The following is a 57,671-nucleotide window of genomic DNA, read 5'->3' as shown; positions in this document are numbered from 1 at the left end:
GAGTTTGCGGCTTTTCCTGCCGTGCTATTGTTTTCTACCCTGTTGCGCTTGTCATTGAATGTTGCTTCAACCCGTGTTGTTTTGATGGAAGGGCACAATGGTGGCGATGCGGCCGGTAAAGTCATAGAGGCGTTCGGGCAGTTTTTGGTTGGCGGTAACTTTGCCGTTGGTTTGGTGGTGTTTTTAATTCTCGTCGTCATCAATTTCATGGTTATCACCAAAGGTGCAGGACGTATAGCCGAAGTGGGCGCTCGCTTCACTCTTGATGCGATGCCGGGTAAACAAATGGCAATTGATGCTGATTTGAATGCTGGCCTAATCGGTGAAGAAGAGGCCCGTCGTCGTCGCCAAGAAGTTGCACAAGAAGCAGAATTCTACGGCTCAATGGATGGTGCCAGTAAGTTTGTTCGCGGTGACGCTGTCGCCGGTATGATCATCATGGTGGTAAACATCATTGGTGGTCTTTTGATTGGTGTCATGCAACACAATATGAGCGCCGGCGCTGCAGCAGAAACTTATGTGTTGTTGACCATTGGCGATGGCTTGGTCGCGCAAATTCCTGCGCTGATTATCTCAACGGCAGCCGGTGTGACCGTGTCACGCGTGAATACCGAGCAAGATGTGGGTCAGCAGTTAATCAAACAACTGTTTGTTAGCCCGAAGGTTTTAATGCTTGCTGCCGGTGTTATTGGCTTGTTGGGCTTAGTGCCGGGAATGCCCAACTTCGTGTTCTTGTTGTTTACCGCAATGTTAGGTGGTTTCGCGTGGTACCTTCACCAGCAACAAACCGCGGAAAAGGCCGCTGCCGCGCAATCTGAACAAGTCGCGCCAGCGCCATCATTTAGCGCACCAGAAGCGAGTTGGAACGATGTTCAATTGGTTGATACGCTGGGTATGGAGGTTGGTCATCGTTTAATTGCCTTGGTTGACGATACGCAGCAAGGCGAGTTACTCGGTCGCATTAAAAGCGTGCGTAAGAAATTTGCGCAAGAAGTTGGTTTTTTGCCGCCTGTTGTGCACATTCGCGATAACCTCGAACTAAATCCAAATACCTATACCATCACATTAAAAGGTGGTGAGATTGGTCGCGCTGAAATTTATCCCGATCGCTGGTTGGCGATCAATCCAGGGCAAGTAAGTGGTGAAGTAGAAGGCATTGATACGACAGACCCAGCTTTCGGATTGCCGGCGAAGTGGATAAGCCAAGATCAACGCGAGCACGCGCAAATTTACGGCTATACCGTGGTTGATGCAAGCACCGTAGTTGCCACCCATTTAAATCACTTATTACAACGTTATGCATCGAACTTGTTAGGTCGCCAAGAAGTGCAACAGCTTGTCGATAAGTTATCGGAAGAAAACAAAGCCTTAGTCGAAGATGTCGTGCCGAAATGTGTTACCGTAACCACATTGCAGCGTGTGCTACAAAACTTGCTTGAAGAAGACGTGTCGATTCGCGATTTACGCACAATTTTTGATACGTTAGCTGAGTTTGAAGGCCAGCAAGCCGATGCGCATGAATTGACGGCGCGTGTCCGTATTGCCCTAGGTCGCAATATCACGCAAAAATGGTTCGGTGGTGAGCGCGAGTTGCAGGTTATCGGCTTAGATGTTTCGTTAGAAAACATGCTTTCACAAGCGCTGCAGCAGAACAGCTCTTTGGAGCCAGGTTTGGCGGTAACGCTACAAGAACAAACACAAAAAGCGTTGCATCATGCCGAAACATTAGGGTTGGCGCCGGTACTCGTAGTGCCACATCAGCTGCGTCCATTATTGTCGCACTTCTTACGCCGCCAGCTACGTGATTTAGTGGTATTATCGCAAGCCGAAATTCCAGATGACAGAACCATTAAAGTAGTCAGTGTTATTGGAGGGTCACAATGACCATTAGGCGCTTCCGAGCAGCCAGCCACAAAGATGCAATGCGCAAAGTTCGCGATGCGTTAGGTGATGATGCGGTAATTGTTTCATCACGTAAGACAACGCAGGGCGCAGAAATTTATGCCATTGGTGAAGCAGATTTGGCTAAACTTCATGATGCTGAAGATATTGATGCAACAGCAACCCCCGATTTTACTGGTATTGCTCAACAGTTACTAAGCGATGTCCAAGATATGCGTGCCATGCTGCATCAACAGCAAGGCGATAAAGTAGCTGATGATAACCGTAAACGGCTGTATCGACAGCTACGTGCAGGTGGCTACAGCGATACATTGAGTCGCCAGTTAGTTGCGTTGCTACCCTCGGCATTGAATCATTCGAATAAAACCTACCCCGAAGCACTGAAGTGGCTACAGCAGCAAATTGTTGCTCGAATTTCTCATCAATCAGAGATGCAAGTACACGATTGGGAGCTTGTTCAGCATCAAGGCGTGATGGCACTCGTTGGGCCTACAGGGGTAGGTAAAACCACAACAACCGCGAAACTAGCCGCGAATTACGTAATGCAACATGGTAATGATAGTTTGCTGCTGGTGACCACTGATAGCTACCGTATTGGTGCGCAACAACAGTTAGCGATATATGCAGAGTTGCTCGACGTACAAATGCATGCATTGGCAGATGGCGATACACTCGATTCATTAGCCGAGAAAATGCAAGGCAAGCGTTTGATTCTGGTTGATACCGTTGGTATGAGCCAGCGTGATCAGCGTTTAGCGCAAAAAATTGCTGCGCTCGGTAGCGCCGAAAAACGAGATTCGACCCGTATTGTCTTATTGCTAAATGCGGCAGCGCAGCAAGAGACGTTGGATGAAGTCGCTCGTATTTACCAGCGCATAGCCAGTGAAAGTGATTTAATCATCCAAGATTGTATTTTGACCAAGCTGGATGAAACCGCCCGCATGGGGGGTGTTTTGGATACCGTGATTCGACATAAGCTGACGGTTCAGGCAACCTCGACAGGTCAACGCGTACCTGAAGACATTCAAGTGCCAGATGTAGAGCAATTAGTTGCTGATTCGTTAACGGCGGATGTCAGCCAATCGGCCTTAGCAGAAAGTGAGTGGGAACAAGGCAATGAAAAGCTGGAACCGTCGCAAGTATTTGCGCACGGCCATCTCATTCAATCGAGTATGCAGGCGCTGCGAAATCAGGTGCCGCATTTTCAAGAGTTCGTGCAGGCTTGGAAACAGCGGGTTTTGCCTGAAAACTGGATGAATGCGGCGTTTCCAGACGAGTTGAATATGATTCGTTGGGCCGCGCCGCAACCGTTGCAAGGCTGGCATCATCTAACCCCACATTTGGGCTTGAACAAGCAAGGTTTGCCATTAGTGCCTCCGGTTCTGCACAGCGCAGATGCGCCAGTGCTACCGGATATGGCGTTAGCGCCGGTACAACTATTTGATTACCTGCCGCAAACCGAGCTACTTGAGGTTTTCTCTGAACATCAAACAGGTTGGTTAGCCACGTTAAATTTGAACCACAAAGTAACTGTTCAGGGTCAACCGAGAGCGGTCAGTGAACTCGTCAAAAAACACGGTATTCCACTGAGTAAGCACACAATTCTTTATCGTGGCGAACGGCGTCGCCTTGAGTTAACGATTGCTGCGGCCGAGTCAGAACAGAGTCAGCAACTCGTTCAAGTGGTGTATGCCGAATTACATGGCGGGCCGAGTAAGAATCCGATACAGCGCCGCTATTGGTTAGCTGATGGGCATTGTACCGCAGAGCAAGTGGTCGAGCGCACGCGCACCATGATGCAGCTGGAAGAATATGCAAGGCTGACACGTCTAGCATGGCGCGCATTAGGGAAACTCGATTTAGATGGTGACGTTCAATTAGCTTTAGCTGGCGCATTGGCCGCAGTAACTTTGCACGTTGAATATCATAGCGCCGCGCAGTTTGCTGGCTTACGAGGCGAACTTCTTAGCATCAGTGGCAAGCGCGGTCGTGTTCAAGGTGATAAACTGCTCCCCGCAATTTTGCATGTCATGCATGCCTATGAATCGTTAGTGGCAGCAGGCCGAGAAGTAGAGGCATAAATTTAGTATGAGTGATCAGGCAGCGAGTTTGCGGCAGTGGGCAGCCAAGCGAAATGGCGATGACCAGGCAAACGAAGCCGTATCAGAAAAAGTTTCGCCGACGAAGACGTCCGATAATCTAGAACAAGTTGTGGTACTTGGGTTGCCAAAACTGAATGAAGAGTACGCTCTAAAGGCTGCTTCGGTGTTTCATCGTTGGGCAGAAGATGGTATGAAATGGGTTGGTGCGGCCGATCGATGGCGGGTTATTCCGGTATCGATTGAATACCCTGAATTTGATAAGTTGGTGACAAACTATCCACGTTGGGCAATTTGGATAGAGGGCGACTTGGATAGTTTTCAGCGGGCTTATCGGGCGTTAAAACGAATTCATGAAGTAAATGGGCCGCGGCGCATTATTGCCCTGCACCCGCCGATGGCGCGAAGTGGGCTAATCGCCAATATTCAAACGGTTGCACGCCAGTATTTCAACATTGATGTTTTGGTATTTTCGGGCTGAAAATTATGTATACAGCTGAAGGTAAGTTCAACAAACACAGTATTATCGAACAGTATTATCCGCTGGTTCGACGGCAGGCGTTTAATTTAAAAGTTAAACTGCCAGCTGGCGTTGATGTGGATGATTTGATTCAAGCAGGTGTTGAGGGCTTACTGAGCTGTGTCGACCGGTTTGATCCTGATTCCGGCGTGGCTTTTTCAACCTATGCCCATCAGCGTATTCGCGGTGCGATGATTGACGAGCTGCGTAGCCGCGATTGGCTACCGCGCAGTGTAAGGCGCAGTGGGCGCGAGCTCGAACAAACCATTCGCAAATTAGAGCAGCGACTCGGGCGCCCGCCTGAAGAGCGCGAAATTGCGGCAGAATTAAATATTGATCTGGGTGATTATCACCAGTTGTTGTTAGACACCAACAATGGCCTTGTTTTGTCGTATGACGAAGTGATTTCAGAGACTCCTGGCAATGAGTCTAACGGTGATGAAGACGCCGAGCCAGAAGCCCAAATTGGCAATGCACAGTTAAAACAGCTATTAATAGAAGCAATTGATATGCTTCCTGAGCGTGAAAAATTAGTGATGACGCTCTATTATCAAGAAGAGCTTAACCTAAAAGAGATTGGCGCAGTACTCGATGTTACCGAATCACGTGTATCGCAGTTACATAGCCAAGCGATCAAGCGGATTCGAGCTCGAGTTGCCACCGATTAACCCAAACAACGTACTCAAAGTACAAGTAGGTGCTTGATGAATAATTATAAATTAGAAATTCGTTGGGGCTTTATCTTCAGTGTCGCCATGTTGGTGTGGTTGCTACTTGAGCGGCTTGTTGGCCTCCATGGCGACTATATTGCGCAACATGTAGTTTGGACAAATTTGTTTGCTATCGTTGCCATTGCAATCTATGTACTAGCAATGCGTGACAAGCGCGAGAAAGAGCTAAATGGCGCCATGACATGGAAACAAGGTTTTCTGTGCGGTATCGGAATAACCATAGTTGTCGCTATATTATCACCATTAACTCAGTGGCTTGCGCATACTTTCGTCTCTCCTGATTTCTTTGCCAACATGGTTGAGTACGCCGTAAGTAGCGGCAATATGACTGAAACGCAAGCGCTCAATTATTTCTCTCTGCAAAGCTACATGATTCAAGCAGTAATTGCCGCCGTCGTTATGGGCGTGATCACGTCAGCTGTAGTGGCCTTGTTTGTGCGAACTAAGAAATAACTAAGCGTTAATTTCAAGCAAACGCAAAGGCAGAAATTCTTTACTGTGCTAAATTGAATGCAACGTTCAGTTGAAAATGGGAATATCAGCATGATGAAGAAATTAGCAGTAGCTGTCGCGGTATCTTCGCTTGTGGTTACCGGCTGTGCCAACATGAGTAATACGCAAAAAGGCGCTACCATTGGCGCTATTGCTGGTGCGGTTATCGGTAAAGGAACCGGCGATCACGATAAAAGCCGTTATGTGTGGGGTGCGGTTGCTGGTGCCATTGCTGGTGGCGCTATCGGTGCGTACATGGATAAGCAAGAGCGAGAGTTCCGAGAAGAGTTGGCTGGTAGTGGCGTTCAGGTTATTCGTGACGGTGATAACATTCGTCTGCAATTGCCAAGTAACGTGACATTTGCCGTGGATAGTACGACCATTGCTTCAAGTTTTGATCCGGTACTTGTTGACGTAGCGAAAGTGCTCAACCGCTATGAGAAAACGACGATGTTAGTGGAAGGTCATACTGATAGTACTGGTGACGCCAACTATAACCAACGTCTGTCGGAGAATCGAGCGCTGGCTGTACGCAATCACTTGGTTGGCAGTGGTGTTGACCAGCGTCGCCTGACCACCGTAGGTTATGGTGAAACGATGCCAGTAGCGGATAATAGCACCGCTGATGGTCGTCAGCTTAACCGCCGTGTTGAATTACGAATTGTGCCGAACGAAGCCTAGTTTAACAGTCAGACTGTTATAAAAAAGCCGCTGATACTTATCAGCGGCTTTTTTGATTCTTCATATCACGAGTTTTAATTGATCGTTATTCGGCTTTAGATGCTTGATTGACCAGTAGCGCAATTGCGCCGTCGCCGGTGACATTACACGCCGTGCCAAAGCTATCTTGTGCCATATACAGCGCAATCATCAACGCTATGGCGGTTTCACCGAAGCCGAGCATGGAACCCAGTAAACCGACCGCAGACATCACCGCGCCACCAGGTACGCCTGGAGCAGCCAGCATCACCACGCCTAACATTAAAATGAACGGCAAAATGGTTAAGAAAGACGGAATGGCTAACGCGCTATGCAAATACATCACCGCAATAGTGCAGCTGACAATTGTGATCGTAGAGCCGGCCAAGTGGGTTGTTGCACAAAGTGGAATCGCAAAGTTAGCGACATCGTCATCGACTTTATTTTCTTTGGCGCTACGCAAAGTTACTGGAATGGTTGCAGCGCTCGACATAGTGCCTAATGCCGTAAAGTAAGCAGGTAACATGTTTTTGATGAGCGTCACCGGGCTGAGGCCGGCTTTTAATCCAGCAACGGTAAACATGCTGATGATATACACCCAATGCAGTGCTACGGCGAGTAACAAGACGATGCCGAATGTTTTAAGTGTACCAAATACGGTGCCTGCGGCAGCCATTTCAGCAAATACGCCAGCAATGTAAAACGGCAATAACGGAATGATGACCTTACCGAGAAGTAACTCAATAATGTCTCGGCCTTGGTCTGAGATTTGTTTGAGCTGTTCTGCGCGCGTCGCAGTAATACCTAACCCGAAAATAAACGCTAGAACAAGCGCTGTCATGATGCCAAACACGGGCGGCATGTCGAGGGTGATGAATGGCTCTAAAACCTTCGCATCGGCTGTCTGAGCGGCTTTAGCAGCGGTTGTTAACATCGGCACGACTAAACTTGCGATAAAGTACGCGACGGTACCCGCCACAATCGTTGAGAGATAAGCGATACCTAGAGTACGTCCAAGAAGTTTGCCAGAATTCTGTGGTAACCCAGCGATGCCGCTTGTGATAAAGAACAAAATCAATAGCGGAATGGTAAAGAATAACAGTTGGCCGAAGAGTTCTTTAAACGTCAGCAGAAGTTGAGTAACCCAATCAGGCGTATAAAGCCCAATAAGGGTACCAATCACAATCCCTAGAACTAGTTTAATAATTAAACCCATGGTTGTTCTCACTTTTTGGTTTTATTGGTATAGAGAGTTCGGTTATTTCCCGATACAGAAACTGCTAAAGATTTTGCCGAGCAAATCATCCGAAGTGAATTCGCCGGTTATTTCATTAAGGTGTTGCTGGGTAAGACGAAGCTCTTCTGCGAGCAATTCGCCAGCTAAATTCATTTCAAGTTGCTCTTGGCCAATCATGAGGTGTTCGCGAGCTCGCTCGAGGGCATCGAGGTGACGGCGACGCGCCATAAAGCTACCTTCACTGGTGGCAGTGTAGCCAACGCAATGTTTTAAATGTTCGCGCAGAAGATCAATGCCGTGACCGGTTTTTGCGCTGAGATGTAGAACAGGGATACCACCGATATCTTCAATTGTAACCGGCTCTTCATTTAGGTCGACTTTGTTGCGAATCACCGTGAATGGTAAATCGTCAGGTAGCTGTTCAAAGAACTCAGGCCAAATGTCAGCGGGGTGTATCGCGTTGGTTTCTGTTGCATCGACCATAAATAACACGCGATCAGCACCACGGATTTCATCCCAAGCGCGCTGGATACCAATGCGTTCGACTTCATCTGGGCTTTCTCGTAGTCCGGCGGTATCAATGATGTGCAACGGCATACCATCAATTTGGATATGTTCACGCAACACGTCACGAGTGGTACCGGCAATGGCGGTCACGATGGCTGATTCTCGGCCCGCTAGCGCATTTAACAGTGATGATTTACCAGCGTTCGGGCGGCCGGCAATCACAACTTTCATGCCTTCGCGCAACAAGGTGCCTTGTTTTGCTTGTACCATGACCTGTTGTAGGCGGTCGATGATGCCTTCAAGATCAGTGGCGACTTTGCCATCGCTAAGAAAATCAATTTCTTCATCCGGAAAGTCAATCGCAGCCTCAACGTACATACGCAGATGAATCACTTGATCAACAAGTTGGTCTATCTCGTGTGAGAATCCGCCCTGTAGGCTTTGTAGGGCAGCTTTGGCTGCTTGTTCTGAAGTCGTATCGATGAGATCGGCGATGGCTTCAGCTTGCGTTAAATCCAGTTTGTCGTTGAGAAACGCGCGCTCGCTGAATTCGCCGGGGCGAGCAGGGCGTACATCGGGAAAATCTAGAATTGCTTTGATGATCATGTCGATGAGTACAGGGCCACCGTGGCCTTGTAGTTCAAGTACATCTTCACCGGTAAACGAGTTCGGGCCTTGAAAAAAGAGTGCGATACCCTCGTCGAGTACCGCGCCTTCGAGATCTTTAAACGGGAGATATTCGGCTTTACGCGGCGCTGGGCAGTGGCCCAACATGCGCTCGGCGACACGGCGTGCCGCCGGCCCACTAACTCGGACAATGCCAACACCACCACGCCCAGGAGGCGTGGCTTGTGCGACAATGGTGTCGTTCGTTAGCTCAAATTCCATTGCTTATTTCTTCTTGCGACGTTCCATCATGCCTTTCTTTTCAAGGCCACGATAGATCCACTGCATTTGACCAATAGTGATCAAGTTACTGCTCAACCAGTACAGTACCAGACCTGCAGGGAACCATAGGAAGAATACGGTAAAGATAACAGGCATGTATTGCAGTAATTTTTGTTGCATTGGGTCGGTAGCAGGAGTTGGTTGTAACTTCTGCATAATGAACATGGATGCACCCATCAAAATAGGTAGGATGAAGTACGGGTCTTTCGCCGACAAATCGTTAATCCACAGGAATAACGGAGCGTGGCGAAGTTCAACGCTTTCCAAAAGTACCCAATACAAGGCTAAGAAAATTGGCAATTGAAGAAGCATCGGTAAACAACCACCGAGTGGGTTTACTTTTTCTTCTTTGTACATTTTCATCATAGCTTGTGACATTTTCTGACGGTCGTCGCCATAGCGCTCACGGAGAGCTGTCATCTTCGGCTGAATCATCCGCATTTTCGCCATTGAGACGTACTGTGCTTTAGTCAACGGATACAACAACGCTTTAATGATGATAGTAATTGCGATAATTGAGAGGCCCCAGTTAATGAGGACACTTTGTACTAATTGGAGCAACTTGAAGATTGGCTGCGCAAGCCACCACAAGAAGCCGTAATCAACGGTCAAATTTAAATCTTCAGCAACCATTGCCATGGCATCTTGGTCTTTGGGACCAACAAACAACGTTGAACGGATTTGAGCTTCAGCGCCTGGTGCGACAGTTGCGGTTGGGTAGAGGACGCCCATAATCGCTTGGTCGCCGCCAACAATGCGAGAGAACAGTTGTTTGGTGCCTTCGCCACGCGGAATCCATGCTGAAACGAAATAATGCTCAAGCATAGCCACCCAACCCTTTTGGGTTTCACGGCTTAAGCGTTGGTCACGCATATCGTCAAAGGCGTATTTTTCGTAACGGTCTTCATCCCATGAATAAGCACCACCTTTATAGGTTGGCATCATCATGTTGCCAGAACCTTCGGTCATGATTTGCTTAAGCTGAGCGTAAAACTGAAGCTGTTTATGGCTACCGGTTGCATTACGAATGGTGTAGACCACGTCTACAGCGTATGAACCTTTCGAGAAGATGAAGGTTTTAATAACTTCGCTACCATCTTCGAGGGTGTAGTAAAGTGGCACTTCAAGCTTGTCACCGGTTAATTGGTATTCGGTTTGTTCTACGTGGAACACTGGGCGACCTTGCGCCGAGTCGGTTCCGTCCGCGCCAATTAGCCCCGATTGAGCAATATAAAGCTGGTTAGGATTTGCATGTAGCAATTCAAACCGCTCTTCGGAGTCTTGAGTACGCGCGAATTGAAGAAGCTGCGCGTTGACAACATCACCGCCGTGAGTGTCAATAACAACGTCAAGTACATCGGTTTGCACTTGAACACGAGGATTATTTGATGCGTTGCTGCTAGCAGGCAAACCACTATCACTTGATTCAGGAACTGAGCTGTCAGTAGCTGATGGCTCCATGCGTGCTTCAGGCACACTTGAATCGGTAGACTGAGTTTGTTGGGTTTGCGCCGATTTTTGTGTACCCGGTGCAGTATCAATGAGCCAATTTTGGTAGAGGAAAAAGCTCACTACCAAGAAAGCGATAAACAAGATAGAACGTGGCGAATTCATAAGTCCTTCGTCTCTGTTTTACTTTGATTCGTTGTTTCCGTTTCACAGGGTTCAGTACCTGGAACCGGGTCGAAGCCACCTGGATGCCCTGGGTGACATTTGAGAATACGCTTACTGGCAAGCCAGAAGCCTCGAATGATACCATGCTTTTGGATTGCTTCGATGGCGTATTGTGAACAGGTTGGCGTAAATCGGCAACGCGGCCCTATCAGCGGACTAATAATTAGCTGGTAGAGTCGGATGAAGCCGATAGGTATTGCGCGCAACGCTTGCTTAAGGTTCGCCATAAATAATCCAAACGCTGCTGCAACTCTTCCTGAGAAAGATCAACAACACCGTTTTTTCCAATCACGATAATATCGAATGCCGGTATTTTATGCTGTTTTAGACGAAAACTCTCGCGAATCTTGCGTTTTATTCGATTTCGATCAACAGCACGCTTGGCTCGCTTTTTTGAAAGCGTGACGCCAATACGAGGGAAACCGAGATTATTAGGAGTAGCAAGCATGGTGAGTTCAGCCGTGACAGCTTTCACCGGGGGATTGTCGAAGACTTCTTGAAAGTGCGCGGGAGTTAACAGTCTTAACTCCCGCCCGTAAGCGTAATTCTGCTTCAATATTATGCAGACAGAACTTTACGGCCTTTGGCACGACGGCGAGCCAACACTTGACGACCGTTTTTCGTTGCCATACGAGCACGGAAACCGTGAGTGCGCTTGCGCTTCAATACGCTTGGTTGAAATGTTCTTTTCATGACGTTACTTCCGTATTCGAGTTACCTAAAAATTTAGAGCGCGAATTCTAACGGTTAAAAGGATCAAAGTCAACGTAAAAAGCTATCCACAAATGCAAGATGAGAATGATTTTAATTGTGGATAAGCGTTCGTATTCCATGCAGTAAATTTGTTGCAAATGCTAGCGATCCTGAGGTGCTTTTAGTACAATCAAATCAATCCAGCCGATGCTAAAATTAAAGGATCGCTACCGATCTGGCTTTAGCTATCGAGACGAATAATTATAATTGACAATATTGGGAGACAGGTGTGAATAAATCGCTTTGGCAATTGTGCGCAGATAGACTGCAAAGCGAATTAACCGCGCAGAATTTCAATACCTGGATCCGTCCGCTTCAATCGGAAGTTGAAGACAACATTCTTACCTTATACGCGCCAAATTCATATGTTGTTGATTGGATCAAAGATAAATATCTGAATCAGATTAATGACTACCTGAATGAGCTTGCTACCGAACGCGGCGAAAAGAGTCCTCGCGTTTCGTTTCGTGTTGGTGGTGTCGAGAAGAAGCAATCCGGCAATGGTGTAGCAACAAGTACCACAACGAATCGAACGGCATCAACGCCTGCTACAGCGCCGGTCCAGCGTCAGCCACGCGCAACGCCATGGAATGCAACTGATGCACCAGCTCCCGCTTTTGAATGCAATATAGATGAAGAATATACCTTTGATAATTTCGTTGAAGGTAAATCGAATCAACTCGCACTGGCGGCTGCACACCAAGTAGCTGAGAATCCCGGTAGTGCATACAACCCGCTGTTTGTTTACGGCGGCACTGGCCTAGGTAAAACGCATTTGTTACATGCGGTAGGCAACGCTATTCGCGCACACAAGAAAGATGCAAAAGTATTCTATATTCGTGCCGAGCGATTCGTTCAAGACATGGTGAATGCATTAAAGAATAGTACTATTGATGAAATGAAGCGCTATTATCGCTCTGTCGATGCATTGCTTATTGATGATATTCACTTTTTCTCGAACAAAAAGGGTACGCAAGAGGAATTCTTCCATACTTTCAATGCGTTACTTGAAGGCAATCAACAGATTATTCTCACGAGCGATCTGTATCCGAAAGAGATAGAAGGATTAGAAGATCGACTGCGGTCGCGTTTTGGCTGGGGTTTGACCATAGCAATTGAGCCACCAGAACTAGAAACACGGGTGGCGATTTTGATTCGCAAGGCGCAAGAACGTGGCATCACCTTGCCGCATGAGGTGGCGTTTTTTATAGCGAAACGGCTACGCTCGAACGTACGTGAATTAGAGGGCGCTTTGAACCGCTTGGTTGCCAACGTAAATTTAACTGGTCGTCAGATTACTATCGATTTTGTGCGAGAAGCACTACGAGATTTAATTGCGGCACAAGAGAAGTTAGTTACGATTGATAATATTCAAAAGACAGTGGCTGAGTACTACAACATTAAAATGTCAGATATGCTGTCTAAGCGTCGCTCGCGTTCAGTCGCTCGACCTCGCCAAATGGCGATGGCGTTAGCGAAGGAATTAACGAACCATAGTTTACCGGAAATTGGTGACGCCTTCGGTGGGCGTGATCACACGACGGTATTACATGCGTGTCGAACGATTGCTAAGTTAAAAGATTCACAGAACGATTTAAAAGAAGATTATCGTAATTTAATTCGGACGCTGTCGGCGTAACGTTTGACGTTTAGTACAGACGCAGCGAAGCGACAAGGAACAAACAACAGGGGAATGTGGGTATGAAATTTTCCATCAGTCGTGATGCTTTTTTAAAGCCACTTCAAGTTGTCAGCGGTGCAGTTGAGCGCCGACATACCATTCCGATTTTATCGAATGTACTCATTCAAGCATCGTCGGATCAGGTACGGCTTACCGGTACGGACTTAGAGGTAGAACTAGTTTCTTCCTGCGCTATTGAGGGCGGCGAAGCCGGTGAAGTAACAGTTCCGGCGAAGAAGTTGGTGGATATTGTTCGCAGCCTACCCGATGGTGCAACAGTTGAATTTACGGCTTCTGCAGATAAAGCAATGATTCGCTCAGGTCGTAGTAAATTCACGTTAGCAACATTGCCGGCGCAAGATTTCCCAAATATTGACGACTGGGATAGCGATATTCAGCTAGTTACAAGCCAAGCAGTGCTTAAAGACTTAATGGAACGCACCCATTTCTCTATGGCGAACCAAGACGTTCGCTATTACCTGAACGGCATGCTGTTCGAAACAGATGTAAACACCTTGCGTACCGTCGCAACCGATGGCCACCGCCTCGCCATGAGTAGCTGTGAGATTGGTCAACCGAATCTCGCTGCCCGTCAAGTGATTGTGCCGCGTAAGGGTGTCATGGAATTACTTCGTCTACTGGACGATGTTGAAAACGAAGTGAAGATTTTAATTGGTAACAACCATATACGCATTGAAACGAATGGTATTGGGTTTACGAGTAAGCTTGTTGATGGTCGCTTCCCTGATTACCGCCGTGTACTTCCGAGTGGCGGAGACAAGGTAGTGGTGGCTGAGCGCGACGTTTTAAAACAGGCCTGTTCGCGCGCTTCGATTCTTTCCAATGAAAAGTATCGTGGCGTCCGTGTTAATTTAAGCGCCGGCGAGATGTGTTTAACAGCAAATAACCCAGAGCAAGAAACGGCTGAAGAGGTGATTGAAGTTGAATACCAAGGCGAGCCATTAGAGATTGGCTTTAATGTAAGCTACTTGATTGATGTATTGAATACCGTACAAGGTAGCAAAGTAAAACTGACGCTATCCGGTTCAGATGCAAGTGGACTTATTGAAGATAACGATGATGATTCGTCGTTGTATGTGGTCATGCCAATGCGTCTGTAAAAGGCGCATTGTTATCGTTTATGTATCTGGAGTCGTTGTCGCTTAAAAGTTTTCGAAATTTTGCGTCAGTATCGATGACGCCAAGTCGAACGGTTAATATTATTTCCGGAGCAAATGGTAGCGGCAAAACAAGTTTAATCGAATCAATTTATTGCTTGGGTTTTGGACGGTCGTTTCGACCTGGTACATTTCGCCAATTGATTCGAAACGAGGATGACCATTTTGTTGTGTTCGCGCGATTAACCGAACAGAATGGCGCAAAGCATCAGGTCGGCTACCAGCGTAATCACGCAGGCGAAGTTCAGCTACGAATTGACCAAGCAAAAGAAAAACGATTTTCAGCATTGGCCCGAATGGTGCCGGTTCAGCTGATGACCCCCGAAAGCATCGAGCTAATTTTGGGTGGCCCTAAGGTAAGACGGCAATACATAGATTGGGGCGTGTTCCACGTGGAACATTCCTTTTATAGCGATTGGGTTGGTTTCGCGAAATTGTTGAAGCAGCGAAACAGTTTGCTCAAGATGAAACGCTTTTATGAAGAACATCAGTATTGGGATGAGCAATTTGCAAGGTTTGGAGAACGCATACAAGCGCATCGAGAAACTTACGTTGAAGGCTTCGTTCCGGTACTAACAAAACGTTTGGCGGAGTTTTTGCCAAACTATAAATTTGAGTTTCAACTGCGGTCTGGTTGGGAGAAAGGCATTTCTCTGGCTGAGGCGCTCGAAAAACATCGTGATCAAGATTTACGATATGGGCACTCAACCGTCGGTCCGCACAAAGCTGAACTTAGAATTTTGGCCAATGGAGAAGATGTCAAAAATTTACTCTCACGAGGCCAGCTGAAGTTACTTGTTGCCGCACTCAAATTGGTACAAGGTGAATACCTTCAGCAGAAAACTGGCGTACAATGTATCTACTTAGTGGACGACATTACAGCCGAATTGGATTCGGTTAGTCAGCAGAAGTTTTGTGGTGCGCTTGTCGCATCCAAGTCACAGGTTTTTGTATCGGCGATTGACGGCAGTGACGTAAGTGCACTCCTCAAAACTGAAGATACTAGAATGTTCCACGTGGAACATGGAACCGTCAAGGAACAATAGAGAAGCTAATTATGGCAGAAAACAATTACGATTCGTCCAGTATTAAAGTCCTTAAAGGGCTTGATGCAGTTCGCAAACGCCCCGGTATGTACATCGGTGACACCGATGACGGTACCGGCTTACATCACATGGTTTTCGAGGTTGTCGATAACTCAATCGATGAAGCGTTAGCAGGGCACTGCAAAGATATTCTCGTGACGATTCATTCCGACGGATCAGTGTCAGTTCGAGATGATGGGCGTGGTATTCCGGTCGACATCCACTCAGAGGAAGGTGTATCAGCGGCACAGGTAATTATGACTGTACTGCACGCCGGCGGTAAGTTCGATGACAACTCGTACAAGGTTTCGGGCGGTTTGCACGGTGTCGGTGTGTCTGTTGTGAATGCTTTGTCAGACAAACTATTGCTGACTATACAACGCCAAGGGCATATTTATCAGCAAACCTATAACCTAGGTGACCCAGTAGCGCCGTTAGCTCAGATCGGTGATACCGATAAAACGGGTACAGAAATTCGTTTCTGGCCGAGCCCTACAATTTTTAGTGATATCGAATTCCATTACGACATTCTTGCGAAACGATTACGCGAATTGTCTTTCTTGAATTCAGGTGTATCAATCATCCTTAAGGACGAGCGTAACGAACGCCAAGACCACTTTAAATATGAAGGTGGAATATCGGCGTTTGTATCGTATTTAAACAAGAACAAAACCCCAATTCACCAGAACGTGTTCCACTTCACAAGTGAGCGTGAAGACGGTATTTCAGTGGAAGTTTCAATGCAATGGAATGACTCATTCCAAGAAGCTATCTACTGTTTCACCAACAATATTCCGCAACGCGATGGTGGTACGCACTTAGCCGGTTTCCGCGCAGCATTGACACGTACGTTAAATACTTACATGGAAAAAGAAGGTCTGAATAAGAAATATAAGACCAATGCTACAGGTGATGACGCGCGCGAAGGTTTGACAGCGGTTGTTTCGGTGAAAGTACCCGACCCGAAATTTTCATCGCAGACGAAAGATAAATTGGTTTCGTCTGAAGTGAAGAGTGCGGTCGAGCAAGCTATGAACGAAAAGCTTGCGGACTTCCTACTTGAGCAGCCTGGTGACGCGAAGATAATCGTCGGTAAAATTATCGATGCAGCGCGAGCTCGTGAAGCGGCGCGCAAAGCCCGTGAAATGACTCGTCGTAAGGGCGCATTAGATTTAGCTGGCTTACCTGGTAAGCTAGCTGATTGTCAGGAAAAAGATCCGGCCTTGTCTGAACTCTACATTGTGGAGGGTGACTCTGCGGGTGGTTCTGCGAAGCAGGGCCGTAACCGCAAAAACCAAGCGATTTTACCTTTGAAAGGTAAGATTCTAAACGTTGAAAAGGCGCGCTTCGACAAGATGTTGTCATCGCAAGAAGTTGCAACACTTATTACCGCATTAGGCTGCGGTATTGGGCGTGACGAATATGATCCAGATAAAACCCGTTATCATCGCATCATCATTATGACCGATGCCGATGTCGACGGCTCCCATATTCGGACGTTGCTGTTGACCTTCTTCTATCGTCAAATGCCAGAATTAATCGAACGTGGTTATATGTACATTGCTCAACCGCCGCTTTATAAAGTGAAGAAAGGGAAGCAAGAAACATATATCAAAGATGATCCGGGTTTGATTCAGTATCTGACCAGTCTTGCACTTGATGGTGCCTCTTTGCATGTTACGAGCGATGCCCCTGGTATTAGTGGTGCACACCTTGAAACATTGGTGAACGACTATCAGTTAGCGCAGAACTCAATTAAAACACGGCTCTCGCGTCGTATGCCTGAAACATTCCTGCAACGCTTACTCTATGCACCTCGGTTGACAGAGGAAATGCTTAAAAATCAACAGGCTATGACGGAGTGGGCGGGTACGTTGCAAAATGACCTTACTGCACGAGAAGTAAACTCTGCAACATATACCTTGTCGGTTCAACATGACGAAGAACGTAACTTCTATTTGCCAGTTGTTATCGTACGTCGGCATGGGATTGATACGCCATATCCATTGAGCTATGAATTCTTGATGTCGCGTGATTACGACCAGCTCGTATCAATTGGTGAAAAGATTAATGGATTGGTCGAAGCGGGTGGCTTTGTGCGCCGTGGTGAGAAAGAGAAACCTGTCAGCGATTTCGTTGAGGCCGTTGAGTGGTTAATCAGTGAATCGAAACGTGGTATCTACATCCAGCGTTACAAAGGTTTGGGTGAGATGAATCCGGAACAATTGTGGGAAACCACGATGGATCCAGAAACTCGCCGTATGCTTCGCGTAACAATTGAGGATGCTATTGCCGCAGACCAATTGTTTACGACCCTAATGGGCGATGATGTAGAGCCGCGTCGTGCGTTCATTGAAACGAATGCTCTGAAGGTTGCAAACCTTGACGTGTAGTTACTAATTGCATCAAAAAAAGGGAGCCAATTGGCTCCCTTTTTATTTTTGGAAACAAAGAATCTAGGCCAGTTATCAAGTAACCTGAATCTTATGGACCTTAGTTTAATTTAAAACCGAAATATCCGCAATTTGTAAGAATAGCTCACGTAGATTTTGTAGTAACGCGAGACGATTCTGACGTACTGAATCATCATCGGCGTTCACCATCACATGATCAAAAAACGTATCTACCGGTTGTTGAAGCGACGCCAGCGAAGCGAGGGCGGCGGTATAATTGCCTGCGTTCAATGCTGCTGCCGAAACCTCTCTAGCTTCTTTAATCGCGTTCGCCAAGGCGCGTTCCGCATCCTCTTGTAACAAGTCATCATTGACGGCACTGGGTAGCTTGCCTTCAACCTTCGCTAGGATGTTACTCACCCGCTTATTGGCGGCTGCCAACGCTTCAGCGGCCGAATGATTTCTAAACTCAGTCACCGCTTTCACGCGAAGATCAAAATCAACAGGCTTGGTAGGGCGTCGCGCAAGAACCGCTTGAATAACGTCAACCGCGATACCTTGTTCTTGATACCAAGTGCGGAAGCGGCCTAACAAGAAATCGACGACATCTTGTTGAACATCTTTCGCGGTTAATAGCGTTCCAAAACTCGCTGCAGAGTGCTTAACTAACACTTCCAAATCGAGGTTGTAGCCACCTTCAACGATGATCCGTAACAAGCCGATTGCGGCGCGACGCAATGCAAATGGGTCACGGTCGCCTTTTGGTGTTTGCCCGATACCGAATATTCCGACTAAGGTATCGAGCTTATCCGCGATAGCAACTGCCGCGCCTTCTGGCGATTGCGGCAGTTCGTCACCAGCAAAGCGCGGTAGATAATGCTCGAAAATCGCTTGCGGTACGCCTTCGGCTTCGCCGTCGTGACGCGCATAATGCATACCCATCACACCTTGTGTTTCAGGGAATTCCAACACCATTTGCGAGGCGAGATCGGCCTTACACAAATAGCCGGCACGCTCTGCCACTGCCGCATTGGCGTTCAAGTCAGACGCAATTGACGCTGCAACTTTCGCAATACGGTCCGATTTATCTTTGATGGAACCAAGTTGCTTTTGGAATAAGATATTAGCTAATCCATCAACACGGTCAGCTAAACGGATCTTCTTATCTGATTCAAAGAAGAATTGCGCATCGGCTAGGCGAGGGCGAACTACTTTTTCGTTGCCCGTAACTATTTGTGCTGGGTCTTTCGATTCAATGTTAGTAATAAAGATAAATGCAGGCAGCAAGTTACCTTGCTCATCTTCGAGTGGAAAGTAGCGCTGATCGTCTTTCATGGTAACAATCAACGGCTCTTTCGGAACCGATAAGAATGATTCATCAAACGAAGCCGATAATGCCACCGGCCATTCAACTAGGGCAGTAACTTCGTCAATCAAGTCGGCATCTTCGACAACACGGCCACCGAGTTCTTTGGCTAATTTATCAATACCAGAAACGATAATATCCCGGCGTTTTGTAAAATCACCGACAACCCAAATAGATTCGAGCGTCGCTTCATAATCATTGGCATTCTTCAGCGCGGCACCTTGAGGGGCGTGAAAACGGTGACCTTGAATCTGATTGCTCGCACTAACGTCCAAAATGGTGCCCGGAATCAGTTCAGAACCGTACAGCATGGTGACGGTTTTAACCGGACGAATAAACTGCGCTGTGCCGTTACCCCAACGCATCGGCTTCGGAATTGGCAATTTTTTCAGTGCCGCAGCTACGAGTTCAGGTAACACGTCAGCCAAGGGCTGCCCCTGAACCTCAGCTTTATAGAGTAACCATTCGCCTTTATCAGTGACCAAACGCTCAGCTTCCGCCACCGTGATACCGTTACCGCGCGCCCAACCTTCGGCGGCCTTGGTCGGATTGCCTGCGTCATCAAACGCTACATTGACCGCAGGGCCGCGTTTTTCGACGATTTTATCGGCTTGTTGAGAAGCTAGCCTCTCAACCTGAACCGCTAATCGACGCGGCGTTGCGAACGACTTGACGCTGTCAAAGGTAAAGTCGTTTTCTTTAAGTAGGCTGCTTAAACCGTCTGTAAATGATTCGCTTAAGCCTTTTAATGCTTTTGGAGGTAGCTCTTCGGTGCCAATTTCAACTAATAACGTATCGTAGCGCACGGTTAAGCTCCTTCTTTTACTACTGATTGGTTTTGCACAAGCGGAAATCCTAATGCTTCACGAGCCGCAAAGTAGGCTTCAGCGCAACCTTTCGCCATGGTTCGAACGCGTAAAATATAGCGTTGACGTTCGGTCACCGAAATGGCGTGGCGCGCATCGAGTAAATTGAATGCGTGTGAGGCACGCATGACCTGTTCGTATGCGGGCAATGGCAGGTTTGCTGATAGTAAGTGCTCACATTCTTTTTCACAAGACTCAAAGCGAGCAAATAATACATCAACATCGGCGTGCTCAAAATTGTAAGTCGATTGTTCGACTTCGTTTTGATGGAACACATCGCCATAAAGGATCTTGCCGCGCGGACCATCGGTCCACACCAGATCATAAATGCTATCGACACCTTGAATATACATAGCGAGGCGTTCGAGGCCATAGGTGATCTCACCAGCAACCGGCTTACACTCAAGACCACCAACTTGCTGAAAATAGGTAAACTGGGTGACTTCCATACCGTTTAACCAAACTTCCCAGCCTAAACCCCACGCGCCCAAGGTAGGTGATTCCCAGTTGTCTTCCACAAAACGAATATCATGAACAAGCGGGTCAAAACCCAACATCTCAAGTGAGCCTAAATAGAGCTCTTGAATATTCGAAGGTGATGGTTTTAGTAGCACTTGGAACTGGTAATAGTGCTGTAAACGATTGGGGTTTTCACCATAACGACCATCTGTCGGACGGCGGCACGGCTGCACATAGGCAAAGCTAGCTGGCTCGGGGCCAACTGAGCGCAAGAACGTCATTGGATGAAAGGTGCCTGCACCCACTTCCATATCCAACGGTTGTACTACAGCGCAACCTTGCTGCGCCCAGTAATCTTGAAGGGCTAAAATAAGGCCCTGAAATGTTTTTACATCGTAGCTAGCCATGCGATATCTCGTGCTGATTTTTAAACCAAATTGGCGTAAATTATACCCTGTGTTGACGCGAGGTTACAGGATACCGTGCGAAATGACGAAAACAATTCACCGCTGCAGTTGGTGCGGCACCGACCCTGAGTATGTTCACTACCACGACACCGTATGGGGCCGTCCTGTGAGTGACAGCCAAGAGCTATTTGCGAAGTTGTGTCTTGATGGCCAACAAGCAGGATTAAGTTGGATTACTATTCTACGCAAGCAAAGCAATTACGAAAAAGCCTTTTGTGACTTTAACCCCCATAAAATTGTGCAATTGTCAGAAGATTACCAAGCCAGCCTGATGCAAAATGCGGGCATTATTCGCAATCGCTTAAAAATAGAATCAATCTTTAAAAACGCACGCGCCTACCTTGCACTCGAAGAGCAGGGCATCAGTTTTAACGAGTTTCTATGGCAATTCAGCGACGGGCAGCCCAGAATTTTCGCTCGACAGGGGGGTGACATTCCCACTTCTGATAAAGTTTCTGATACCATGGCGAAAGCCTTAAAAAAAGCTGGCTTTAGCTTCGTTGGTACCACTATTTGTTATGCGTTTATGCAAGCGGTGGGGATGGTGAACGATCATGTCGTCACTTGCCATTGCTATGAACCAACCTGCGACGCCATGCGCCGTTTCTCATTATAGATAAGAGTTAATCATGTTAGAGATTGTACTTGCCGATTATAGTAATCCGAAACACCGCCAAGCCGTTGTTGATATGCTAGATGACTACGCCCGTGATCCAATGGGTGGTGGCGAAGCATTGCCCGAAGCAACGCGGGAAAACTTGATTGATGAAATGGCGAAGCGTGACCACGTCTTTTCAATTCTTGCGTATGTTGATGAGCAGCCAGTTGGCCTTGCGAACTGCGTTGAAGGTTTCTCAACGTTCGCTGCGAAACCAGTGATGAATATTCATGACATTGCAGTCATCAAAGACTTCCGCGGCCAAGGTATTTCGAAGCGCCTGTTGCAAGAAGTTGAAACTTTGGCGCAATTCCGCGGCTGCTGCAAACTAACCCTTGAGGTGTTGCAAGGCAATGAACCAGCAAAAATAGCTTACGAGAAATTTGGTTTTAAACCTTATCAGCTCGATGATGCGATGGGCAAAGCGGAATTCTGGCAGAAATACCTGTAATTGACGTTATTCGTTAGTCGTTATTGGTTATTCGTGAAGTGAGGTAAACGCATGGCGGGTGAAGTGACGTCACAGCTCGATACTTTGGGTTTGCGGTGCCCAGAGCCGGTGATGATGTTGCGTGTCGCGATGCGTAAACTGAACCCTGGTGATACGCTGGAGGTGATTGCTGACGACCCGGCTACGACTCGCGATATTCCAAGTTTTTGCCGCTTTATGGATCACGAGTTGCTTCTGGCAGAAACGGAAAATCAGCCATATCGCTACCTCATCCGCAAAGGTAGCTAAAAACAACAACGATATTAGCCGTTAGATATTTGATATTGGTAAGAACAAAAAAGACCGCTATGCTCCAAGCAACAGCGGTCTTTCTTTTCTAATATCCAATATCTTATATCGAATATCGTTTTTGCAGTTACACGCGTTCGAAGACGGTGGCGATGCCCTGACCTAAACCAATACACATCGTCGCCACACCCAACGTCGCATCTTTGCTTTCCATAAGATTAATGAGCGTGGTTGAGATACGCGCACCTGAACAGCCGAGAGGGTGACCTAACGCAATTGCGCCGCCGTTCAAATTGACCTTCTCGTCCATCACATCAAGTAAGCCTAAGCCTTTTAGTACAGGCAGTGACTGTGCCGCGAACGCTTCGTTAAGTTCCCATAAATCAATGTCTTTGACATCTAAGCCAGCGCGTTTCAGTGCTTTTTGCGTCGCTGGCACTGGGCCGTAACCCATAATGGAAGGGTCGCAACCAGCTGCCGCCATGGCGCGAATACGAACACGCGGGGTTAAGCCAAGCTCTTTCGCTTTGTCTGCAGACATCACCAAACAAGCGGCTGCACCGTCAGATAACGCTGACGACGTACCGGCTGTCACGGTACCGTTGGCTGGGTCGAAGACCGGGCGTAACGCGGCTAAGCCTTCTACCGTGGTTTCTGGGCGAATGACTTCATCGTTTTTAACCAAGTGCAAAATACCGTCGGCGTCGTGACCTTCTAACGGTAAGATTTCTTTTGCAAAACGGCCTTCAACGGTCGCTGCGTAAGCGCGTTGATGCGAACGCGCGCCAAATGCATCTTGAGCAGCACGATCGATACCAAATTTGCGCGCCAATAACTCAGCGGTCATACCCATGCTACCAGCTGCGCGAGCAACGGATTTGTTCATGCCTGGGTGGAAATCGATGCCGTGCGTCATTGGTACGTGGCCCATGTGCTCAACACCACCCGCGATCATAATGTCGCCGTCGCCGTGCATAATGGCACGAGCAGCGTCATGAATCGCTTGCATTGAAGAACCACATAAACGGTTCACTGTGACCGCTGAAACTTGATGCGGAATGCCAGCAATAAGCGCGGCATTTCGCGCAATATTAAAGCCTTGTTCTAAGGTTTGCTGAACACAGCCCCAGTAGATGTCTTCGAGCTCGTTAACATCTACTTGCGGATTACGTTCGAGTAATCCTTTCATTAAGTGCGCCGATAAATCCTCGGCGCGAACATTGCGAAAAACACCGTTTTTCGAACGACCCATCGGGGTGCGAATACAATCGACAATCACTACGTCTTTCATAAATTCCTCCGTTAGCGCTACGCTAATGATTAACCGGCCAGGTATGATTTGCCTGACTTCGCCATTTCACGCAGGCCATCGGTTACTTGATACATTTCACCTAAGTGCGCGTACTTGTCGGCCAAAGCAATAAAGTTATCGAGGCCAACGGTTTCTAGGTAACGGAATGGCCCACCACGGAACGGCGGGAAGCCAAGTCCGTAAAGTAGCGCCATATCGCACTCAGCAGCACTAGCGACAATGCCTTCCTCTAAGCAACGTACGCACTCGTTTACCATTGGAACCATGCAACGAGCGATGATTTCATCAGCGTCGAGTTGCTTGTCGCCGATACCGAGCATTTCGTAGACTTCAGGTGCTTTTTCTTTGGCTGGGCGACCTTTCTTGTCCACGCCATAGTTGTAGAAACCTTTGCCGTTTTTCTGACCGTAACGCTCAGCTGCTGCTAATTTTGCAATCGCACTGCTGGTGTCGCGTGGCATACGACTTGGGAAGCCATCAGCCATAACCACGGTACAGTGATCCGCAGTGTCGATACCGACAACGTCAGAAAGGTAGGCTGGACCCATTGGCCAGCCAAACTGACGCTCCATGACCTTATCGATACCGGCGAAATCTACGCCTTCATCAACCATACCGGCAAAGCCAGCAAGGTAAGGGAACAACACGCGATTCACTAAGAATCCTGGGCAATCGTTAACAACAATGGCGGTCTTACCCATGCGCGAAGCATAAGCGACAACAGCTGCCACGGTTTCGTCTGAAGTTTTCTCGCCACGAATGACTTCCACTAATGGCATTTTGTGCACTGGATTAAAGAAGTGCATACCGCAGAAGCGTGACGGGTCTTTTAGATTCTTCGCTAAGCGATCAATTGAAATGGTTGAGGTGTTTGACACGATAATGGTGTCATCATCAACAACGCTCTCCATTTGCGCCAGTACTTTGCCTTTCACATCGGGGTTCTCGACCACCGCTTCAACGACAATATCAACGCCTTTTACGCCTTCATCGAGCAACGTCGGGGTAATGGAAGACAGTACTTTAGCCATTTTCTTGTGATCCATACGACCACGTTCAACTAATTTACCGAGAATCTTGCTTGCTTCAGCCATACCTAAATCAAGCGCTTCCTGACGGATATCTTTCATCACAACCGGCACGCCTTTATAGGCTGATTGGTAAGCAATACCGCCGCCCATAATGCCAGCGCCAAGTACCGCTGCGCGCTTAATTTCTTTGGTTGCTTGCTTAGCGGCTTTCTTTGCTTTGCCCTTGACTAACTGGTCGGCCATAAAAATACCGACTTGTGCGCGACAGGCATCTGTTTGCGTTAAACCGACAAAAGCAGCGTTTTCTGCATTTAAAGCTTCTTCACGACCATGTTTCGCGCCATCCTCAACCGCTTTAATAGCTGCATGAGGTGCTGGATAATGTTTACCAGCTTGTGCCGCAGCCATCGCTTTAGCGGTAACAAAGGTCATGGTTAATTCGGTATCGTTAGCTTTCAATGCTTCAAGTTTTGGCTGACGTTTTGCGCGCCAATCTAACTCGCCATCTGCTGCTGATTTCACCATGCGCAATGCCGCATCGCGCAATTTCTCTGGCATCACGACGGCATCCACTAAGCCAATCTTTAACGCATCTTCAGGCTTATTATTTTTACCAGTCGTGATGAGTTCTAACGCGTTGTCTGGGCCGATAATGCGCGGTAAACGCATGGTGCCACCGAAGCCTGGAATCAAACCAAGTTTTACTTCCGGCAGACCAATAACAGCACTGGTATCAACAACACGGTAGTCACACGCAAGCGTGGCTTCACAACCACCACCAAGCGCAAAGCCAGCAACTGCGGCAACGGTCGGTACAGGTAAGTCTTCCAATTGGTCAAATACGCGCGATGCTTTGGCTACCCAAACTTTGGTTTGTTCGACATCGGCAAATAAAGTAAGGAATTCTGTAATATCAGCGCCTACAATGAAAGTAGGTTTCGCGCTGGTGACAATCACACCGCGCAAATTTTTGCTGTTGGCCAATTCAGTTAATGCTTGGCTGAATTCTTCCAAGGTTTTCTGGTCAAATTTGTTCACAGAGCCTGCGGCTGCGAATTGAAGCTCGGCAATGCCGTCTTCTACAAATTCAACCCGAATGCTATCACCCTGATAAATCATATTCGGTCTCCTTGAGCGTTTACTGATAATCAGATTGCTTTCGGTTAAAGTGGTTCTTATAGTCGCCCTAGAGTGTGGCCTTATTGGGGCAATTTTTCAATGATTTTTTAAACGTGCGTTTGAATTATGTCGAAGTGGTATCAGCATTTTTGTGCGGTTGTATTATGTACTAGCGGTTTGGTGAGCGGTATTCATGCCAATGAATTATCGACAACTCAAGCGGCAGACAGTGCTATCGATGTGCGTCAACATCAACGCGACCTTTTTCTAGACGCAGAGGAAGCCTTGAAACGACGCCAACTCGATGAGTACGCTCGGCTTAACCAAGCGCTAAAAGACTACCCTTTACAGCCTTACCTCGAGGCAGATTACATTCGGCTGTTAGCCACACCTGAAGATGATGATCGAGTACTTGAATTCCTCAGCCAACATCATTTATCGCCATTAGGTTGGCAAGTACGCTCGGTGTGGCTGGATAAGCTCATGGATGGTCATCATTATGAACAGTTTTTGCGAGATTATGAGCACCCGGGTAGCACTCGACACCAATGTTTCTCTATTTATGCGCAGTTGGCGACCGGCTCGGGTGACACGAAACCGGTGTTGCGACGCGTCAATGATATTTGGCTGACGGGCGAGTCGTTACCTAAAGATTGCGACCCAGTATTAGAAGCATGGACAAATGCTGGCATGCGCACGACGGACATGGTGTGGCAGCGAATTGCACTGGCAGCTGAAGGTGGTAAGCACACATTAATTCCGTATTTGCAGAAAATGTTGCCGACGCCGATGCATTATTTATCCGAGCACTATCATCGGGTTCGACGTAATCCGAGTAGCCTCAATGAATTAAAGTACTTAACTGGAGACTATCCAGAGCTTGAAACACAAATTGTTGCATACGGTTTAGGACGATTAATTTGGCGTGATCCAGACATTGCGCTCAAACTCATCGATAATTTACCGGCTCATATTAACTTTTCCGCCGATCAATACCTCAAACTGAGGCAAACATTTGCCGTTGCCTTGAGCGTGAAAGGCCATGAACAAGCTGGCCGATGGCTTGCTCGAATTGACGCAACCGAACACACGGATGTAACTCTGCATTGGCAACTTGCCGAATGGCTGAGGCAGGGGGCGTGGACTCAAATCATGGGCCTAGTACCACGACTACCGGATACACAACGCGAGTCTGAACAATGGCAGTATTGGTTCGCTCGATCGCTTGAAGCGTTGGGTTTTGTGCCGGTATCAAAGCAAGTATTTGAGCGCGTTGCTCAGCAACGCAGCTATTATGGATTTCTCGCAGCAGCGAAACTGAAACAACCGTTAACTCTCAGCCGTAATGGGCTTGAATTACCTGCTGAGCAAGTGAATCGAGTGCGACAACTACCCGGTGTTCAGCGAGCGTATGAGTTACGAGCATTGGATAGAAATTTAGCTGCGCGACGAGAGTGGAATGCATTGCTTGAGCATCTACCGCCAAATGACCAGCGGGCGTTGGCAGTCATTGCAAGCGAGTGGGGCTGGCATGATCAAGCGATTTACACGCTGGGTCTGCTCGGCGAATATGACGCCATTGCTCAGCGTTTCCCAACCGCCTACATGGAAGAGCATCAAGAATTTTCAAACGCAGCAAATATTGATGTGAACTGGGCCCTTGCCGTTTCAAGGCGCGAAAGTGCGTTTCGTAATGATGCGCGCTCACACGCCGGCGCTTATGGTCTCATGCAATTACTTCCGAGTACCGCCAACTTGGTCGAACGTCGCGATGTGAGCGTGCATGAGTTGTTTAATCCGTCCTATAACATTCGGCTGGGCACGCGTTATTTAGCGGATTTACAGCGGCGGCTAGGGAACAATTGGATCTTGGCGACAGCGGCGTATAATGCTGGCATCTATCGAGTCTATGATTGGCTTCCAGCGCAACCAATGGAGGCCGATCGGTGGATAGAATTGATTCCGTATGTTGAAACAAGAAACTATGTAAAGAATGTATTGGCGTATCAACAGATTTATCGCTCGCTACGTGAAAATGAACTACAACCGGAATTATTTGGTGAATTAGTGCCAATGCAAATTAGCGGGTCGCAACTGAAACCTTAGGATGGATATGAGCGGATATCGGGTGCCGAGTGTGCCGGCAACCCATGAAATAGTGATTAAAAACAGCCGCTTTATTGCTTCGGTACGTCATGCGGATTCGGCCGCTGCGCATCAGCAGCATGTACGCGAATGTCAGCAACAATGGCCTGGTGCGAGTCACTATTGCACCGCAGCACTCTATGGGTCACCTCAAGATAGTCAGAGCTATGCCATGAGTGACGATGGTGAGCCATCAGGTACCGCGGGACGACCGATGTTTCATGTGTTGCAAAGTAGTGGTATTGGCGAAGTTTCAGTGGTTGTTACGCGTTACTTTGGTGGGGTAAAACTTGGCACGGGTGGTTTGCAACGCGCCTATAGCCAAGCGGTAAGTGAAGTGCTTAAAGTTTTGACCTGCCATGAAAAAGTACTACGCAAACCCGCTCAGATAAACTACGATTATGCAGACCAAAGTGTGGTTTCGCACACGCTACAACATTATGATGCAGTAATAAAAGAACAACAATTCACGGCTCATATTGAAGCGATACTTGATGTTGTGGCTGACACGGCAAGTGAACTTCAATCCGACATAAAAAATGCTACGCAAGGGCGCGTAGTCATGACAATTATAAATGAGGACGGCTAGTGCGCTTTCGCGGCATACTTCGTATTCTAGGACTACTGATTTGCCTCTTCAGTGTGACATTGATTCCGCCAGGAATCGTTGCGCTTATTTATGAAGACGGCGGTGGCGTTGCGTTTTTGCTGGCATTTATTGTCAGTATTACCGTGGGCTTTTTGGTGTGGTATCCAAACCGCAATGAGCGTTCCGATTTAAAGGTTCGTGATGGCTTTCTTCTAACCGTTTTATTCTGGACGGTACTTGGCTCGGTAGGTATTTTGCCGCTGTGGTTCACTGCCGAAGTGCCACTTTCTATTACGGATGCGGCTTTTGAATCCTTCTCCGGCCTAACGACGACTGGGGCGACAATACTTACCGGTATCGAACATTTACCGCACAGTATTCTGTTTTATCGCCAACAACTTCAATGGCTAGGCGGCATGGGTATTATCGTCTTGGCGGTTGCAATTCTACCAATGCTAGGTATCGGCGGCATGCAGCTTTATCGTGCGGAAATACCTGGGCCATTAAAAGACGCTAAAATGACCCCGCGCATTGCCGATACTGCCAAACATTTATGGTACATCTATGTGGCGTTAACAGCAGTGTGCGCAATTGCCTACAAACTCGCAGGTATGGGCTGGTTTGACGCCATAGGTCACGCCTTTTCGACCATTGCTGTCGGTGGTTTTAGCACTTACGATGCCAGCATCGGTTATTTCGATAATTCGCTGATAAATACTATATGTGTCGTATTTTTGATCTTATCATCGATCAATTTTGCCGTTCACTATGCAGCAATAACTGGGCGTTCTTTATGGGGGTATTTTCGCGATCCAGAAGCGCGCGGGTTCATCTTTATTCAAGTGACCCTCATTATCATCGTATTTATGACCGTGCTCGTGCATAAAATTTTCGACAATACCGAAACTGCCTTCAACCAAGCGATGTTTCAAGCTGTCTCGATTAGTACGACGGCCGGGTTTGCAACGACCGATTTTGCGAGTTGGCCATTGTTTTTGCCGATACTTCTTATTTTTGCCAGCTTTATCGGCGGGTGTGCGAGTTCAACCGCTGGGGGCTTGAAGGTTGTGCGCGTGATGTTGTTGTTCCGTCAAGGTGTGCGCGAATTGAATCGGCTAGTTCATCCGCAGGGAATGTATTCGGTGAAATTAGGGAAGCGAATTGTTCCTCCCCGTGTTGTCGAAGCGGTATGGGGGTTCTTTGCTGCTTATGCATTAGTGTTTGTTGTGATCATGCTGGGGCTATTAGCAACGGGCCTCGATGATATCACTGCTTTCTCGGCAACCGCTGCGTGTTTGAATAATCTCGGGCCAGGTTTAGGCGATGTTGCTGCGAACTATGCTGGTATACCAGATACCGCGAAGTGGCTACTGGTTGTAGCCATGCTGTTTGGGCGCCTTGAGGTATTTACCATTTTGGTGCTACTAACACCTACGTTCTGGCGTAGCTAGAAGAATAGGGCGCTTGGTTGGAACAGGCGCTCTACTTCGCGAATATATTTCTTATCAACTAGGAATAAAATGACGTGGTCATCTGCTTGCAATACGGTATCGTCATGAGCAATGAGCACTTCGTTTCCGCGCACAATGGCACCGATAGTAGTACCCGGCGGTAACTTGATTTCATCAATCGTCTTACCGATAACTTTCGAAGTCTTCTCATCACCGTGAGCAATCGCTTCGATCGCTTCAGCAGCTCCTTTGCGGAGTGAGTAAGCGTTTACTATATCGCCTTTTCGAATCAGCGATAATAATGCCGAAACGGTCGCGCGTTGCGGCGAGATCGCAATGTCAATTACGTTATCTTGTACAAGATCCACATACGCTTGACGCTGAATCAGTACCATCGTTTTCTTCGCACCGAGCTTTTTCGCTAACATCGCCGACATTATGTTGGCTTCGTCATCGTTAGTTACCGCAATAAACACATCCATATCTTCAATATGTTCTTCGGTAAGCAACCGCTCATCAGAAGCGTCACCTTGTAAAATAGTAGTGTTTTGTAGGCTCTCGTTAAGTGCTTCTGCCCGCTCTTTATTGTGTTCGACAAGTTTAACGCGATGGTTTTCTTCGAGTAGTGCTGCGAGCCCCGCACCAACATTACCGCCGCCGGCAATCATGACACGACGATACTGGTGCTCGAGTTTTTGCATTTCTTCCATGACCATTCGCACATACCGGGTGTCCGCAATGAAAAAGATTTCATCACCTGCTTCAATGATGGTGGTACCCATGGGCTTAATCGCTTGCCCTTGGCGGAAGATTGCCGCAACCCGTGTTTCCACGTTTGGCATATGGCTTTTTAATGTCGAAATAGCATGCCCAACTAACTTACCGCCATAATAAGCTCGCACAGCAACAAGGCTGGCGCGCCCACCGGCAAACTCCATTACCTGCAGTGCGCCCGGATAGTCCACTAAGCGTTTTATATAGTGGGTAACCTGCTGCTCAGGAGAAATCAGGTAATCTACCGGTATATCGTCTTTGTGGAATAACTTATCTTTGTAGTCGCTGTATTCTTGCGAGCGAATGCGCGCAATTCGTTTCGGTGTACGATAAAGCGTATAGGCAATCTGGCATGCGAGCATATTGGTTTCATCGCTTGGCGTCACCGCAATTAGCATATCCGCATCTTCGCAGCCCGCTTGGCGCAGTACCCGCGGATGTGATGCATGCCCTTCAATCGTGCGAATATCGTGAACTTCAGACAGGGATTCGAGGCGCGATTTATCCGTATCAACAACGGTAATATCGTTGTCTTCACCGACTAGGTTCTCAGCTAAAGTACCGCCAACTTGACCACCGCCTAAAATCACTATTTTCATTTGCGCTTTTCCAGTTTTGCGTAGTAAAACCCATCACCATTTTGGTCGCCGGGTAACCATTGCCACTCTACTGCGCCATCGGGCTTCGTTGCAACAGCTATTGCATCCGAATGGCGTTGTTTAAATGCTTCAATTTGCAGTGTATTTTCTTCTGCCAGTATAGAACATGTTGCATACAATAGTGTGCCACCAGGCTTTAAGGTTGGCCACAAGGCATCCAAAATCTGTCGCTGAATAGCTACAAGCTCAGCAATATCGCTATCACGACGTAACCATTTGATATCAGGATGGCGGCGGATTACACCGGTTGCCGAGCAAGGTGCGTCGAGCAAAATGCGATCAAATAACTGACCGTCCCACCACTTGGTATTAGTGGCGTCGGCGGTTTGTACTTCGGCTTTAAGCTGTAATCGTTGTAAGTTTTCATGAACGCGCTTTAAGCGCTGTTCATCGGCATCAATCGCTAAAACCTGTGCTTCTGGTTGCTTCTCTAAAATATGCGCGGTTTTTCCGCCCGGCGCAGCGCAACAATCTAAAATACGTTCGCCAGCTTGTGCATCAAGTAACCATGCGGCGTGCTGCGCGGCGATGTCTTGCACTGAAACCCACCCATCTTGAAAGTGCGGTAGTTGTTGCACATCAACTGCATTTACGAGTTGTATGGCGGTTTCTAATGGCGCATCGGCAACCGCCTCAATAACGGCCTCGCGCAATAGCTCAAGATATTCCGCCCGATTCGTACGTTGAGAATTGATGCGTAACCACATCGGTGCTTGGTCATTATTGGCCTTGAATATCGCGTTTGCTTGGGTTGGATAATGTTGTGTTAGTCTATCGGCAAGCCAACGCGGATGGCCGTGTAACAGTGCAGGTTTTGTGTTTAATTGCTGTTGCAGTTGCGGAAGCTGGCGCTGAAGATTTCGTAACACGCCATTCACCAAGCCTTTTTGTTTGCCGCGCTTTAATAACACCGCCGCATCAACGGTGGCGGAAACCGCAGCATGTTCAGCTGAGCCCATATAGACGAGTTGGTAGGCACCTACCAGCAATAAACTGTGCAATATTTTCAGTTCACCCTTGAGCGGCTTACTTACTAAGGCACCAACCATAAAATTAAGTGCAGGCAAATGACGCAATGTTCCATAAGCGAGAGCTTGCGCCATACCTTTATCACGCGGTGTCAGCTGTCGATTTAAGTTTGGCAAGGCTTGGCTAAGTGAGCGACCTTGTTCAATAACTTGAAATATCGCTTGAGCAGCAACAGCCCGACTATCGGCTCCCGGGCGCACGTTGGTTTGGCTCATGACTGTACCTGAGGTAGCGAAGTGTTTGGTGTAAGCCAATCACTGCGGCCATTGAGAAAGTCTGCGGCAGCCATCGGCTTTTTACCGGCTGGCTGAAGTTCCAATAAACGTAGTGCTTGGTCTGCGGTTTGAACAACAATGCCGTGCTTATCGGCGCGTAAAATTGTTCCTGGTGCGGCATCCCCACCACCTACAACATCAGCGCGCCAAACTTTGACAATCTCGTTATTCGCACAAGTGAACCAACAAATGGGCCAAGGATTAAACGCACGAACCCATCGTTCTAGCGCGACAGCGGGCTGATGCCAATCGAGTTGCGCTTCTTCTTTGCTCAACTTCTTCGCATATGTTGCCTGAGACTCATCTTGAGTGATTGCGGCGCCTTGCAACTGCTCTAAATTGTGTAGCGCATCACGTAATGCTGCGGGACCCAGCTTTGCAAGTTTTGTATAAAGTGTCGCCGATGTATCAACGGGTAAAATAGGTAATCGGGCTTCAAGCAAAACAGGGCCGGTATCTAAACCTGCCTCCATTTGCATAATGGCAACGCCAGTCTCGTCGTCGCCAGCCCAGAGTGCGCGTTGAATTGGCGCCGCACCGCGCCAACGCGGCAACAGTGAGCCGTGAACGTTCACGCAACCAAGTCGAGGCGTATCTAATACCGACTGCGGTAACAATAAACCGTAGGCAACCACCACCATCACATCAGCGTTATAGCTTGCCAGCTGCACTTGCGCTTCTGCCTGTTTGAAGTTCTCCGGTTGTTCTACCGGGATCTCATGTTGTAGCGCTAATTGCTTGACGGGGCTTGCTTGAAGTTTTTTACCGCGTCCTGCTGGCCGGTCAGGTTGTGTATAAACGGCGACAACATTGATGTTGTCATCCTCGATTAATGCCGCCAAATGCTGCGCAGCAAAATCTGGCGTACCGGCAAACACCACCTTCAATTTATTCGGCATGCAAACGCGCTTCTTTTTCGAGTTTTTTACGAATGCGGTCGCGTTTTAGCGGCGACAAGTAGTCAACGAACAGCTTACCATTAAGGTGATCGAGTTCGTGTTGGATACAAATGGCCAGCAAGCCTTCGGCCGTCAGCGAGAATTCTTCGCCGTTGCGGTCAAGTGCTTTCACGGTCACTTTGCCGGCGCGTTCAACCTTCGCGTACACGCCAGGGAACGATAAACAGCCTTCTTCGTTGGTGAAATGGCCTTCTTGTGCTGTAATCTCAGGGTTAATAAACACCAGAGGTTCGTTCTGATCTTCACTACAGTCAGCAACGAATAGGCGACGGTGAATATCGACCTGCGTAGCCGCAAGGCCAACGCCATTCGACTCGTACATCGTTTCAAACATGTTGTCGATGTCCGCTCTCAGAGCGTCGTCAACTTGCTGAATTGGTTGTGCGACGGTGCGTAATCGCTCGTCTGGATATTTTAAAATTGTTAATTTACTCATAACCTTTCATTCGCTAGTTTCATCTTGCGTGATTTTAACGTAATTTGGGGATGAACACACGGTTTTACAACGGAGCTCAAGATGACCAAATGGCAATTACCGGCGATTGCGCTAATCGGTTTTCTGCTAGGTACACCACTGCATGTTGCCGTGGCGCAGTCAAATACAGCAGAACAAACAAAAGGCGATGTGTTGTCGTTACGTGAAGACGCGCCGCAAGAATATGTTGTCAAAAAAGGCGATACGCTGTGGGATATTTCCGAGTTGTACTTAAACGACCCGTGGTATTGGCCTGAATTGTGGCGTATTAATGAAGATGTGGCGAACCCGCATTTAATTTACCCTGGCGACCGATTACTTTTGGTTTGGGTAGATGGCCGACCGCAATTAACGCGTAAAGAATACCGTGCGTTGTTGCCGCAAGGTGAAGTGAAAGAAAAAGGTGAGCCCATTCCGACGTTTTCGCGTGAGATGCTAGCACCACTGCTAACTGAGCATCGATTGGTAACCCGCGCAGCGCTGGATGCATTGCCGCAAGTTTTGGGTGACAACCGCGGTGCGCCGCGCGTGAACGGAATGTTACCAGTATTTATTAAAGGCGCGGTGGAGAAAACCACCTATAGTGTGTTCACTCCGGTTGAGCGCATTGATCAAGGTGAATTACTTCGCTATGTGGGTGATGTCGATATCACCTATAACAGTGGTGAAATCGCCGAAGGTGAACTGAGTCGAATTCAACGAGAAATTCGTCGTGGCGACTACCTGCTAGAGACCAAACCATTAAATATTCCAGGCGTAATCACGCCAGTTTCTGGCGCTGAAATGGATGGACAAGTGATTGCCTCACTCAATAATCGTAAAGAGCAGGGCAAGTACGATGTGGTGGTGTTAAATAAAGGCGCAAAACAGGGCGTAAAAGTAGGCCAGATGTATCAAGCCATTCGCCCAGGTTCAACGGTTTTTGTTGAAGGCAAGGAAATCAGCTTGGTGAATTTCTACAAACCATCTGATGACATTTCGCGCTACTGGCGTAACACCGTTCAGCTACCGGTATCAGCAACGGCCGAAATGATGGTTCTAGAAGTGCAAGAAGAGACGAGTTTCGCGATTGTATTGCGTTCACGCGAGTGGCTATCGGTAGGCGATTACTACATTCCAAAGCAGCTTTAAATAAAATCAGAAGCTTGCTTTCCTAAACACTGGAGGTTATCAGCATGGATGCTGAAACCGCGACGACGTTGCTGGCACTTGCCAGCGCGCCGAGCAAACATCGGAAGTTTTTACGCACCCTGAGTTCGTTTGAACAAATTGCTGCCCATGCACGATGGCCGAGTGCCAATCTTGTTCCGGCACGCATTGAAAAGCTGCAGCAGTGGGCAGAACAGCCAAATTGCCATGCTATTCATCTGCGCGATCCGTTATATCCTGAAGCCCTAAAACATATTCACGATCCACCGATGGTACTGTTCGCTCACGGCGATTTGCGCTGTCTGGATGCAACAAATGTTGCGGTAATTGGCAGCCGAAACGCATCTCCAGTAGGGCAACATACAGCCGATTATTTCGCGCGAGGCTTAGCTCGTTCTGGCGTCGTTGTCAGTAGTGGCTTAGCAGCGGGTATCGATGGAGCGGCGCATCGTGGTGCGCTAGATGAGGGGAGAACGCTTGCGGTATTGGCGTCTGGTCCTGATATTTACTACCCATCGCGGAATCGTCAACTGCAACAACAGATTATGCAAGCCGGGTTAGTGATTAGTGAATTCGCGCCGGGTACGCCTCCAAAACGCGATCATTTTCCGCGGCGCAACCGTATTCTCAGTGGTTTGTCGCAACTGGTACTGGTGATTGAGGCGAAGCTTTATAGCGGCACACTGATTACGGCTGGGTTAGCGCAAGATCAGCAAAAAACAATTATGGTTGTACCTGGTTCAATTTGGGATGCCGCATTTACTGGAAGTTTCAAGCTGCTAACTGAAGGTGCAGGAATAGCGGTTTGTGTAAACGATATTCTGCGTGAGTTGAATTTACCAGAATTGCCCCCATCTCAATTATCAGCAAAACAGCATCAAATAAATTCAACGCGAAGCTTGGCAAACCGCCAATTGTTGGCTAATGTGGGATCAGAGGTCACCTCAATAGACACCATTGTGGCGCGCAGTGGACTGCCGGTTGCGATTGTTACAGAGCAGTTGGTGTTACTAGAACTTGAGGGTAGTGTGATCTCAGTTTCAGGCGGTTATATAAAAATGGGGAGGCGCTAACGATGTTTGATATCCTCATGTACTTGTTCGAGAACTATATACATTCGGACATGGAGGTTGTAGTTAACCATGATGAGCTAACTGACGAACTCACCCGCGCTGGATTCCATCGCCAAGAGATTCATAAGGCGCTCGCTTGGTTAGAACGCTTGGCTGACTTACAAGACAGCCATGCCTCACCGTATGTAAATAAATCTGAGAGCAAAAGTACACGGGTCTTCACGACCGAAGAAGTTGCACGACTGGATTGTGCCAGCCGTGGTTTTTTAATGTACCTAGAGAGCCTTGGGGTATTGGATTTTACGACTCGCGAAATGGTAATTGACCGAGTCATGGAACTCGACACCCAACAGTTTACGCTCGATGATTTGAAGTGGGTGGTGCTGATGGTGCTGTTTAATGTACCTGGCCGCGAAGATGCCTACGATCAAATGGAAGGCTTGCTGTTTGAGGAACCCGAGGGTTTATTGCATTAAATGACCGATAACTTCTTGGAACCACAGTCGCTGGGCGTGCCTTGCCCCCGGTGTCAGCGTGATCTGCAACTCAAAAAGGGCCGCTACGGCTTATTTGTTGGCTGCAGCGGCTACCCTGATTGTGATTACATGACTGCTGCCGACTTCGATCCCGGTACTGATGCGCCTTGTCCAGTATGCCAATCTGGCAAGCTGGTTCAGAAGACGAGTCGTTTCGGTAACTCCTTTTATGCCTGTGACCATTATCCTACGTGCAAGTATTCGGTGAATTTGCCGCCAGTTGCCCAAACTTGCCCAACCTGTGAATTTCCGCTGCTACTCAAGAAGAAAACTGCGGCTGGTGAACGGTTGATCTGCGCAAATGATTCCTGTAACTACAAATCTTCGTTAAAATAACGCCACTTTCGGAAATAATCCGGCACTATTAGGCTTTTGAAGAGATCATTTACATGACTGAACAAACTGATCCATGGTTCTCGGCTAAGCAAGCATTTGCCAACGGCGAATTGTTGGCATATCCAACTGAGGCCGTGTTTGGTCTGGGTTGTGACCCGCGTAACGCTGAGGCGGTGAATAAACTACTGCAGGCAAAACAGCGTCCACAAGAAAAGGGGCTCATTTTGTTGGCTGCCGATTACAGTCAGCTGGTGGAATTTGTTGCTGATCATAAAATTCCACAAGATAAACGTTTCAGCGTGTTTTCAAATTGGCCAGGACCGGTCACGCTACTATTACCGGCGGCGGAAAATGTACCGGAATGGTTACGCGGTGCGCATGACCAAATTGCAGTGCGTGTAACCGCTCATGAGCCGGCTCGTCAGTTGTGTAAAGCGCTAGGTAGCGCCATCGTATCAACTAGTGCGAATTTATCTGGGCAGCCAGCGCTCACCACTGCTGACGATGTCCGTGCAACTTTCGGTGACAGCATCGCTTGGGTGATGGATGCACCAACCGGTGGCGCATTAAAGCCATCACGGATTATTGATCCACTCACGAAAAAGGTTATTCGGGATTAAACATGCACGATTCGATGTTGGAACAGGTCAATCACTACTTGAAAAGCCTGCAAGATAAAATCTGCGATGCCTTAGAGCAAGCTGACGGCAAGGGTGTTTTCCAAGAAGAGGCTTGGCAGCGTGCTGGCGGCGGCGGTGGTCGCTCTCGCGTACTTCGCGATGGCGCTGTTCTAGAGCAAGGTGGGGTTGGCTATTCGCATGTGTTTGGTGAACAAATGCCAGCATCGGCAACAGCTCATCGACCTGAACTGGCCGGTCGCAATTTTAATGCGTGTGGGGTGAGTTTAGTGATGCATCCACGTAATCCTTATGTACCCACAAGCCACGCAAACGTTCGTTTTTTCATTGCCGAAAAAGAAGGTGCCGAGCCTGTTTGGTGGTTTGGTGGCGGTTTTGATCTCACGCCATTCTATCCATTTGATGACGACATCAAGCATTGGCACCAAGTGGCATACAACGCGCTGCAACCGTTTGGCGACGAGCTGTATCCAAAATTTAAGAAATGGTGTGATGATTATTTTTGGTTAAAACACCGTGATGAAACGCGTGGTGTTGGCGGATTGTTCTTTGATGATTTGAACGAACGTGGCTTTGAGGAGAGCTTTGCGATAATGCGTGCTGTTGGCGACGCTTATCTCGACGCTTATTTGCCAATTATTGCCCGCCGTAAAGACATGCCATATGGCGAACGCGAGCGTGAATTTCAGCTCTATCGCCGCGGTCGTTATGTCGAATTCAATTTAGTGTGGGACCGCGGCACATTATTTGGCTTGCAAACAGGCGGTCGCACCGAGTCTATCCTCATGTCGATGCCACCGCTGGCGCGTTGGGAGTATGGCTATCAGCCTGAACCGGGAAGTGCTGAAGCCAAACTGTACGCAGATTATTTACGTCCGCGCGACTGGTTAACAGAGCTTTAATTAGAATTAATCATGTGATGCGCCAATTGCGTGAAGCGTTGGCGTAACTGCATTTTTAACAGTTCATCGTGCACTTGTTCATCAAGTACTTGATACATACATAGCAACCATTGATCTCGTAATTTAACGTCAATAGTAAACGGCATATGGCGTGCGCGAAGACGTGGGTGGCCATATTTTTCTTCAAATAATTGTGGACCACCAAACCAGCCGCTCAAGAATTCAAAGAATTTTTGCCGAATGGCCGTCATTGGTTGTGGGTGTATCGCTAACAAATCTTTTGCGCGTGGGGCACTCTCCATGACATCATAAAATCTCTCAGCCATGGCGCGAACTGCAGGTTCTCCGCCAAGCTGGTCATAAATTGATTGTGGGCCTTTTGCTTCTTTGCCCGCACGAAGGAAGTTAAACATGGCGATATTTACAGTTTTTGGGAATCCGGTTGCACACAGTTTGTCTCCCCAAATCCACCAAGCATTTGCTCAACAAATTGGGGTAGAGCTTAATTACACGCGCAGTTTAACATCAGCGTCTGGGTTTAGCCGAGCAGTCGCTAAGTTTTTTCGCTCTGGTGGTGCGGGCGCTAATGTTACGGTACCGTTTAAGCAACAAGCCTTCGAACTCGTCACCTATGTAACGACACGTGCACAGCTAGCTGGCGCCGTGAATACACTGGTGCCTCTCGGTTACGGTCAGCTATTGGGTGACAATACCGATGGCATTGGCCTCGTACGCGATTTACAAAAGAATTTACAGCAAACGTTGGCCAACCGTGATGTCGTTGTTTTGGGAGCGGGTGGGGCCGCGCGCGGCGTTATTGCACCGTTAATAGAGCACGGCGTCGCCAGTTTAACCATTGCGAACCGATCGCGGGAAAGAGCCGCCAATTTGGTCGAGCAGATGGCGGATTTAAAACTTCGAGCATGTACCTTCAAGCAACTGACTATTCCTTCGGGTGCCATTGTTATTAATGCGACCAGTGCCAGTTTGACAGGTCATGAAATTCCTATAGAGAACAATGAATTAGCGAATGCTGGATGCGTCTATGATATGGTGTATGGAGCGCAACCAACGGCGTTCATGCAGCAAGCGCAACAAGCAGGTGTCGCGACTGTTTATGATGGCTTAGGTATGTTGGTTGAGCAAGCAGGAGCTGCTTTTCAAATGTGGCACGAAGGCGCCAAGTTAGATACTCAAAAAGTCATTCAGAAATTACGTGAAACAATAAGCGGGTGACGTTTAGTCGCGTAAAACAATATCAGGACTGAGGTCAACATCGCCCTCATGATTGACACTGGCGAATTCACTGCCACGGCGCACAACCGCCAGCGGGCCGTCTTCAGTATTACGGATAAACGCCAAATCAAATCCAAACTTTTGTAGCTGGTAAACACCAAACTTTTGGTCCATTGACAATCGATCCCACCACTCTGATTGATTGAGAGCGATACGGCGTCGCTCAAACTCCTCGAGTTGGCGTAGCTCATCTTTTGTCAACTTCATTGATTCTGTTTCCATAGGACCACGTTTGGTTAAGTATTAAACAGTCACACTCATCATATACATAGTACTCATTCAACACTAGTTCAGATTGCTTTTGCAAGAACTATGACAAGCAGTATATAGAAAAAGTAAGACAATGTTGATTCCTTTTGCGTATATGGGATTTTGATAACGCACAAAAATTGTTCTAAGAAAATCGCATTTGGCACTGGCAATCGTCGATTAATGTGATAGTCTTCTATTTCGATTCAACGAGAATTGACAGAGCACGCCGTTACCTTCCAAGTATGTGCTAAAAATCAGTTTCCACAACTGAGCCAAAATAAGAATAAAACGCTGTCAGGGATTCAGAAGTACTTCGAACCCCTTGTTATTCAAGACGTTTACAAATCTGTTGTCACCAGAGATCTATGATCTTTCGCTGGTGCATTTTGTCGTTTTCAACAGACTTATCCACAGCCTTTACACAGTATGCTCACGCCTCTCAGTGGCGAAGATTTCGAAGCTGTGGCATGCTACACAGCAACTCTTAGTAGCAAATTTTTGAGATTGCATCCATGGCATCACCAACACCATCAGTACCTGAGAACCCATTCATTCTTGTCGACGGTTCGTCCTATTTATTTCGGGCGTTTTATGCGCCACCACATTTAACGAATTCTGCGGGAGAACCTACGGGTGCAATCTACGGTGTGGTTAACATGCTTAGAAGCCTGTTGAAAAAATATAAGCCTTCCCATATGGCCGTCGTGTTCGATGCAAAAGGTACGACATTTCGTAATGAAATATATGCAGAATACAAAGCGCATCGTCCGCCTATGCCAGATGATTTGCGTCAGCAAATTGAGCCGTTGCATAAAATTGTTCAGGCTCTCGGGTTACCACTGCTATGTATTGATGATGTTGAAGCCGATGATGTGATTGGTACCCTAGCCGAACAGGCGGGCAAGGAAGGGCGATTTACCCTGATTAGTACCGGCGATAAAGATATGGCGCAGTTGGTAAATGACCACGTGATGCTGATTAATACCATGACAGACACGCTGTTGGATTATGACGGCGTGGTCGCAAAGTATGGTGTCAAGCCAGATCAAATGATTGATCTCCTCTCATTGATGGGCGATAGCTCAGATAATATTCCAGGCTTACCTAAAGTGGGTGAGAAAACTGCCTTGGCGATGTTGCAGGGGATGGGGTCAATTGATGCCATGCTGGCCGATCCTGATGCAATTGCAAAGCTTGAGTTTCGTGGTGCTAAAACGATGCCGGATAAACTCCGCGAAAACCAAGACATTCTGTTGATGTCGCGTGAACTCGCAACCATTAAACTGGATGTTCCACTGGATTTTCGACCTGATCAGTTGACCATTCAGCCATCAAATCGCGATGAACTCATCCAGCTCTATAAACAGTGTGAATTCCGCCGCTGGTTAGCCGAGGTATTAGAAGAGGGCGCAGCAACCGATCAAGCGTTGGGAGAGGCGAGTTCGTCAAACACTGCAAACGAAACGTCGGTAAGTCATGACGCCTACGAAACAGTGACCACGAAAGAGCGTTTTGCGCACTGGTTGAAACAACTAGAACAAGCCGAGTATTTCGCTTTTGATACTGAAACCACCAGTTTGAATTATATGGAGGCTGAGCTTGTTGGCGTTTCATTTGCGATTCAGCCAGGGCAGGCCTGTTATATTCCGGTGGCGCATGATTATCCTGGAGCACCTGATCAACTTGACCGAGCTTGGGTACTCGAGCAATTGAAACCGCTGCTTGAATCAGAGCAGCCTAAGTTAATTGGTCAAAACCTGAAGTATGACAGTCACATTTTGCGTCGTTACAACATTCGAGTTGGCGCCATTCGTAACGACACTATGCTGGCATCTTATGTATTCAATAGTGTCGGCTCACGTCATGACATGGATAGCTTGAGCTTGCAGTATTTGGGGCATAAAGCGATTTCTTTCGAAGATATTGCCGGCAAGGGCGCCAAACAATTAACGTTTAACCAGATTGGATTAGAACAGGCCGCGCCTTACGCGGCAGAAGATGCTGATGTGACGCTTCAGCTGCATCACAAGCTTTGGCAGGAAGTAAGCCAAGAGAAAGCGCTGTTAAATGTATTGCAAACCATTGAACTGCCCTTGCTACCAGTGCTTGTCGATATGGAGCAACGCGGTGTACAGATTGATGCACCATTACTGGCTAAGCAAAGCCACGAAATTGCGATGGCGCTGCAGCAACTCGAGAAAACGGCTTATGAAATTGCTGGCGAAGAATTTAATTTGAGTTCGACCAAGCAATTGCAGACGATTTTGTTTGAGAAATTACAGCTACCAGTGCGTAAAAAAACGCCAAAAGGTGCACCATCGACTGCCGAAGAAGTACTACAAGAATTAGCACTCGATTATCCCTTGCCAGATGTCATTATGCAGCACCGCGGATTGAGTAAGTTGAAATCGACTTACACCGATAAATTGCCGAAGATGGTCAACCCGCGCACGCATCGCATTCACACCTCTTACCATCAAGCGGTGACGGCAACTGGACGGTTATCATCGAGTGACCCGAATTTACAGAATATTCCGATTCGTACCGAAGCCGGGCGTCGTGTACGTAAAGCGTTCACAGCACCTGCAGGCTACAAAATCATGGCGATTGACTATAGCCAAATCGAGCTGCGGATTATGGCGCACTTGTCGCAAGATCCGGCGCTTGTAGAAGCCTTCTCAAAAGGTCGAGATATTCACAAAGCCACTGCCTCGGAGGTGTTTGGCGTGGCCTTGGATCAAGTCACCAGTGAGCAACGTCGCCGAGCGAAAGCCGTGAACTTCGGGTTGATATACGGCATGTCTGCGTTTGGCTTGGCGCGTCAGCTTGATATTCCGCGCCAAGAAGCGCAAGACTATATGGACAAGTACTTTGACCGTTTTCCAGGTGTCTTGAAATATATGGAAGACACGCGCGCGCAAGCGAAACGAGACGGTTATGTCGAAACAATCTATGGACGTCGATTGCAGCTACCGGAAATTAAATCTCAAAATGGCATGCGTCGCAAAGCGGCGGAACGTGCCGCAATCAACGCGCCAATGCAAGGCACTGCTGCTGACATTATTAAACGCGCAATGATAGCCGTTGCCGATTATATAAATACCCAAGTAGGTGACGACGAACTACATATGATTATGCAAGTGCACGACGAATTGGTATTTGAAGTGCGAGAAGATAAAGTTTCTGACTATCAAAAGAAACTCGTTGAAATTATGGAGCAAGCGGCGGATTTGAAGGTGCCGCTTATTGCCGAAGCGGGTGTTGGAAACAACTGGGACGAAGCTCATTAAAAAATTTTCATAAATTAAAAATTTTTTTTGAACTATTTTTTGAACAGCCAGTCTGAATCAGTGAAAGGCGCATTAAACGAATCGAGTTCGTTTGTCATTACCTTTCTGAGATGTTCTCTCCCTGGATTGTAAGAACTTTTGCCCGGCTTTATGCCGGGCTTTTTCTTTTTAAAAACAGAATAAATATTAAAATGAATCCTGCGAATGTGAGTAATGACGATACGCCAAGAAATGGATCTAAAACTTCCCGCTTAATGTAACCACCATAAAGAAGATAAAGCCCGATAGTGAGCCCTAACGTACCAAGCTGGTGCAAACCAAACTGTATCCATAACTCTTTTGTCGGTTCGGTTAGTTTCATCCAAACTTTAAGCAGCGCGGCATAAAGAATGGGCACCGTAAAGCCTAACAACATCATGTGAGTATGGGTGGGTAGTTGACGGTGATTTGCGGTAGCCGCCATCCACATGCCTAAGGCAATGCCTAAAATGCCATAGATGAAAGCTATTATTATATATTTGCGATCCATGGTGATGTCCTCTCGTTTTGCATCACCACAAATTTAGCTGGTTATTTTTTAACCGCAAGTTTACGCCGTTGGCGCTACGCGCGGTTTTCGGGCGCGTCGATTAGCAATAAATACGCCAGTCAAGATGGCCGCCATACCAATCGCGTGTTCAATCAGGAACGGCTCACCATCAACCACCCCAAGTATCAACGCCACAATTGGAATGAGGTAGGTGACGGAGCTGGTAAACGTCGTATCAGTCATTTTTACAACCGTATTAAAAATGACGAGTGCCATTGCCGTCCCAACAACACCAAGTATCAAAATAGCTGTTAGCGAGAAATAGGCATCCGGTTGCGAGCCAAGTTGCTCAACAAACGGTGTTGCAAACAGTAAATAGATGAGCGCTGGCGGTGCCACTAAAAATAGACTTACCCCAGTAATAGTTAAGGCACCCAAATCAGGAATATGATGCTTAATGAGATTGAGGTTAATGCCATAGCAAATGGTTGCAACAATGATCAGTAGTGCATAGGCATTGAACTGGAACTCACCGCTGGCATTGGCGGTAATTAGAACCACGGTGCCTGCCAAGCCAATAAGAACACCCACCCATTGCTGTACGGCGACAATTTGATGAAAAATTAGCACACCAATGAGCAAGGTAGCCAACGGCGTAAATGTATTGAGAACGCCAGTAACACCGCTGGGCAGTTGTGTTTGCGCAAACGCAAACAAAAACGCTGGAATAAAACTACCAACTAATCCAACCGAAATTAACTTAGGCCAGTGGTGACGTTGCACAGTTTTAAAACGTTGCATTAAGAATGGCAGTAACACGAAGCCTGCAGAGGCAATACGAATTGCGGCAAGTTGATCGGGATGAAAGGCAATGAGGCCCTTCTTAATCAAGATAAATGAGCTACCCCAAATCATTGCGAGGAGCAGTAACAATAACCAAGCTTTTAGCGGTGGTGCTTCATTCTGCTGCATCGGCGCTAACCGTTGCTTCTGCTGGCGTGTTAAGCCAGTCGGAAAGAATCACCTCAACTTGTGGAAGGCCGATTTTGTTATGCGATGAAAACATTTCTACCTGCACGCTATCACCGAACACCAATGCAGCTTCACGAGCTTGTAGTAACGTGCTTTTACGTTGGCCGGGTTTCAGCTTATCCGCTTTCGTTAACAAGACGAGAACTGGAATGCCGCAATCAGTTGCCCAATGCAGCAAATCCTGATCGGTGTCACGGTATGGATGACGAATATCCATCAATAATACGAGGCCACGCAGTGACTGACGTTTCTGCAGGTATTCACTGAGCGCTTGGTTCCATTTTTCTTTAACCGCTAAAGGCACTTTGGCATAACCATAGCCAGGTAAATCGATTAAGCGTTTATTGGGTTCCACTTCAAAAACGTTGATTAGCTGCGTGCGGCCAGGCGTTTTACTGGTGCGAGCTAAGGCTTTTTGCCGCGTGATCGTGTTTAGTGCGCTTGATTTACCCGCGTTTGAACGACCCGCAAATGCGATCTCGACGCCTGAATCTTCAGGCAATTGTCGAATATTTGCGGCACTCGTGATAAATTTTGTGGGCTGAAAGTTTAACGTGGTATTCATAAACGTATTGTGCGACCTCATTTGAAACCACATAGTAGCATGATTAGACGTTTAATCCTTACAACTTTTGTGTAAAATAGCGTCTGTTACAACTACCCAGAGCAGAGATATCGATCATGAAAAAAATCGCAATGTTCGTAGGCCTGTACCTTGGCTTGACTGGTTTTGCCATGGCAGCAACTGGCGATGCGGAAGCAGGACAACAGAAATCCGCTGTATGTGCTGCGTGTCACGGGCCGGATGGCAATGCCCCATCTGATATGTATCCGAAAATTGCTGGTCAGCACGAGAGCTACCTGTTCAAGCAATTAACAGATTATAAGCTAGCTGCCGAAACGGGTGGCGAGCAAGGTCGTGCCAGCGCAATAATGCAAGGTCAAGTTGCGATGCTAAGCGAACAAGACATGGCTGATTTAGCAGCGTTTTATGCTGCTCAAGAAATGGAAGGCGGTTCTGCCCCAGAAGATGTCATCGCTGCAGGTAAGAAATTGTTTGTTGCCGGTGATGAGTCTCGCGGAATTGCAGCTTGTGCAGCGTGTCACGGTCCTCGTGGCGATGGCATGGCACTGGCGAACTTCCCTGATATTTCAGGTCAACATGCCGCATATACCAAGCAGCAGCTTGAATTATTTCGCAGTGGCGAACGCGCAAACGATTTAAACAACATGATGCGTGACGTGGCTAGCAAACTGACCGATAAAGACATCGAGATCTTATCTCAGTATATTCAAGGTCTATATTAAAATAGGCGATAAAAAGGCAGCGAAAGCTGCCTTTTTTGTTTTTTTGTTGCAAAAAAAACGTAAGAAAAGCCCTATAAAATCGAGGGTTTGACAATAAAGTTATAAAGAAATTCATTTTTAGAACATAATAATCATTGATAATTCGGCACGAATCAGTACTCTGAATGCCATTGGATTTACGGGAAGCCTCATATTATAAGGCTTTCCCAGTAATAAGATTTAAAATCCAGGGAATAACAACACGGCCAGGAGGCCGACTTTTAACCAAGCAAAATAAAAACAACAGAGCTCGGTTAATGCGCTTAATTAATAACAATAATAATAAAGACCTCACGGACGTTATAATTAAAAACATGGAAGATAATGACAACCGTTCTCGAAATCGCACGTGCGCTGTGTGAAAGAATGAGAATAAATCAGGCGATGGCAACATCGCCTTTTTTATTGTCTGCTAGATCAGTTAAACTATGTGTTACGTTTGCAAGCACGCTATGCTTAAGCCAACGTATTACACTCAACTGTTCTGGAAGCACACATGACACGCGTCAAGAAAACCCGCAAAACTGGTCCTCTAGCCCCATCCAAGAAAGTCGAAAAGGATTGGCAGCAGCCGAAAGCAAAGTCAGCACCAACAAAACCGACGCATAAAACCAAGGGCCACAAGCCGGGCAGTCGATTTAATCCAACTTCGAATAAAGCCAAGCGCCAAGATGCGAGTGGCAATACTCAAGCGCACGACCCGCGCCATGGTAGCAAGAAGCCAATTAGCTTAGTTGATCCGAAGCAGGCGGTGCCAGTGCCGAAACAGCCTAGCTTTGACCGTAACGCAGCAATGGCGGAATTGACGTCGATTGAAAACGACGAACGTTTACAAGCGTTGTTAGAGCGCGCTGAAGATGGCGAAACATTAAACGCCAGTGATACAAAGTACATGGAAGAACGTACTGAGAGATTCTCTCAGCTTGCTGAAATGCTCGGCATTGAGCTTGAAGACGATGATGATTTAGACTTCGACGACGAATTTGAGGATGACGATGACAGAAGCTAACTTTCCGGCATGGGCTTGGATTGCTGTTCTGCTCGGTGTTGTAATTATTGCCGGGCTCGCGTTTTATGCTGGTCGCCTGTTAGCGCAATTAAAAGCGCAGAATCAACGACGTGATCAAGCATTAGCAAAGCGAAATGAGAATCTCCACGAAAGTATCGTAACGATAGCGAAGGCGATGGAGCAGGGGCAATGCCCACTGTCAGAAGGCGCGCTTCGTTTGGTGGTATTGTTGGATTTGCGGGTTGAATCAAACCAAGCAGGGTATGCGAGAAAATATCCGTCGTTGCATGATATGTATGAGCGCATCAAACACATGCCAACTCATGAGGCACGCAAGCAATACCCGAAAGCAGAAATTCGCAAAATGGATAATGAGCGCGAAGGCTATGAAAAAGAGCTGGAAGACGTGATATTGCAAGACGTCCGCCAGCTCTTGAAAGATTTCGCTTAACTTATTGTCTGTAGACCGTACCGTCTTTCACAACCAAATTAATGTTGCTGAGCAGGGAAATGTCGTTTAACGGATTTCCCTGTACCGCTACCACATCAGCGCGCTTGCCAACTTCGATGGTACCGATATCAGATACGCCCAAGAGTTTTGATGCTTCTGCTGTCGCACTTCGAATTGCCGCTAAAGGCGGCATACCGGCTTCAACCATGTAGATAAACTCGCGATAGTTTTCGCCGTGGTCGAATACGCCTGCATCAGTACCGAACGCAATTTTCACGCCAGCTTTGTAGGCTTCAGCAAAAGTGCTCTGAATTTTTGGGCCGATGGCAGCGGCTTTTGGCCGCACTAGTTCAGGGAAGAACCCGTCAATTTTAGCGCGGTCAGCGACAGACCGACCCGCCGTAATGGTTGGAACGTAGTACACACCTTTCTTTTTCATGGCGCGCATGACTTCGTCATCCATATAAGTGCCGTGCTCAATGGAATTAACACCGGCCTCAATAGCGCGCAACATGCCTTCTTTACCATGTGCGTGAACGGTGACCTTCATTTCGTAGTCTTTTGCGGTTTGCACCACAGCTTCGAGTTCATCCATCATAAATTGTGGGTTGTGACCGCTCTTCGCAACGCTCAGTACACCACCTGTAACTGTCAGCTTGATCAAATCTGAGCCGTCTTGATAACGAGCGCGAACTGCTTGTCGTGCTTCATAAGGGCCATTTAACACGCCGTCTGCCGGCGTCGGTGTTTCATACAAGCCACTATGCGCGCCGTTGGTTGGATCAGCATGTCCGCCTGTCGTTGCAAGTGACTTACCTGCAGTATATATGCGAGGGCCAACCACTTTACCGGCGTTTACAGCGTTACGTAGTGCAATACTGGCATTATACGAGTCCCCCAAATCGCGAACCGTAGTAAAGCCAGCCATAAGTGTTTTGCGGGCATAATTTACCGCATCTAAGGTGACGTCTGGCGCCCCTTTGGTAAATTTATTCATATAGCTACCGGGACCCAACTGTGAAGTCAGGTGTGTGTGCATATCAATAAAGCCAGGCATCACCGTGCCGTCACGGCGATCGATGACCACATCTCCGTCTTGCGGCTGTTTGAAGCCCTTCTCGATGGCCTTAATCGTGCCTTCATCAATAATCACGGTCATTTCTGACTTCGGATTGGCTTGAGTACCGTCAATGAGTGTACCGGCGTAAATAAGCGTGTCGGCATGGGCGGTTGAAGCCAAGCCGAGTGCTATAGATACTGCTAATAATTTCCGCATGTGATTTACCTCGCTTTATTTTTGCTATAGTCACCACAGTAGCGAGTTATTGCTAGAGGGGTCAATGAAGCGGTCAGCATTTAACCGCTTAAACTGAGTGAACTGACGCAACCAACCTTAAATCTTGGTATAATAACGTTCTTAATGACACTGATTAGGCTTTACATTTCATGTTCAAACGCGTTCGAGAAGATATTCAAAGTGTTTTTGCCCGCGATCCGGCTGCGCGTAATGCTTTTGAAGTACTCACCACATATCCAGGGCTTCATGCTATTTGGTGGCATCGTTTTAGCCATAAGCTATGGACCTGGCGTTGGTATTGGCTGGCGCGTTTCGTTTCCACCATCTCGCGATGGTTAACGGGAGTCGAAATTCATCCAGGCGCGAAAATTGGCCGGCGTTTCTTCATTGACCACGGAATGGGTGTCGTGATTGGTGAAACGGCCGAAATTGGCGATGACGTGACCATCTACCACGGCGTCACGCTCGGCGGAACAAGTTGGAATCAAGGTAAACGTCATCCAACACTCAAAAACGGCGTGGTTATTGGTGCAGGAGCTAAGGTTCTTGGTCCAATTGAGATTGGTGAGAATGCACGTATTGGTTCGAATGCGGTCGTAGTGAAAGATGTACCAGCCGAGGCAACCGTAGTTGGAATTCCGGCGCGCGTGGCGCGAAGTGCAGCAACAGCGGAGACGTCTGAGGTCACCAAACGTCGTCAAGAAATTGCGAAACAATATGGCTTCGATGCGTATGCAATTTCTGCAGATAATCCCGATCCTGTTGCAACGGCCATTGGCCGCATGCTCGATCACGTTCATTTATTAGACCAAAAAGTGAGCGATTTGTGTTGCGCAGTGAATCAACTTGGCGGTAATGTGTGTGAAGAAATACCGGATGTCGATTTAGACGATATGGACTTCCTTAAGGCGGAACAGGAAGCAGCTGAACGTCGTCAGAAAGAGCAACAGAAAGAGCAACCAAAAAAGTCGCCCACTGAAACCAACTAACTCTTGACGATAACCAGTTGCTAGCGGAGGTAATTATGAAGCTAGCAAATATTCTCATGATGGCATTATCACTTGCTGCAATAAGCGGCTGTGCCGGGCAATCGTCAATGAATAGTGTGGCACAGGCGCATGCGAAGGCTCAAATGCCGAGCCTAAACAGCGCTCTCTTCAGGCCCCAACAGTCCGTTGTGTCAGCACAACAATTGTTTGCACTAACCGCTTCGCAACAGCAAGATTTCTTACTTGATTTCAATGATCGTCTCAGTGATTTACCTGAGCACGAACGCATTAGCGTATACCTTCAAGATTTAACTTTCGGCTTCAATTATAAGGAACAAACGTATACTGCCAGTGAAGCTTTTGCACTGAGCGCTGGTAATTGCATGGCATTAGCCATTCTTACGAAAGGTTTAGCTGATCTTGTTGATGTAGAAATTAAGTTCCAGCGCGTGACCAATGCACCGGTATTTGACCGCAATAACAATATTGTTCTGGTATCTGATCATGTTCGCGCACGATTGTATAAACCGCTTGAAGCAGCAAAAGAAGGCGAGAATAAAACGCTTCTTAAGCGCGCTTGGGTTGTTGTGGATTACTTTCCTTCATTGGCTTCGCAGAATGCCGAGATGATCAGCGAAACGGAGTTTCTGGCACTGTATTACCGTAATCGGGCGGCTGAATTGATGGTTGATGGCTTGGTGGATGAGGCTTATGCGTATGCCTCCGAAGCTCTGACATACACGCCGAAAGATAGTGAAGTACTGAATATTTTGGGGCTCTTGCACGGGCGCAAAGACGACGCTAGCACCGCAGAGCAATTATTTAATTACGCTTTGCGCTTAGATGCCGACAACCTCAACGTACTGCACAATTACCAAGCCCTTGCTAAACGTCAGCAGCGTCACGAATTAGTGGCGAAACTTGAGCACCGTATTCAGTCAATTCCCGAAGCGAATCCATACGCTTGGATAGCCTTAGGTGATGCGGCGTTTGCACAAAACCAGCTTGATATAGCCATGACCATGTACCGCAAAGCAGCTGAACAGGCACCATACGTGCACGAAGCCTATTGGGGACAGGCCCAGGTATTTGTCGCACAAGGTGAAACTCACAAGGCGCGACGCATTCTTGAGAAGGGAATGCGCGAAGCGAAAATGTCAGCTACTAAAGCGCGTTTCAAAACTGGCTGGTACAGCTATCAAGAACAGGCACAAAAAAAGCCGCTCAAGTGAGCGGCTTTTTGGAATTCTTCGCTAGAAGAAACGTAATTACATAGGAACTACGTTAGAAGCCTGTGGGCCTTTAGGACCTTGTTCAATAGTGAACTGAACAGTTTGGCCTTCAGCTAAGGTTTTGAAACCGTCTGATTGAATAGCAGAGAAGTGTACGAATACGTCCGCGCCTTGCTCTTGCTCGATGAAACCGAAACCTTTAGCTTCGTTAAAGAATTTTACTTTACCAGTTACTGTAGACATGCTGTGATTCCTCGTAGTGCATGTGAAAATCTAGGGTATTGCTAATAAAAATTACGTGTATTACTTGAGGACTTACAAAACGAGGTACAGCAATTGACTTCGTAACAGGCCACAATTAGACAGCCGAATTTTTCTAGCGACCGTCAGTATACGCTGATCCTAACCCCTGTCAATTAAAGATTTATTAACGCTTATAAGGGCTTTAGCCGCGAATCCAGTTTTTCGTGATGTGACGAAACTGGTCAGTTCCTGAGCGATATAGCCATTCATAGGCCGCCATTTCCGAAGAAATTATCACGACACCCTCTTGCCGCAAGCGCTTTAAAGCGGTTTGTTTGTCACTATCGCGACGTGAACCCACCGCATCTTCAACGACAAATACTTGATAATCGTCGGCAATTAAATCAAGCGCCGTTTGCAATATACATACGTGTGTTTCCATTCCCATTAGTATCACTTGAGAGCGGTTGATTTCGCCGATAGCGTTGACGAAGTTGGGTTCTTGCATGGCGCTAAAGTGCATCTTCTCGATTACTTGAGCATTCTCAATAACGCCGGATAGATCATCGACACTAATGCCTAAGCCTTTGGGATACTGTTCGGTAACAACAACAGGTATATCTAATTCATTGGCGATTTCACCAAGCCAACGCATGCGAGCGATGAGTTGATCGCGCTGATGGATGACGGGCGCGAGTTTTTCTTGCGCATCGACAATGACAAGTATGCTTTGGTCTGCTTTCATCAGCATGATGACAACTCCTTTGATTTGATTTAAATGAATTATGCCGCAAAGTTATTGCTATTCCTAATGCTTGGCGATACTTTGAGCATAGACATGCAATTCAATTTGGTAAGTCAGAAGGACGCTGGCCATGCCCAATCAATCGGCAGATACGCTGCTGCAAAGCTTTCGAAATAAAGTCACGCGCAACATTGTGTGGGCGGGGGCAATTACTCAGCTGTTATTAGCTGGTGTTCAAGTGTGGTTGGTTCATTACATTCAGGCAGCAGTTCTATTGGTCGCGGCAATCGTGTTAGCTGTCATTGCATATTGGTATCGCAGTAAACGTATTCCTGACGTGTGGCGAGTCATATTCATGATGCTGCTAACCTCCATTTGTTTTGCTTCAATTCGCACCAATGGTGCCATCGGTGTTTACTGGGCATATCCGTTACTCGTTGCTAGCTTCTTTATGTTTCGCGATGGCTTTGCTATTGCGCTTGCCTCGGTTGTAACCATAGTGATGAGCGCGGCAGCGTTACTTTATATGCCGGCTAGCGATGGTTGGCGTATCACCGCATCGCTGCTGGTTATTTTGGTACTCGGCAGTGTTTTTGTGGTGATGCTGGGGCGCATGCAAAAACTACTACATCAGTTGGTTGTCACCGATACTTTGACCGGTCTACAAAATCGTCATCGATTAAATAATGTACTCAGCCAGTTGATTCATAATTTTCGCCGATACCATCGTCCCGCCAGTTTAATTATGCTCGACCTCGACCATTTTAAACTGCTTAATGACAAGCATGGGCACCTATTCGGCGATCAGATGCTCAAGCAACTTGCCGCACGATTAAAAGCAACCTTACGCATTAATGATCAATTATTTCGCGTTGGTGGTGAAGAGTTTCTGGTGGTCATGCCAGAAACTGAACTCGAAGAGGCTGTAAAAGTTGCGGAAAAATTGCGACTTGCCATTGCGAATACGCCGTTCGACGGTAAAGATGCACAGGCTCACTTGACCATTAGCATTGGGGTTGCCCAGTTGCGAGCCGAACAAACATGGGCGGAATGGATAAATACCGCAGATACTGCTTTACTTGAAGCAAAACGCAAAGGTCGCAATCAAGTGTGCAAGGCAGAAAGTTACACTCCAACAGCTTAATTGAGAACGGATATTCATGAACTCGACGGTAGCAACTCCCGCATTATCACTGAATTTGTGGCAGCAATTTCGATTAGTTGCCATGCGCACTATCTATTTTGGTGTCGGCTTGGTAATTCTGGTGTTAGCTGGGGTACTTGCCACGGATTCACGCTGGCTAGAATCTGGGGCATTAGTGAGCGTTGCCTTAGCGTTTATTCTCACCGGCGTTATTTACCGAAATGAACTCGCACCGCAATGGATAAACTTCCTATTTATCTGCGCGTTGGGCACGTTAGTTAGTGTCTCGATGAAATCATCCGGCATGATGGGTGTGTACTGGATGTACCCAGTATTAGCTATGGTCTTTTTTATGTTTGACCGCACCATATTCGTGCTTGTCATCATGCTAATTTATGCACTATTTGCAGCAGTAATGTATCAGTTTTTGCCGTTTGAGTACGCCTGGCGAATAGCGCTTTCGATGTTGGTGTTAATAGGCGTCGGCGCCGTATTCTTGGTTATGATGAGTTATATGCAGCGCAATCTTTCCAAGCTGTATGCAACCGATCCGTTAACTGGTTTTTATCGTCGTGACTATGTATCCGAGATGATGCAAACTGAGCTCGAGCGCGCAAAACGTCATCAGCATCCCGTAAGTGCAATGCTGCTTGATCTGGATTCGTTCAAGAATATCAATGACAAGTTTGGCTATATGTTTGGCGACGCTGTGTTGAAGGAAACAGCCGCTCGGTTAGCTCGAATTTGTCGTAAAAACGATGTCATGGTGCGCTACGGCGGTGCCGAATTTCTTGTCATTTTCCCAAATACTTCTCTAAAGCAAGCCGCTGAGCTAACCGGCGAGATGCTTGATAGCCTGCGCCACGAACCATTTGCGATAAAAAGTATGATGACCACAGTCACGGCTAGCGCTGGTGTTGCCGAATGGCGCAAGGGGCAAGATTGGGGCCAGTGGCTTGAGTGCGCCGACGCCGCTAAGGATAAAGCCAAAAGTCAGGGCCGCAATCGTTTGAGAATTGCGCAATAAATTTGCACCTATCGCTTGTCCTAGCTACAATTCGCTCCTTTGAAAAACGGAGCACCACATGGCACCTGTCTTGATCTTAATGGGCTCGCAGTCTGACTGGCCCGTCATGCAACATGCAGCACAAATGCTGAAAGACCTCGGCGTTGAATGGCGCGCTGAAGTTGTGTCTGCGCACCGCACCCCTGATTTATTGAAAACCACCATGGAACAAGCCGAACAAGATGGCGTTCCTGTGGTGATCGCTGGCGCCGGCGGCGCAGCACATTTGCCTGGCATGCTCGCGGCATTCACTGCTATTCCAGTATTGGGCGTACCGGTGCCGAGCAAACAACTGAAGGGCTTAGATAGCTTGCTGTCGATTGTACAAATGCCAAAAGGCGTCGCGGTAGGCACATTAGCAGTTGGCCCCGCTGGCGCTGCGAATGCTGGCTTATTAGCGGCACAAATTATCGGCTCATTTAATGTCGATGTTCGTCAACGTGTGCATGCATTTCGCGAGCAACAACGCGAGAAGGTGATGAACGGTCCGAAATTGGAGCTGCCTGAATCATGAAAATTCTGTTTATCGGTGATGGCCAATTAGGGCAGATGTTGGGTGCAAGCGCTATTAGTCATGGACACGAGTGTCTACTATTTAGTACCCGCAGCAACACCGTTAAACCGCTTTCAGCTCAGATTGATTTGCAGTTATCGCTAACAGACGCCATTGCTTGGGCTGATTTGGTGAGTTGGGAGCACGAAGATATTCCGGCGGATATCCTTGCCGCTGCGCACGACAAGTTTTTGATGGACCCGGCGCGAATTAAAAGCCTTACCGACCGCCGTGCTGAAAAGAAACTCTTTGATGATTGCCGTGTACCGACCTCGCCGTGGCAAACTTATAACAATGCGGATGAGCTTGAGAAAATTCTCAGTAAAGCAGAACAGCCGATGGTGCTAAAAGCCGCTCGTGGTGGCTATGATGGTAAAGGCCAATGGCGTTTCCGAATGGTGGATAACCCGAGCGAGTTAGCGCAACAGGCTGGTCAAGCGCCCGGTATTGCCGAGCATATGATTCCGTTTCACCGCGAAGTATCGCTAGTTGGAGCGCGCAGTAAAGATGGCAGCATTTGTTGCTATCCGCTAATTACCAATGTGCATGATCGCGGTATATTAAGTTATAGCCTCGGCGCCATTGATGTTGTCGACGAGCGCCTACAGAGTGTTGCTGAAGACTGTTTCCGTAAGCTCACGGATGCGCTGCATTACGTTGGTGTTTTAGCCATTGAGTTTTTTGTGGTAGGCGAAGGCGATGATGCACAACTGTTAGTGAACGAAATAGCACCGCGAGTACACAACTCAGGGCATTGGACAATGACCGGCGCGAATAGCAGCCAATTTGACTTACATATTCGCGCACTAACCGGGATGCCACTACCTTTATTGCGGTTAGAACCAACCCTCATGATTAACGTGATTGGCGCTGACCAAATTCCTGCCGGCTTATGGCATCACGCTGATACCGATTGCCATTGGTACAACAAAGAACCTCGCCCAGGCCGCAAGGTTGGCCATGTGAATATTCGCACAGCGAATCGCGATACGGCCATGACGTGGGTAGCGCAATGGGCAGAAAAACTTCAAGTTCTCGCTGACTAAGCGAGAACCTTCTGCAACCATGTATTTATGGCTTGCACCTGCTCGCCACATACCTGATGTTGCATTGCAAAGCTTTGATATTCGGCGTTGTAGCCCTGCTGTTTTAACCATTGATAGGCATGCTGTCCGAGTGCTTCAGGTACAACAGGATCTTGCGAGCCATGCTGCACCAAAATAGGGATATCATTGTTCGCTGCATGCGGTGTAATACTTTGATGCGTCGCTAAATAGGTTGAGAGCGCTAGCAAACCACGTAAGCGTTTGGGATAAGTTAGCGCTGCTTCATAGGCAACCGCGCCGCCTTGAGAAAAACCTGCCAATAAAATATTTTCGGCCGGAATACCACGTTCAATTTCACGCTCAATCAATTGCTGCACTGCTGCTGCAGAATCACGAAGCTGCTGCTCATCAACTTCACGCCCAAGTGACATGCTCAGAATGTCATACCAAGCAGGCATACGCATACCGCCATTAATAGTCACTGGTATTTGAGGTGCATGCGGGAATACAAATCGAACCGCAACCGGCGGTGTTAAATGCGGTACTAAGGGTGCAAAATCGTTACCATCGGCACCGAGACCATGTAACCAGATAATTGCATGCGTGGCCGGCTTCTGAGGTTCAATTTCTACACATGGAAGGTAAGACATATATACTCCACTAGTCTTCGTTTACTGGAAATTGTCGATTTTTACCAAGCCCACCGCTAATAGTGAGTTGCATGGCATCTGCGGGTGACATATCGAGTTTTTCGACGCTTTCGCGCGGCACAATAAGCATATAACCACCGACGTTGTAACTCATTGGCAGGAATACGGCGATGTGGTCTTCATCGAGCATCGCTGAAAGTCGATCGTCTTTTTGTCCTGGTTTTTTCGTGACGATGCCAATTAATTTCACGTCGGCACCGGGCAGGGTGACAAGTACAACAGATTCATCTGAAAAACTTTTGCCTGACATTAAATCAAACACATCAGTAATGGTGCCGTACAAACTGCGTAGAACTGGCATACGATGCATGATGTTGCCCGGCAGCTCCCATAGCTTGTTAATGAAGTTCCAGCGAGCACTAAAGCCAATGATAATGGCAAGTACAATGAAGCTTAAAAACGCTAAACCAGGGAAGTAATATTTGGTGCCAAGAATTGTTTCCCAAATAGGACGCAACCATGACTCAATGGTCACTAAAAACCAATGAACCAGTGCGATTGTCACCACCAATGGGAGTAGAATGGTGAGACCTT

The 57,671-nt window shown here is 47.6% G+C and carries 57 protein-coding genes (2 of these 57 only partly in view); 33 read left to right on the top strand and 24 right to left on the bottom strand.

Features of this window, described 5'->3' with window-relative positions; translation table 11 throughout:
* From flhA to LG272_RS01895, 6 genes are all read left to right on the top strand, one after another.
* Positions 1-1,884 carry the 3' portion of a flagellar biosynthesis protein FlhA gene (gene flhA / locus LG272_RS01920; RefSeq protein WP_404409294.1) on the top strand. It extends 201 nt beyond the left edge of the window, so 1,884 of the gene's 2,085 nt are visible here — the last part of the coding sequence; the start codon falls outside the window, past its left edge; the stop codon is at positions 1,882-1,884.
* Positions 1,881-3,983, top strand: a complete 2,103-nt coding sequence (gene flhF, locus LG272_RS01915; protein ID WP_404409292.1) for a flagellar biosynthesis protein FlhF — start codon at positions 1,881-1,883, stop codon at positions 3,981-3,983. Before flhA ends, flhF begins: the two co-directional genes overlap by 4 nt.
* 7 nt (positions 3,984-3,990) lie before the next feature.
* Complete coding sequence (locus LG272_RS01910) at positions 3,991-4,482, top strand: hypothetical protein (protein ID WP_404409290.1); 492 nt, start codon at positions 3,991-3,993, stop codon at positions 4,480-4,482.
* Between the two features lie 5 nt (positions 4,483-4,487).
* Positions 4,488-5,189 (top strand): RNA polymerase sigma factor FliA, encoded by a 702-nt coding sequence (locus LG272_RS01905; RefSeq protein WP_404409288.1) that lies wholly within the window; start codon positions 4,488-4,490, stop codon positions 5,187-5,189.
* Positions 5,190-5,225: 36 nt separating this feature from the next.
* On the top strand, positions 5,226-5,705 hold the full coding sequence (locus tag LG272_RS01900) for a DUF4199 domain-containing protein (RefSeq protein WP_404409286.1): 480 nt from the start codon (positions 5,226-5,228) through the stop codon (positions 5,703-5,705).
* 90 nt (positions 5,706-5,795) lie between these two features.
* Positions 5,796-6,425 carry an OmpA family protein gene (locus LG272_RS01895; RefSeq protein ID WP_404409284.1) on the top strand — a complete coding sequence of 210 codons (630 nt, stop codon included), beginning with the start codon at positions 5,796-5,798 and terminating at the stop codon, positions 6,423-6,425.
* 85 nt (positions 6,426-6,510) lie between these two features.
* Here the strand turns inward: LG272_RS01895 and LG272_RS01890 are convergent, their stop codons facing one another.
* Genes LG272_RS01890 through rpmH form a run of 6 tightly spaced genes read right to left on the bottom strand, consistent with a single transcriptional unit; the run spans position 6,511 to position 11,502 of the window.
* Positions 6,511-7,659, bottom strand: a complete 1,149-nt coding sequence (locus tag LG272_RS01890) for a dicarboxylate/amino acid:cation symporter (RefSeq protein ID WP_404409282.1) — start codon at positions 7,657-7,659, stop codon at positions 6,511-6,513.
* A 42-nt stretch (positions 7,660-7,701) separates the two neighbouring features.
* Positions 7,702-9,075, bottom strand: coding sequence for a tRNA uridine-5-carboxymethylaminomethyl(34) synthesis GTPase MnmE (mnmE, locus tag LG272_RS01885; protein WP_404409280.1), 1,374 nt, complete (start codon positions 9,073-9,075; stop codon positions 7,702-7,704).
* A 3-nt stretch (positions 9,076-9,078) separates the two neighbouring features.
* Entirely contained in the window at positions 9,079-10,749 is a 1,671-nt protein-coding gene (gene yidC / locus LG272_RS01880) for a membrane protein insertase YidC (RefSeq protein ID WP_404409278.1), read from the bottom strand.
* Positions 10,746-11,036, bottom strand: coding sequence for a membrane protein insertion efficiency factor YidD (yidD, locus tag LG272_RS01875; protein ID WP_404409276.1), 291 nt, complete (start codon positions 11,034-11,036; stop codon positions 10,746-10,748). The genes yidC and yidD overlap by 4 nt, the downstream gene beginning before the upstream one ends.
* The gene (rnpA, locus tag LG272_RS01870; RefSeq protein WP_404409274.1) at positions 10,973-11,365 is read right to left on the bottom strand and encodes a ribonuclease P protein component; all 393 of its coding nucleotides are present in this window, start codon (positions 11,363-11,365) and stop codon (positions 10,973-10,975) included. Before rnpA ends, yidD begins: the two co-directional genes overlap by 64 nt.
* A 2-nt stretch (positions 11,366-11,367) precedes the next feature.
* A complete protein-coding gene (rpmH, locus tag LG272_RS01865; protein WP_055439485.1) occupies positions 11,368-11,502 on the bottom strand; it encodes a 50S ribosomal protein L34 in 135 nt (44 codons plus the stop codon).
* Positions 11,503-11,791: 289 nt separating this feature from the next.
* On the opposite strand from rpmH, the gene dnaA reads away from it, so the two are divergent.
* From dnaA to gyrB, 4 genes are all read left to right on the top strand, one after another.
* Entirely contained in the window at positions 11,792-13,201 is a 1,410-nt protein-coding gene (gene dnaA / locus LG272_RS01860; RefSeq protein ID WP_126759796.1) for a chromosomal replication initiator protein DnaA, read from the top strand.
* Between the two features lie 62 nt (positions 13,202-13,263).
* Positions 13,264-14,364 (top strand): DNA polymerase III subunit beta, encoded by a 1,101-nt coding sequence (dnaN, locus tag LG272_RS01855; protein WP_126759795.1) that lies wholly within the window; start codon positions 13,264-13,266, stop codon positions 14,362-14,364.
* 20 nt (positions 14,365-14,384) lie between these two features.
* Positions 14,385-15,467 carry a DNA replication/repair protein RecF gene (gene recF / locus LG272_RS01850; RefSeq protein WP_126759794.1) on the top strand — a complete coding sequence of 361 codons (1,083 nt, stop codon included), beginning with the start codon at positions 14,385-14,387 and terminating at the stop codon, positions 15,465-15,467.
* Between the two features lie 11 nt (positions 15,468-15,478).
* Complete coding sequence (gene gyrB / locus LG272_RS01845; RefSeq protein WP_126759793.1) at positions 15,479-17,899, top strand: DNA topoisomerase (ATP-hydrolyzing) subunit B; 2,421 nt, start codon at positions 15,479-15,481, stop codon at positions 17,897-17,899.
* Between the two features lie 105 nt (positions 17,900-18,004).
* On the opposite strand, the gene glyS is transcribed toward gyrB, so the two are convergent.
* Positions 18,005-20,071, bottom strand: a complete 2,067-nt coding sequence (gene glyS / locus LG272_RS01840; protein WP_404409271.1) for a glycine--tRNA ligase subunit beta — start codon at positions 20,069-20,071, stop codon at positions 18,005-18,007.
* Between the two features lie 2 nt (positions 20,072-20,073).
* Positions 20,074-20,997, bottom strand: coding sequence for a glycine--tRNA ligase subunit alpha (glyQ, locus tag LG272_RS01835; RefSeq protein WP_404409269.1), 924 nt, complete (start codon positions 20,995-20,997; stop codon positions 20,074-20,076).
* An 82-nt stretch (positions 20,998-21,079) separates the two neighbouring features.
* On the opposite strand from glyQ, the gene LG272_RS01830 reads away from it, so the two are divergent.
* From LG272_RS01830 to tusA, 3 genes are read left to right on the top strand one after another with little or no spacing between them, the layout of a single operon-like run.
* On the top strand, positions 21,080-21,673 hold the full coding sequence (locus tag LG272_RS01830; RefSeq protein WP_404409267.1) for a DNA-3-methyladenine glycosylase I: 594 nt from the start codon (positions 21,080-21,082) through the stop codon (positions 21,671-21,673).
* Between the two features lie 13 nt (positions 21,674-21,686).
* Complete coding sequence (locus tag LG272_RS01825; protein ID WP_126759789.1) at positions 21,687-22,166, top strand: GNAT family N-acetyltransferase; 480 nt, start codon at positions 21,687-21,689, stop codon at positions 22,164-22,166.
* A 51-nt stretch (positions 22,167-22,217) separates the two neighbouring features.
* The gene (gene tusA, locus LG272_RS01820) at positions 22,218-22,454 is read left to right on the top strand and encodes a sulfurtransferase TusA (protein ID WP_126759788.1); all 237 of its coding nucleotides are present in this window, start codon (positions 22,218-22,220) and stop codon (positions 22,452-22,454) included.
* 127 nt (positions 22,455-22,581) lie between these two features.
* Here the strand turns inward: tusA and fadA are convergent, their stop codons facing one another.
* On the bottom strand, positions 22,582-23,745 hold the full coding sequence (gene fadA / locus LG272_RS01815) for an acetyl-CoA C-acyltransferase FadA (RefSeq protein WP_126759787.1): 1,164 nt from the start codon (positions 23,743-23,745) through the stop codon (positions 22,582-22,584).
* Positions 23,746-23,774: 29 nt separating this feature from the next.
* Positions 23,775-25,916 carry a fatty acid oxidation complex subunit alpha FadB gene (gene fadB / locus LG272_RS01810; RefSeq protein WP_126759786.1) on the bottom strand — a complete coding sequence of 714 codons (2,142 nt, stop codon included), beginning with the start codon at positions 25,914-25,916 and terminating at the stop codon, positions 23,775-23,777.
* Positions 25,917-26,042: 126 nt separating this feature from the next.
* On the opposite strand from fadB, the gene LG272_RS01805 reads away from it, so the two are divergent.
* From LG272_RS01805 to LG272_RS01795, 3 genes are read left to right on the top strand one after another with little or no spacing between them, the layout of a single operon-like run.
* Positions 26,043-28,022: a transglycosylase SLT domain-containing protein gene (locus LG272_RS01805; protein WP_404409264.1), complete on the top strand. Its 1,980-nt coding sequence runs from the start codon at positions 26,043-26,045 to the stop codon at positions 28,020-28,022.
* 7 nt (positions 28,023-28,029) lie between these two features.
* Positions 28,030-28,650, top strand: coding sequence for a YigZ family protein (locus tag LG272_RS01800; protein ID WP_404409262.1), 621 nt, complete (start codon positions 28,030-28,032; stop codon positions 28,648-28,650).
* Positions 28,650-30,101 carry a TrkH family potassium uptake protein gene (locus tag LG272_RS01795; RefSeq protein ID WP_404409260.1) on the top strand — a complete coding sequence of 484 codons (1,452 nt, stop codon included), beginning with the start codon at positions 28,650-28,652 and terminating at the stop codon, positions 30,099-30,101. Before LG272_RS01800 ends, LG272_RS01795 begins: the two co-directional genes overlap by 1 nt.
* Here LG272_RS01795 and trkA read toward each other — a convergent pair.
* The 4 genes from trkA to def are packed head-to-tail and all read right to left on the bottom strand — an operon-like array spanning position 30,098 to position 34,233.
* Positions 30,098-31,474: a Trk system potassium transporter TrkA gene (trkA, locus tag LG272_RS01790; RefSeq protein ID WP_126759782.1), complete on the bottom strand. Its 1,377-nt coding sequence runs from the start codon at positions 31,472-31,474 to the stop codon at positions 30,098-30,100. The two genes, LG272_RS01795 and trkA, sit on opposite strands and share 4 nt — an antisense overlap.
* A complete protein-coding gene (rsmB, locus tag LG272_RS01785; RefSeq protein WP_404409258.1) occupies positions 31,471-32,778 on the bottom strand; it encodes a 16S rRNA (cytosine(967)-C(5))-methyltransferase RsmB in 1,308 nt (435 codons plus the stop codon). Before rsmB ends, trkA begins: the two co-directional genes overlap by 4 nt.
* A complete protein-coding gene (fmt, locus tag LG272_RS01780) occupies positions 32,775-33,737 on the bottom strand; it encodes a methionyl-tRNA formyltransferase (RefSeq protein WP_404409256.1) in 963 nt (320 codons plus the stop codon). Before fmt ends, rsmB begins: the two co-directional genes overlap by 4 nt.
* The gene (gene def / locus LG272_RS01775; RefSeq protein ID WP_404409254.1) at positions 33,727-34,233 is read right to left on the bottom strand and encodes a peptide deformylase; all 507 of its coding nucleotides are present in this window, start codon (positions 34,231-34,233) and stop codon (positions 33,727-33,729) included. The genes fmt and def overlap by 11 nt, the downstream gene beginning before the upstream one ends.
* An 81-nt stretch (positions 34,234-34,314) precedes the next feature.
* Between def and LG272_RS01770 the strand changes: the two genes are divergently transcribed.
* From LG272_RS01770 to hemF, 6 genes are read left to right on the top strand one after another with little or no spacing between them, the layout of a single operon-like run.
* A complete protein-coding gene (locus tag LG272_RS01770) occupies positions 34,315-35,403 on the top strand; it encodes a LysM peptidoglycan-binding domain-containing protein (protein WP_404409252.1) in 1,089 nt (362 codons plus the stop codon).
* A 44-nt stretch (positions 35,404-35,447) separates the two neighbouring features.
* Entirely contained in the window at positions 35,448-36,494 is a 1,047-nt protein-coding gene (dprA, locus tag LG272_RS01765; protein WP_404409250.1) for a DNA-processing protein DprA, read from the top strand.
* Positions 36,495-36,496: 2 nt separating this feature from the next.
* A complete protein-coding gene (locus LG272_RS01760; RefSeq protein WP_126759776.1) occupies positions 36,497-36,970 on the top strand; it encodes a DUF494 family protein in 474 nt (157 codons plus the stop codon).
* Entirely contained in the window at positions 36,971-37,366 is a 396-nt protein-coding gene (locus LG272_RS01755; protein WP_126759775.1) for a type I DNA topoisomerase, read from the top strand.
* 53 nt (positions 37,367-37,419) lie between these two features.
* Entirely contained in the window at positions 37,420-37,986 is a 567-nt protein-coding gene (locus LG272_RS01750) for an L-threonylcarbamoyladenylate synthase (RefSeq protein WP_126759774.1), read from the top strand.
* Between the two features lie 2 nt (positions 37,987-37,988).
* Positions 37,989-38,906 (top strand): oxygen-dependent coproporphyrinogen oxidase, encoded by a 918-nt coding sequence (hemF, locus tag LG272_RS01745; RefSeq protein WP_404409247.1) that lies wholly within the window; start codon positions 37,989-37,991, stop codon positions 38,904-38,906.
* Here hemF and LG272_RS01740 read toward each other — a convergent pair.
* A complete protein-coding gene (locus LG272_RS01740; protein WP_404409245.1) occupies positions 38,903-39,319 on the bottom strand; it encodes a group II truncated hemoglobin in 417 nt (138 codons plus the stop codon). The two genes, hemF and LG272_RS01740, sit on opposite strands and share 4 nt — an antisense overlap.
* Here LG272_RS01740 and aroE point away from each other — a divergent pair.
* Positions 39,318-40,142 carry a shikimate dehydrogenase gene (gene aroE, locus LG272_RS01735; RefSeq protein WP_404409243.1) on the top strand — a complete coding sequence of 275 codons (825 nt, stop codon included), beginning with the start codon at positions 39,318-39,320 and terminating at the stop codon, positions 40,140-40,142. The two genes, LG272_RS01740 and aroE, sit on opposite strands and share 2 nt — an antisense overlap.
* Positions 40,143-40,145: 3 nt before the next feature.
* On the opposite strand, the gene LG272_RS01730 is transcribed toward aroE, so the two are convergent.
* Positions 40,146-40,409: a hypothetical protein gene (locus LG272_RS01730; protein WP_126759770.1), complete on the bottom strand. Its 264-nt coding sequence runs from the start codon at positions 40,407-40,409 to the stop codon at positions 40,146-40,148.
* A gap of 557 nt (positions 40,410-40,966) precedes the next feature.
* On the opposite strand from LG272_RS01730, the gene polA reads away from it, so the two are divergent.
* Positions 40,967-43,744 (top strand): DNA polymerase I, encoded by a 2,778-nt coding sequence (gene polA, locus LG272_RS01725; protein WP_404409240.1) that lies wholly within the window; start codon positions 40,967-40,969, stop codon positions 43,742-43,744.
* A gap of 148 nt (positions 43,745-43,892) precedes the next feature.
* Here the strand turns inward: polA and LG272_RS01720 are convergent, their stop codons facing one another.
* The 3 genes from LG272_RS01720 to yihA are packed head-to-tail and all read right to left on the bottom strand — an operon-like array spanning position 43,893 to position 45,870.
* On the bottom strand, positions 43,893-44,273 hold the full coding sequence (locus tag LG272_RS01720) for a TonB-dependent receptor (RefSeq protein WP_126759768.1): 381 nt from the start codon (positions 44,271-44,273) through the stop codon (positions 43,893-43,895).
* Between the two features lie 60 nt (positions 44,274-44,333).
* The gene (locus LG272_RS01715; RefSeq protein WP_404409237.1) at positions 44,334-45,245 is read right to left on the bottom strand and encodes a DMT family transporter; all 912 of its coding nucleotides are present in this window, start codon (positions 45,243-45,245) and stop codon (positions 44,334-44,336) included.
* Positions 45,232-45,870 (bottom strand): ribosome biogenesis GTP-binding protein YihA/YsxC, encoded by a 639-nt coding sequence (yihA, locus tag LG272_RS01710; protein ID WP_126759766.1) that lies wholly within the window; start codon positions 45,868-45,870, stop codon positions 45,232-45,234. The genes LG272_RS01715 and yihA overlap by 14 nt, the downstream gene beginning before the upstream one ends.
* Positions 45,871-45,986: 116 nt before the next feature.
* On the opposite strand from yihA, the gene LG272_RS01705 reads away from it, so the two are divergent.
* The 3 genes from LG272_RS01705 to LG272_RS01695 all read left to right on the top strand — a co-directional run bounded on the left by LG272_RS01705 (position 45,987) and on the right by LG272_RS01695 (position 48,112).
* On the top strand, positions 45,987-46,613 hold the full coding sequence (locus LG272_RS01705) for a c-type cytochrome (RefSeq protein ID WP_404409235.1): 627 nt from the start codon (positions 45,987-45,989) through the stop codon (positions 46,611-46,613).
* Positions 46,614-47,148: 535 nt separating this feature from the next.
* Positions 47,149-47,661 (top strand): Der GTPase-activating protein YihI, encoded by a 513-nt coding sequence (gene yihI / locus LG272_RS01700; protein ID WP_404409233.1) that lies wholly within the window; start codon positions 47,149-47,151, stop codon positions 47,659-47,661.
* On the top strand, positions 47,648-48,112 hold the full coding sequence (locus tag LG272_RS01695; RefSeq protein WP_404409231.1) for a DUF2489 domain-containing protein: 465 nt from the start codon (positions 47,648-47,650) through the stop codon (positions 48,110-48,112). Before yihI ends, LG272_RS01695 begins: the two co-directional genes overlap by 14 nt.
* Before the next feature lies 1 nt (position 48,113).
* Here LG272_RS01695 and LG272_RS01690 read toward each other — a convergent pair whose 3' ends face one another.
* The gene (locus LG272_RS01690; RefSeq protein WP_404409229.1) at positions 48,114-49,388 is read right to left on the bottom strand and encodes an amidohydrolase family protein; all 1,275 of its coding nucleotides are present in this window, start codon (positions 49,386-49,388) and stop codon (positions 48,114-48,116) included.
* A 170-nt stretch (positions 49,389-49,558) separates the two neighbouring features.
* Between LG272_RS01690 and cysE the strand changes: the two genes are divergently transcribed.
* Both cysE and LG272_RS01680 read left to right on the top strand, forming a co-directional pair.
* A complete protein-coding gene (cysE, locus tag LG272_RS01685) occupies positions 49,559-50,398 on the top strand; it encodes a serine O-acetyltransferase (RefSeq protein WP_126759761.1) in 840 nt (279 codons plus the stop codon).
* 35 nt (positions 50,399-50,433) lie between these two features.
* Complete coding sequence (locus LG272_RS01680) at positions 50,434-51,630, top strand: tetratricopeptide repeat protein (RefSeq protein WP_404409227.1); 1,197 nt, start codon at positions 50,434-50,436, stop codon at positions 51,628-51,630.
* A gap of 36 nt (positions 51,631-51,666) precedes the next feature.
* On the opposite strand, the gene LG272_RS01675 is transcribed toward LG272_RS01680, so the two are convergent.
* Both LG272_RS01675 and LG272_RS01670 read right to left on the bottom strand, forming a co-directional pair.
* On the bottom strand, positions 51,667-51,873 hold the full coding sequence (locus LG272_RS01675) for a cold-shock protein (RefSeq protein ID WP_055439451.1): 207 nt from the start codon (positions 51,871-51,873) through the stop codon (positions 51,667-51,669).
* Between the two features lie 202 nt (positions 51,874-52,075).
* Positions 52,076-52,624, bottom strand: coding sequence for a hydrolase (locus tag LG272_RS01670; protein ID WP_404409225.1), 549 nt, complete (start codon positions 52,622-52,624; stop codon positions 52,076-52,078).
* Positions 52,625-52,748: 124 nt separating this feature from the next.
* Here LG272_RS01670 and LG272_RS01665 point away from each other — a divergent pair, with 124 nt between their 5' ends.
* Genes LG272_RS01665 through LG272_RS01650 form a run of 4 tightly spaced genes read left to right on the top strand, consistent with a single transcriptional unit; the run spans position 52,749 to position 56,427 of the window.
* On the top strand, positions 52,749-53,762 hold the full coding sequence (locus LG272_RS01665) for a GGDEF domain-containing protein (protein WP_404409223.1): 1,014 nt from the start codon (positions 52,749-52,751) through the stop codon (positions 53,760-53,762).
* Between the two features lie 16 nt (positions 53,763-53,778).
* Positions 53,779-54,789: a diguanylate cyclase gene (locus LG272_RS01660; RefSeq protein WP_404409221.1), complete on the top strand. Its 1,011-nt coding sequence runs from the start codon at positions 53,779-53,781 to the stop codon at positions 54,787-54,789.
* 58 nt (positions 54,790-54,847) lie between these two features.
* Positions 54,848-55,342 (top strand): 5-(carboxyamino)imidazole ribonucleotide mutase, encoded by a 495-nt coding sequence (gene purE, locus LG272_RS01655; RefSeq protein ID WP_126759756.1) that lies wholly within the window; start codon positions 54,848-54,850, stop codon positions 55,340-55,342.
* Positions 55,339-56,427 carry an ATP-grasp domain-containing protein gene (locus LG272_RS01650; RefSeq protein ID WP_126759755.1) on the top strand — a complete coding sequence of 363 codons (1,089 nt, stop codon included), beginning with the start codon at positions 55,339-55,341 and terminating at the stop codon, positions 56,425-56,427. Before purE ends, LG272_RS01650 begins: the two co-directional genes overlap by 4 nt.
* Here LG272_RS01650 and LG272_RS01645 read toward each other — a convergent pair.
* Both LG272_RS01645 and LG272_RS01640 read right to left on the bottom strand, forming a co-directional pair.
* Positions 56,424-57,077 (bottom strand): alpha/beta hydrolase, encoded by a 654-nt coding sequence (locus tag LG272_RS01645; RefSeq protein WP_126759754.1) that lies wholly within the window; start codon positions 57,075-57,077, stop codon positions 56,424-56,426. The two genes, LG272_RS01650 and LG272_RS01645, sit on opposite strands and share 4 nt — an antisense overlap.
* A 10-nt stretch (positions 57,078-57,087) precedes the next feature.
* On the bottom strand, positions 57,088-57,671 hold the 3' portion of the coding sequence (locus LG272_RS01640) for a DUF502 domain-containing protein (RefSeq protein ID WP_126759753.1). Its footprint extends 28 nt past the window's final position; only the last 584 of its 612 coding nucleotides appear in the window; its start codon lies off the right edge, out of view — the gene reads right to left on this strand; the stop codon is at positions 57,088-57,090.

This window comes from Pseudidiomarina marina (assembly GCF_044807045.1).
GTDB classification, from domain to species: Bacteria; Pseudomonadota; Gammaproteobacteria; order Enterobacterales; family Alteromonadaceae; genus Pseudidiomarina; species Pseudidiomarina marina.
This window is presented reverse-complemented; position numbering and strand designations above follow the sequence as displayed.

Excerpts from the sequence above, each read along its gene's own strand:
- LG272_RS01650 (WP_126759755.1), top strand. The coding sequence starts at position 55,339 with ATGAAAATTCTGTTTATCGGTGATGGCCAATTAGGGCAGATGTTGGGT.
- trkA (WP_126759782.1), bottom strand. The coding sequence starts at position 31,474 with ATGAAAATAGTGATTTTAGGCGGTGGTCAAGTTGGCGGTACTTTAGCT.
- LG272_RS01695 (WP_404409231.1), top strand. The coding sequence starts at position 47,648 with ATGACAGAAGCTAACTTTCCGGCATGGGCTTGGATTGCTGTTCTGCTC.
- LG272_RS01760 (WP_126759776.1), top strand. The coding sequence starts at position 36,497 with ATGTTTGATATCCTCATGTACTTGTTCGAGAACTATATACATTCGGAC.
- rsmB (WP_404409258.1), bottom strand. The coding sequence starts at position 32,778 with ATGAGCCAAACCAACGTGCGCCCGGGAGCCGATAGTCGGGCTGTTGCT.
- LG272_RS01895 (WP_404409284.1), top strand. The coding sequence starts at position 5,796 with ATGATGAAGAAATTAGCAGTAGCTGTCGCGGTATCTTCGCTTGTGGTT.
- LG272_RS01905 (WP_404409288.1), top strand. The coding sequence starts at position 4,488 with ATGTATACAGCTGAAGGTAAGTTCAACAAACACAGTATTATCGAACAG.
- fmt (WP_404409256.1), bottom strand. The coding sequence starts at position 33,737 with ATGCCGAATAAATTGAAGGTGGTGTTTGCCGGTACGCCAGATTTTGCT.
- LG272_RS01715 (WP_404409237.1), bottom strand. The coding sequence starts at position 45,245 with ATGCAGCAGAATGAAGCACCACCGCTAAAAGCTTGGTTATTGTTACTG.
- recF (WP_126759794.1), top strand. The coding sequence starts at position 14,385 with ATGTATCTGGAGTCGTTGTCGCTTAAAAGTTTTCGAAATTTTGCGTCA.
- LG272_RS01660 (WP_404409221.1), top strand. The coding sequence starts at position 53,779 with ATGAACTCGACGGTAGCAACTCCCGCATTATCACTGAATTTGTGGCAG.
- fadB (WP_126759786.1), bottom strand. The coding sequence starts at position 25,916 with ATGATTTATCAGGGTGATAGCATTCGGGTTGAATTTGTAGAAGACGGC.
- LG272_RS01805 (WP_404409264.1), top strand. The coding sequence starts at position 26,043 with ATGTCGAAGTGGTATCAGCATTTTTGTGCGGTTGTATTATGTACTAGC.
- LG272_RS01750 (WP_126759774.1), top strand. The coding sequence starts at position 37,420 with ATGACTGAACAAACTGATCCATGGTTCTCGGCTAAGCAAGCATTTGCC.
- polA (WP_404409240.1), top strand. The coding sequence starts at position 40,967 with ATGGCATCACCAACACCATCAGTACCTGAGAACCCATTCATTCTTGTC.
- LG272_RS01705 (WP_404409235.1), top strand. The coding sequence starts at position 45,987 with ATGAAAAAAATCGCAATGTTCGTAGGCCTGTACCTTGGCTTGACTGGT.
- LG272_RS01800 (WP_404409262.1), top strand. The coding sequence starts at position 28,030 with ATGAGCGGATATCGGGTGCCGAGTGTGCCGGCAACCCATGAAATAGTG.
- hemF (WP_404409247.1), top strand. The coding sequence starts at position 37,989 with ATGCACGATTCGATGTTGGAACAGGTCAATCACTACTTGAAAAGCCTG.
- purE (WP_126759756.1), top strand. The coding sequence starts at position 54,848 with ATGGCACCTGTCTTGATCTTAATGGGCTCGCAGTCTGACTGGCCCGTC.
- tusA (WP_126759788.1), top strand. The coding sequence starts at position 22,218 with ATGGCGGGTGAAGTGACGTCACAGCTCGATACTTTGGGTTTGCGGTGC.
- yidD (WP_404409276.1), bottom strand. The coding sequence starts at position 11,036 with ATGGCGAACCTTAAGCAAGCGTTGCGCGCAATACCTATCGGCTTCATC.
- LG272_RS01675 (WP_055439451.1), bottom strand. The coding sequence starts at position 51,873 with ATGTCTACAGTAACTGGTAAAGTAAAATTCTTTAACGAAGCTAAAGGT.
- gyrB (WP_126759793.1), top strand. The coding sequence starts at position 15,479 with ATGGCAGAAAACAATTACGATTCGTCCAGTATTAAAGTCCTTAAAGGG.
- LG272_RS01740 (WP_404409245.1), bottom strand. The coding sequence starts at position 39,319 with ATGTTTAACTTCCTTCGTGCGGGCAAAGAAGCAAAAGGCCCACAATCA.
- LG272_RS01645 (WP_126759754.1), bottom strand. The coding sequence starts at position 57,077 with ATGTCTTACCTTCCATGTGTAGAAATTGAACCTCAGAAGCCGGCCACG.
- yidC (WP_404409278.1), bottom strand. The coding sequence starts at position 10,749 with ATGAATTCGCCACGTTCTATCTTGTTTATCGCTTTCTTGGTAGTGAGC.
- mnmE (WP_404409280.1), bottom strand. The coding sequence starts at position 9,075 with ATGGAATTTGAGCTAACGAACGACACCATTGTCGCACAAGCCACGCCT.
- LG272_RS01680 (WP_404409227.1), top strand. The coding sequence starts at position 50,434 with ATGAAGCTAGCAAATATTCTCATGATGGCATTATCACTTGCTGCAATA.
- cysE (WP_126759761.1), top strand. The coding sequence starts at position 49,559 with ATGTTCAAACGCGTTCGAGAAGATATTCAAAGTGTTTTTGCCCGCGAT.
- LG272_RS01690 (WP_404409229.1), bottom strand. The coding sequence starts at position 49,388 with ATGCGGAAATTATTAGCAGTATCTATAGCACTCGGCTTGGCTTCAACC.
- dnaN (WP_126759795.1), top strand. The coding sequence starts at position 13,264 with ATGAAATTTTCCATCAGTCGTGATGCTTTTTTAAAGCCACTTCAAGTT.
- LG272_RS01890 (WP_404409282.1), bottom strand. The coding sequence starts at position 7,659 with ATGGGTTTAATTATTAAACTAGTTCTAGGGATTGTGATTGGTACCCTT.
- LG272_RS01825 (WP_126759789.1), top strand. The coding sequence starts at position 21,687 with ATGTTAGAGATTGTACTTGCCGATTATAGTAATCCGAAACACCGCCAA.
- rpmH (WP_055439485.1), bottom strand. The coding sequence starts at position 11,502 with ATGAAAAGAACATTTCAACCAAGCGTATTGAAGCGCAAGCGCACTCAC.
- fadA (WP_126759787.1), bottom strand. The coding sequence starts at position 23,745 with ATGAAAGACGTAGTGATTGTCGATTGTATTCGCACCCCGATGGGTCGT.
- dprA (WP_404409250.1), top strand. The coding sequence starts at position 35,448 with ATGGATGCTGAAACCGCGACGACGTTGCTGGCACTTGCCAGCGCGCCG.
- yihA (WP_126759766.1), bottom strand. The coding sequence starts at position 45,870 with ATGAATACCACGTTAAACTTTCAGCCCACAAAATTTATCACGAGTGCC.
- flhF (WP_404409292.1), top strand. The coding sequence starts at position 1,881 with ATGACCATTAGGCGCTTCCGAGCAGCCAGCCACAAAGATGCAATGCGC.
- LG272_RS01755 (WP_126759775.1), top strand. The coding sequence starts at position 36,971 with ATGACCGATAACTTCTTGGAACCACAGTCGCTGGGCGTGCCTTGCCCC.
- LG272_RS01730 (WP_126759770.1), bottom strand. The coding sequence starts at position 40,409 with ATGAAGTTGACAAAAGATGAGCTACGCCAACTCGAGGAGTTTGAGCGA.
- LG272_RS01670 (WP_404409225.1), bottom strand. The coding sequence starts at position 52,624 with ATGCTGATGAAAGCAGACCAAAGCATACTTGTCATTGTCGATGCGCAA.
- LG272_RS01770 (WP_404409252.1), top strand. The coding sequence starts at position 34,315 with ATGACCAAATGGCAATTACCGGCGATTGCGCTAATCGGTTTTCTGCTA.
- aroE (WP_404409243.1), top strand. The coding sequence starts at position 39,318 with ATGGCGATATTTACAGTTTTTGGGAATCCGGTTGCACACAGTTTGTCT.
- LG272_RS01830 (WP_404409267.1), top strand. The coding sequence starts at position 21,080 with ATGACGAAAACAATTCACCGCTGCAGTTGGTGCGGCACCGACCCTGAG.
- LG272_RS01910 (WP_404409290.1), top strand. The coding sequence starts at position 3,991 with ATGAGTGATCAGGCAGCGAGTTTGCGGCAGTGGGCAGCCAAGCGAAAT.
- glyQ (WP_404409269.1), bottom strand. The coding sequence starts at position 20,997 with ATGGCTAGCTACGATGTAAAAACATTTCAGGGCCTTATTTTAGCCCTT.
- yihI (WP_404409233.1), top strand. The coding sequence starts at position 47,149 with ATGACACGCGTCAAGAAAACCCGCAAAACTGGTCCTCTAGCCCCATCC.
- LG272_RS01665 (WP_404409223.1), top strand. The coding sequence starts at position 52,749 with ATGCCCAATCAATCGGCAGATACGCTGCTGCAAAGCTTTCGAAATAAA.
- LG272_RS01900 (WP_404409286.1), top strand. The coding sequence starts at position 5,226 with ATGAATAATTATAAATTAGAAATTCGTTGGGGCTTTATCTTCAGTGTC.
- def (WP_404409254.1), bottom strand. The coding sequence starts at position 34,233 with ATGAGTAAATTAACAATTTTAAAATATCCAGACGAGCGATTACGCACC.
- LG272_RS01720 (WP_126759768.1), bottom strand. The coding sequence starts at position 44,273 with ATGGATCGCAAATATATAATAATAGCTTTCATCTATGGCATTTTAGGC.